The following is a 57,671-nucleotide window of genomic DNA, read 5'->3' as shown; positions in this document are numbered from 1 at the left end:
CTGTCGTCCGTCTTGGTCGGGTCGGCGGGTCAGCATGGCGTAGAGCACGCCAGCCAGTTCGCGTATGGCATGCTCCTCGTCAGCCAATCCCGTCTCGTTCGGGACTGACGGGTGTGCGATCATGGGCGAGATGGGGGCATCGGCCAGGGTGATAGAGGCCGGCGCCAGCCTGATGGTACTGGTTGAGACTGCATAGTCGACCATGCCGGCGGCATGCAGGGTACGCATGGCCTCGGTGACCTCACCCATGATGGTGCCTATGGCCCGGTTGCTCAGCGTCTCGCCGGCGGGCCCGTGCATGTAGTCCCTCAGGGACATGCCGGCATCGGGAGCGGTGACGATCAGGGAGACCCCATCCCTGGTGTGCAGCTGGTAGACCGGAGTGAATCGGTGGTCCTTGCTCAGCGCCAGGCCGGAGGCGTTGACGTTGATCAGATCCGTGCAGGTCGAATCGCCGGCGATAAAGAGCTGGCAGTCCCTGTCCAGCACCTTGTCCTTGGCCCGCCAGACGCTCAAGCCGTTGGCACGGCGGAGCAGGGTGACCAAGGTGTATCTGCCGAGGATGGTGTCTCCGATATGCGCGTTCATGCTTGCCGAGCTCTCATCAGAAGTGGGGCGTCGCCTGTGGTTGGCGACGCCGTGGTGGACCGTGCTGTTCCTAGGCACAATTCTAACGGGTTGCGGGGCCGGAGGGGCTGGAGGGGGCCCGGCTGTCGCGGATTCTCCATCAGTGCCGGGCTCGCGGGTCTCTTCGAAGTTCTCCAGAGCCGTGTCCATGCCAGGCTGGGTGGAATCAGGAGAGGAGGAGTGCACCACCCTGACCGAGCGGTCGGCCAGCCGGGAGGGCCGTCCGTCCAAGGCGTCCAGGCTGCGGACCGGGTGTCGGGCCGTCCTGCCCAGACGGCGGGCCAGGTCGATCATGAGCTGGGTGAATTCCTCGGTGCGTAGCGCAACCAGGGTCACGGCGTAGATGGCCGCTGTCAGCAGGGTGATGACCATGCAGATAAAGAGCGCCTGCACCCAGCTCATGTGGCCCTGCCGGTCCTGGACCCAGGCGCCGACCAGGCGGGTCAGTGGAGTCTTGACCGTCAGGGAGGCCGCCAGTGCCAGACCCGCCGCTAGGAAAGCCTTGGCGTAGGTGCCAAGGATGCGCCGACCATCCAAGTATCCCTGGAAGGGTCTGCGCAGCATGCCCGCCAGCATGGGGAAGCTGAGGATGTTGCTCAAGGACAGGCTGAGTCCCACCAGGGCCGCCCAATAGCGGGGAGGGGCCAGGCGGATGGCTGCCAGGACCAACACCACCTGGATGGTGTTGGAGACGGCCGCGAAGATGAAGGGATGCCTTCCGTCCTCGAAGGCGTAGAAGGTGCGCTGAATGAGCAGGAAGGCACTCATGGGCACCAGCCCCAGGGACAGGCCTATCAGGGGTCCCGAGATCAGGACTGCCTCGTGGACGCCCACGGAGGGCAGCAGGGCACGGGTGATGGGCACAGGAATGGCCAGCATGACCGCAGTGAAAAAGAACATCATCAGCCCGACATTGCGCAGGGCCTGGCTCAGATCCTCGCGGGCATCCCCAATGCGGCCGTCCGAAACCGCCTTGGACAACTTGGGGAAGATGGCCGTGCTGACGGAAACGGCCACCAGGGAGTATGGCAGGATGAAGAGGGTGTAGGCGTTTTGGTAGGAGCCGTTGCCGGCGATGTCCAAGGGGTTGCCCTCCAGAGGGGCGCCATTGTTGATGCGGGCGTTGATTACGTTGGCCAGCTGGTCGATGACCACCACACCCATGCTCCAGGCCGCCACCGAGCCCATGGATCGCAGGCCGATGCCCCGTAGGCCCCAGCGTGGTCGATAGCGGAAGCCGCTCATGATCAGGGGGATGAAGAGGACCAGCGCCTGGAAGGCCACTCCTAGGGTCCAGGCTCCGGCGGTCAGGGCCACCTTGCCGTTGTCCCAGAAACCCACCGGCTGGCTGCGGGCGTTGCCGAACAGGAGGATGAAGACCAGGAAGCCAAGGCAGCTGATCAGATTGGCGCCCACCGAGCTCCAGGCGTATGCGGTGAAACGGCCCTTGGCGGCCAGGATCTGACCCAGTACCGTGTAGAGCCCGTAGAAGAAGACCTGGGGCATGCACCAGAGGGTGAAGGAGTTGGCCAGAGCGCGCTGTGCGGGGTTCCATTTGGAGTTCAGATAGATGGTGGTCAGCACCGGGGTGCCCAGCATCAGCAGCAGGGTCAGCAGGGCCAGGAGAACCATGGCGACGGTGATCAGCTTGTTCAGCCGGTCAGCCGCGTCCCTCTCCTTGAGGGTGCGTACGATCTGCGGGACCAGGACGGCGTTGAAGATGCCGCCCGAGATCAGGGTGAACATGACCTGGGGGATCATGGCGCCGGTCTGGTAGGCGTCGGCTGCGATCCCGGTGGTGCCTATGGCGGCTGCCAGCAGGATGGTGCGGATCTGCCCGGTCACCCGGGAGGCCGCGGTGCCCGTGGCCATGATGGCGGAGTTGCGCCCTACGGAGCTCATTCGTCCGGGTCCTTCGTGCGGTGGAACTGCCGCCAGAGCCCCAGGAGCCCAAGGAGCACGGCAAAGACAATGATGAGCAGGCCGCTCATGTCGCTCAGACGCAGATTGCTGGTGATCTGAGCCCGGCGCATCTGGCCGAAGGGACGGCCCTGGCTGTCCAGCAGGCCGATGTCCACGTTGGCCCTGCCGGCAGTCGCCACTCTGACCTTAAAGGTCACTTGGGCCTCGGATCGGGCGGGAATGACCACATCCGCCAGGCGCGAGGTAACGATCTCCATGGAATCGGTGCGAGCGCTGATGCGGGCGTGGACCGGGTAGGGATGGCTGTTGCTGACGGTGACGGGCATGGAGGCCGTCTCGCTGACCACGTTCAGGGACTCGCTGGGCGTGATGCTGATGCCGTCCAGGAGCCGGTGGGATATGGCGCCGGCCTGATCGGCTAGGCCGGCGGCGGCTGTGGTTCCGCCCAGGGACTTCAGGGCTAGATCGTCGTGGGCGGCGGTCAGCCGGTTCAGCCACTGGTGTGGATCCTTGGGCTGGCGGGCCGTGGTGTCAGCATCTTGTCGGGCCAAGGCCTGGCTGTCGGCCTTGCCGGCCGTGGCGCTGGCAGAGGGCTGGGCGGTCTGCTGATCATCGGCCAGAATGGAGGAAGCGAACCGGTCGATGTCCGCCCTGCTGGCGATCAGGGAGTCCAAGGTGGCTGCCGAGCTGTCGCCATGCTTGGCGCCGCCCTGACCGTCATCGGCTTCGAGGGCCTTGAGCAGGCCGGATGAGCCGCCGGTGAAGTCGGGTGCTCGCATCAGATTGTCCATGGGTTCCAGATGGATCCAGGGAGCGTGCTCCAACTCGGTCATGATCCTGTCCGCATGCTGAGTGTCCTGATCGGCATCAAAGCAGACCATAAGGGAGCGCTCGGCGTAGGGCTGTTCCATCTGATAGAAGGCGCTCTGGGCCATGAAGCGTGCCGTCTGCCCCGCCTGGGTCTGCTCCCCGGTGGCCCGCGTGGAGCTGGGGTTGCCCCTTGCCAGGTTGCTGAGTTCGCGCTGGGCCGACAGGACGGTCACCCGTCCGGCCTGGGTGTCGATGGTGTACTTGCCGGTGTGGGCGGATGTGCCGGCTCCTACCTCGAAGCCCTGCGGGGCAATGACCGTCTGGTAGCCGGCGCGACGGGCTGCAGCGATGGATTCCATGGTCCACTCCTGCATGCCCTGCCAGGCGTATGTGCCGGAAGCGGCATCAGGATAGAGCTTGGCTGCGGTCTGGGCGTTCCAGGACTCGGGGGTGACCCCGGCCTTGGCGTAGCGATCCTGGTTCTGGGAGGCGTATCCGGTGATGTCGAAGTCGGCTGGCTGGATCAGCCCCTGGATCTTGGGACGGTTGGCGAAGGCGGACAGGTAGATCGGATCGCCCAAGGCCTGCAGGGACCCGTGCTTAGCCAGCAGCTGGCTCTGATCTTCCTGGCGACGGTCCCCTTGACGGGTCAGTGTCACGCTCTGGTCTTTATTCTTGCCCGGGCCTGACTCGGATTCGGTACCGGGCTGGGTCATCAGCGCTGTCATGGCCTTGTCGTCAATGTTCCAGTCCGAGGAGATCAGCGGCATGACCATGGTCAGAGACAGTGCAGGGGTGCCAGCAGTGGGCAGTCCATCCCATGTCCGGGTTAGAAAGGTGAACACGTCGCCCAGAACCCGATTCTGACCGTCGCTTAGGGAAAGTCGGATGGGTTTGGGCCCCCAGCTGGTCATCTTCTTGATCGCGCCTTGGTCAGCCGGCACATTGACTGAAACCTCAGCGCTCTGCCCGGCCGGGATTGTCGGTACGGTCTGTGTACCCAGCACGTCCGGGGTGGGGATGCGGGCGTGGCCTTCGGACCAGGCCTGCATGTCGGCCCGGGAGCTGAAGGAGTACAGAGCGCTGGTGGACACGCTCAGATGGGTATTTTCCATAGGCTGGTTCGCGGTGTTGGTCACCGTAGCGCGCAGGGCATAACCGGATTTGTCAGTCACCACAGGCGTCGACCAGCGCAGAGCCACCTCGGCCGAGTTCTGATGATTGGGGGCAGCCAGTGCCGGTGTTGGTAGCCAGGGAGTCACCACCAGGGCTAGCAGGAGGACGATCGCCGGTAGGATTCGAGCCCACCCGGCCCATCGATTGAAGGCATGGGTGCGCTGGCTGGTGCGCCCGCTCGGGCGCAGGGGGGTCTGGATCATGGCTGTTTTTTATACTTCCTCGCGTAGAGCCAGGCTATTTTACGCTCATTAGGATAACTGAGCACCGAGGTCAGGTCGGAAAAGTCCACCCAGATGGCATCTTCGGCCTCGTGATCAGGGTCGCCCTCCACGCTCAGGGATCCGCCGATCATCCGCAGGACGAAATGGTGGACCAGCTTGTGGACCCGTTGGTTGGTCCCGGTGAACCAGTAGTCGATGGTGGCGATGGAATCGGTCACCTTACCCAGTATTCCCGTCTCCTCATGGACCTCGCGCACCGCCGTCTGCTCGGGTGTTTCCCCCCTCTCGATATGCCCCTTGGGCAGGCACCATTCCAGGTGGCCCGAGCGGGAGTGCCGGGCGATGATGGCCACTCGGTCATGCCGATCGAAAATCAGCCCACCCGCCGAATATTCGCGCACCACCGGTAGCTCCTGGGCATCCAGGGAGGCAAAAGTGGAAGGACCGGAATCGTGTTTGTGCCGGGGCATGAGGGCAGGCGTGGGAGCGTCATCCTCGACCTGTATGCGCTCGCGGACCTGCGGATCCAGACGTTCGCTTACGGTTTCCACAAGATGGCCCCGACTCTGCTGGCCGCGGGCATGGATGTCCGCAGAGTCGGCGCTATGTGCAAGCATGCGCGCCATGTCCGCGGGCGTAATCATACTCCAACTCTACGTAAGGTAATGTGCAGGTGGGGTAACGGTATGCTAGTAGGCGCATCAACTCCGTAGGAAAGGGTGAGCGTGGATTTCCAAGTCTGGCCGGAGGCCATCGAGCTCGGGCGCCTTTTCGCCGAGCAGGGATTTGAACTGGCGTTGGTAGGGGGCCCTGTACGCGATCTGCTCCTGCGCCGGCCCTCCCACGACCTGGATTTCTGCACTTCGGCCAGGCCCGAGCAGTTCGAGCCCATCCTGCGTCACTGGGGGTCGGGATTCTGGGACATGGGGCGCAAATTCGGCACCTTGGGCGCTCTTCGGCGGCGTTCCGACGGCACCGAGGTCAAGGTGGAGGTGACTACCTACCGGCGAGACACCTATGATCCCAACTCCCGCAAGCCCGAGGTGGACTACGGGGACAGTCTTGAGGGCGACCTTTCCCGGCGTGACTTCACCGTCAACGCCATGGCCCTGCGGGTGCCCGATCTGGTCTTCGTGGACCCCTACCGGGGGGCCAACGACCTGGCTAAGCAGGTGCTGCGGACCCCAGTGGATCCCCGCCAATCCTTCGACGACGACCCCCTGCGGATGATGCGGGCCGTGCGGTTCGTGGCCCAGCTGGAGTTCACCATCGCTCCGGAGACCGCAGAGGCCATCACCCGCATGACCGGCCGAATCAGCATCGTCTCGGCCGAGCGGATTCGCGACGAGCTGACCAAGCTCATGCTGGCCAATCATCCCGTCCAGGGCATCGAGGCTCTGGTGCAGTCCGGCTTGGCCGACATCGTGCTGCCCGAAGTCCCGGCCCTGCAGCTGGAGATAGACGAGCACCACCGGCACAAGGACGTCTTCGAGCACACACTGATGGTGCTGGACCGGGCCATTGCCCTGGAGACCGGACCTGACGGACCTGTGCCTGCCCCGGATCTGACCCTGCGCCTGGCTGCCCTGCTGCACGACATCGGCAAACCCGCTACCAGGCGCTTTGAGCCCGGCGGCAAGGTCAGCTTCCATCACCATGATGCAGTCGGAGCCAGGCTGGCCCGCAAGCGGCTCAAGGCCTTGCGCTTCGACCACCACCTGATTGCTGACGTCTGCGACCTGATCTTCATGCACCTGCGTTTCCACGGCTATGTGGACGAGCGGTGGACCGATGCGGCCGTACGCCGCTATGCCCGGGAGACCGGGCCCCTTTACGAGCGGCTCAACCGTCTGACCCGGGCCGATGCGACCACCCGCAACAAGCGCAAGGCCCAGGTCTTCTCCTCCGCCATGGACGAACTGGAGGACAGGGTGGCTCAGCTGCGTCGGCAGGAAGACCTGGATGCCATCCGGCCCGACTTGGATGGACGACAGATCATGCAGATCCTGGGCCTGAAGCCCGGCCCCCAGGTGGGACGCGCCTACCGGCACATGCTGGACTACCGCCTGGATCAGGGCCCGGTCGACCGGGGGACGGCTGAACGGGAACTGCGGCAATGGTGGCAGAGTCAGGGCCAGGCCTGATTTGGCCTAGCTCTGACTGAGTATCCCTGGTCTGCATTCTGCGGGTTCGGATGCCGCCGTCTTATATGTGGAAGATGCTTGCATGGTCATCAGGTGCCAGGGTGGCATTGGCTGTGATTATTGTGTGGTTGTTTGCTGGCGGTGTGTGGTTGGTCCGGCTGGTGTCTGGTTGTGGTTTGTAGGGTTGATGGGTGTGGTGGCGGTCCCGTCGTGTTGGGGGTGGCGGGGCCGCCTGTCGGCCTGGGCCTTCTTGGGGGGGTGTGGCCCAGGTTGTTGCTTACTCGTGTGAGGTGTTCATGCGGCTGTGCGCGCCTGCTGTCTCTGGCTTTTGGCTGCTGTGGCGGCTCCTGCGGCGAGCAGTCCTGTGGCGAGCAGGATGAGCATGCCGTTTCCTCCGGTCAGGGGCAGGCTGGCGATGGACAGGTACCGGTAGGTGTTGCTTGTGTCGGTTTCTTGCGGCATGCCGTCCTGGGTCCAGTCGATGGCCACAGGGACGGGGCCTGGCGTGTAGGCGGGCGTGGTGGCGTTCCAGGTGCCGTCGGGGTTGGGCGTCAGGTTTTTGCCGGCGGCGGAGCAGACGCCTTGCTGCCGGGTTTGGTCGAAGCAGATGCTGGTGGCTTGCGGTTTTCCGGGGAAGCCGACCGGGCCGGGCCGGCTGGCCGGCCAGGCTTCAGCGGGCTCGCGTCCCAGCTGGCCGTTGCCGTTGCTCCCCCAGGAATACAGGTTGCCGTCCGAGCCGATGGCCGCGGAATGTCCATCGCTGGAACTGTAGCCTAGGCTGGCTTTTTGCCAGGTGAATCCGTCTGGCGCGCCTTGGGGCTTCTGGACCGGGGTCGGCGTGTGCTTGTCGACCTTGGTGCCGTCGCCCAGCTGGCCGTAAGCATTGTCTCCCCAAGTGTAGAGGCTGCCGTCGGAGCCTAATGCTGCGGAATACCACCTGCCTAAGCTGACTTGTTTCCAAGTGAATCCGTTGGGGGCGCCTTGGGGCTTGCCGATCTTGACTGGCCTGGCCTGGTCGGTGGTGGTGCCGTCGCCCAGCTGGCCATAAGCGTTGTATCCCCAGGTGTAGAGGTTGCCGTTGGAGCCTATCGCTGCTGAGTGGCCGCCCATGCTGATCTGTTTCCAAGCAAACGCGTCAGTAGCCCCTGTGGGTTTGTCGACCAGGCCTGGTCGGTCATATGGCGTGATGCTTGTGCTCCTGCCCAGTCGGCCGGCATCCTCCCATCCCCAGGTGTAGAGGTTGTCGTCGGAGCCGATGGCCGCGCTGTGGTCGCTGCCCATGCTGATCTGTTTCCAGGTGAATCCGTCTGGCGCGCCTTGGGGCTTGCCGATCTTGACTGGCCTTGTCCGGTTGGTGGTGGTGCCGTCGCCCAGCTGGCCGTAGTAGTTCCTTCCCCAGGCGTACAGCTGGCCGTCGGAGCCGATGGCCGCGGAATGCCGGAAGCTTGAGCTGACCTGTTTCCAAATGAAGCCGTCTGGCGCGTCTCCGGGCTTGCCGACCATGACCGGCGTGCTGCGGTTGGTGTTGGTGCCGTCGCCCAGCTGGCCGTACTGGTTGTCGCCCCAGGCGTACAGCTGGCCGTCGGAGCCGATGGCCACGGAATGGTATTCGCCTGAGCTGGTCTGGCTGAATCTGATGCCTCGCTGTGCGGGCGGGGTCAGGGTTAATCTGGTGCCGCCGGTCTCGGGTCCTTGGGTGGGGCTGATGGTCCAGTGCTGTGTGTCCGTCCTGGTCCACCGGGCGGTCAGGGTGACTTTCCCGGTGACGGGCTGGGTGAAGTCGTAGGCCACATTGTCCTGGAACCAGCCGTCGAACAGGCAGCCGTCGGCCTTCGGGTCCGGCTGGGGGCGTTCCGCCTGCCCGTCCTGGGTGACGGCCTGGCTGGGGGGCATGCCCGTGGGGGCGGGGCAGGAGCTGTCCTTGGAGGTGAAGCCGACCTGGTATTTGGGGGCGATATATATGTATTGCAGGTGCGCGTCCGGTTGGGGCCCGTTCCTGTTCCAGACGATGGTCACGTCCACGGTTCCCGGGGCATGCGCGGGCGTGGACACCTGCCAGGTGCCGTCAGGGTTTGGCGTGATCCCCATGGTCTTGGCCTGGCCGAACAGGACACTGGTGACCGTCGGCGCTACGGGGAAGACGAGTGCGACCGGCGTGTTCCGGTTGGTGGTGGTGCCGTCGCCCAGCTGGCCAGTGTTGTTGCGCCCCCAGGCATATAAGTTGCCGTCCGATCCCAAAGCTGCGGAATGAGTCTCGCCTAGGCTGATGTGTTTCCAGGTGAATCCGTCGGGTGCGTCTGTGGGCTTCCGGATCAGGGTTGGCCTGCTCCGGTTGGTGGTGGTGTCGTCGCCCAGCTGGCCGCTGCTGTTGCCTCCCCACGCGTACAGGTTGCCGTCGGAGCCAATCCCTGCGGAAAAATTGTTGTTTAGGCTGATTTGTTTCCAAGTGATCCCGTTGAGTTTGGCTGGCTTGTTTCGGTCGGTGGTGGTGCCGTCGCCCAGCTGCCCGGAGTCGTTTCTTCCCCAGGTGTAGAGGTTGCCGTCGGAGCCGATCGCTGCGGAATGAAACCAGCCGAGGCTGGCTTGTTTCCAGGTGAATCCATCGGGCGCGCCTTGGGGCTTGCCGACCAGGCCTGGCCGGTTGGCGGGCGTGATGTTCGTGTCCCTGCCCAGCTGGCCGTTGCTATTTCTTCCCCAGGTGTAGAGGTTGCCGTCCGAGCCGATGGCTGCGGAATGCCAAGCGCCTAAGCTGACTTGTTTCCAGGTGAATCCGTCGGGCGCGCCTGCGGGTTTGCCGACCAGGACTGGCCTGCTCCGGTCGGTGGTGGTGCCATCTCCAAGCGTGCCGTTGCTGTTGTCTCCCCAGGTGTAGAGGTTGCCGTCCGAGCCGAACGCCGCGGAATAATAGCTGCCTAGGATGGTTTGTTTCCAGGTGAATCCGTTCGGCGCTCCTGCGGGCTTGTCGACCAGGATTGGCCTTTTCTGGTTGCTGGTGGTGCCGTCGCCCAGCTGGCCGCTGCTGTTGTTTCCCCAAGTATAGAGGTTGCCGTCGGATCTGATGGCAGCGGAGTGAAAGCCGTTCAGACTGATTTGGCTGAAGCGGATGCCTCTTGGCTTGGGTGGGGTGAGGGTGACCTTGGTGCCTCCGGCTGCGGGTCCTTGGGTGGGGCTGATGGTCCAGTGCTGTGTGTCCGTTCTGGTCCACCGGGCGGTCAGGGTGACTTTCCCGGTGACGGGCTGGCTGAAGTCGTATGCGACATCGTCTTGGAACCAGCCGTCGAACAGGTACCCGTCCCTGGACGGGTCGGGGCTGGGCCGGCTGGCCTGCCCCCCGTCGGGGATGGTCTGCCCGCCGATGCTGCTGCCGCCGGCCGGGTCGAAGCTGACCGTCCAGGTTTGGGAGGATTGGGCCTGCGGCCGGCTGCCTGTGGTGTCGGTCAGGCCGGTCCTGGCGGGCGCGGCGGCTGGGCTTGGGGTCGTGTGGCTCAGGGGTGAGGACGTGGCCAGAGGCGAGGATGACGATGCAGCCTGCGGGCTATCATCCCTGTAAGGGTTCTCCCCCTGCTGTTTGTCCAGGGTAGCGGGCACGGCGGTGCCGTCTGGGCTGCTGGTGCCCCCAGCCAAAGCGGGTGTACAGGACAAGGCGAGAAGAAAGGCCAAGGCGGCTACCATGCCCAAACGCTGACGCATGATGAGCTGACTCCTTCCTTCGCAGAGCCTGCTACAGCATTCCCCCGGACATCGCACTCAAAACTGTAACAAGCGCGCGAACACCCACAACCCAAAGGCGTTGCACCGACTACCATATCACGCGCGCAAACATCCCTCCCTGCCGCCGGGTGTCACCACGCCTGGTGTTGTGCCTGTCGTTGTACTACAAGCGCAAACGCCTCCGGTTTATGGTTCCGCAACAGCCGGGTCCGTGCTCCTGGGCGGTATGCCAGGCCAGCAACATTGCTGCGGCGTCAGGCCTTGGGAGCCTTGGGCAGGTTTTTCAGGGAGGAGGGGTCGGCCAGGCAGCCTTTGACGGCTTGGATCCTGCGGCCAACGCCCGAGGTGCTGTCCTCGTCGTTCAGATCGGTGAAGGTGGCCCCGATGACCACGTCGATCAGATCGTCGCCGCGGTCGTCCATGACCAGAACGGCATCGTTGAATTGGGACCCCACCGTGTAGCCGCGATCAATGGCCGAGGCGCCAAAGCGTATCTGGGTGCGCGCTGTCTCGGTCTTGCCCGGATAGTCTGCCACATCCTGCATGTTGAATCCCCGATTGCGCAGGGCCGACGCCAGGGCAGTGGCCAGACCGGACTTGTTGGTTCCGTTGAGCACCCGCACACGGATGTCGGGGTGGTTGACCAGCTTGGACTTGTCGGGCGGACAGGGCACGGCGACCCCATAGTTGGGTTTGGCGATGGTGGCGTGTTTGGCGGTATGCCCGATGGATCCGAAGATGATCAGACCACAGATGACCAGGATGACCACTAGGGCGCTGACGGCTATAGTGAAGACCATCTTCTGCCGCCGTCGTACGAACTGCCTGCGGGCCTCGCGTTCGTCGAGTGGTTCGGGATTCGTCATGTTGCCTACTCTACTGTCCATGGGTGACTCGCAGGGGAACCATCCTGGGCAGGACTGGCGAGTCAGCCTCAATGATTCTGTCCACGGCATTCTGCTCCCGCCAGAGTCTTATCAGTGTTGCCGCCTGGTCCAAGTGAGGAACCATAGCCACCACCGATGGGCCAGATCCCGAGACGAAAGCTGGCCCTGCCCCTGCCCGCCGGGCCAGATCCAGAGCCAGGAGCGAGCGTGGGTGAAGAGCGCAGGCGGTTTTTTGCAGGTCGTTCAGGTCGCCGGGGCTGGGGCCGATCGCGTCGAAGGCCTTGTATACCTGGGCCGTGCTCAGCTGATCTTCATAGGCGCCGATCAGCAGGCGACCGGTCAGTCCGGCATTGCGCAAGCTTCGAGCCTCTGCGCCAGCCGGATCCAAAGGCTCCAGAACCTGGCCGAAACCCGAGCCGTGGCTGAGACCACCATGCAGGCAGAAGGGCAGGTCTGCGCCCAGCCCGGCGGCGATCTCATCCAGTTCAGCTGCGCTCAGCCCGAGCTCCCAGAGCCGGTTCAGGCCCAGCATGGTTCCGGCCGCATCCGTGGAGCCCCCGGCCAGACCGGCACCCACCGGTATTCGCTTAATGATGCGGATGTCCGCATCCGGCTGATGCCCGGTGGCCTGGGTCATGGCTAGGAGGGCCTTGACGGCCAGGTTTGCATGGGGATCGGCGTCATTGTCAGCCAGATCACCCAGATGCTCGCCTTCCATGTGCAGCCTGAAACCGCTGCCAGGCTCTCTTGGACGCAGCTCCACTCTGTCAAGGATGCTTACGGCGCTGTAGATGGTGTCCAAGCGGTGACGGCCACCCCAGTCCGCTCGGGCGGGTCCTACCCGAAGTAGCAGGTTGATCTTTGCCGGGCAGTCCAGGGCGATCCCCTCCCTGCCGACGGCCGGGCTCACGCGGCCACCTCGCGGTCGGCCCGCTCCAGGGCGGCGAATTCCGCAATGGTCATGGTCTCTCCACGTCGGCTCGGATCGATACCTGCCGCTTTGAAGGCCTCGGGAGACACCAGGCCCTTCAGGGCAGCATGCAGGGTCTTGCGGCGCTGGCCGAAGGCAGCGTCGATCAGAGCGAAAACCCGAATCCGCGTTCGCTCGTCCTCGCCGATGTGTCCTTCCTCGTTACGGACAAAGCAGACCAGTGCCGAGTCGACATTGGGAGCGGGCCAGAAGACGTGACGTCCGATCCTTCCCGCTTGGGTGGCACGGCCGTACCAGGCCAGTTTCAGGCTGGGGGTGCCGTAGACCTTGGAACCCGGGCCAGCCGTCAGACGATCCGCTACCTCCTTCTGGACCATGACCAGGAACCGGTTCAGATTGGCGAACCGGGCCAGAAGGGTCAGGATGATGGGAGTGGCCACGTTGTAGGGCAGGTTGGCTACCAGGGTCAGGTCGGCGGTTCTGCCCGCGTCGCCTGCCAGCTGAGGGGTCAGGGTCAGGGCATCCCGGTTGATCACGGTCAGCCGGTCCAGGGCTTCCGGCATGCGTTGGCTGACGGTCTGAGGCAGGCGCCGGGCCAGCCCGGAGTCGATCTCGTCGGCGGTCACCAGACAGCCTGCCTCCAGTAGCCCCAGGGTCAGGGATCCCAGACCTGGACCCACCTCCAAGACGGACTGACCGGGCTTCACCTCTGCCAGGCGGACGATCCTGCGGACAGTGCCTGGATCGATGACGAAGTTCTGGCCCAGGCGCTTGGTGGGATGGATGCCGGCCTGGTCGGCAATGCGTCGGATATCGGCGGCGCCCAGAAGGCGGTCGTTCTCGGTTCTCGTGTTCATGTCGGTTCGCTGCTCGTGAATGTAGTAGGGAGTCAGTACCAGTTGTACTGTTCCGAGTGACGCCAGGCCGTGCTGGGATTCCCGTATTGTTGGGCGATATACCAGAGGCCCCAATCGATTTGGATGGCAGCATCGTCATGCCAGTTGGCACCGAACTTACTCATTTTAGAGCCCGGCAGGCTTTGGGGGATGCCGTAGGCACCGGAGAGGTTTTCGGCATCCCATTGCCATCCTGATTCTTTGTTCCAGAGTTTCACCAGGTCTGCGAACTGCGAACCTGTCCACCCGCGCTGAGCAGCTGCGCCCGAGGCATAGGTCTGGGCAAGCTCTGCGCTGGCATGCCAGAGGCCGCTTGGAGATGGACTTGGTGCTGGCGACGGGGCTGGTGTGTTTTCGTTCTGGCTCGGGGGGTCTGGTTTGGGCGTTGTATTCGAGCCTGATGGTTGTGATGTCTGCGAGGGCGTGGTAGTTGTCTTTCCCGACTGCGCATCCTTGCTTGGCGAGGAGCTTGGAGAGGAGGTGTCCTTGGCGTGATCGGACCCCTTGTCCTTGGACTGCTGCCCGCTGCTCTGCCCCTCCTTTGGCTTGTCGGGGCCGACGGCCACCACCTGATCCACTGGCATGGCCACGGTCTCCTCCTTGACGACCTGCTCCGATTCTGCCTGTCCGTCCACATAGGTGACCTGGATGGTCTGCAGACGCTGGCCGGCTACGCCCTCCTGTCGGATATGGGTCTGGCCTGGCGCCAGGTTCGGGTCGACCACGGTACGTGTGGCAAAGGCCAAGGGGATGGTCTTCTGGGTGTTCCCGTGGGTGACCCGTCGGACACGCAGAACGGTGGCGCCCTGGTCGTGCTCCACGCTGACGCGGTCCTCCTTGCCCAGCACGATGCCCTTGGAGTCCAGGATGGAGGCAGCCGGAAGCTTGCCGTCAGGGGCCACCGAGGTCTTCCCGTCGGCCACGACCGTGACCGGCCCCGCCTGGTTGATGACCAGACCGCCAGTCAGCTGGTTGTAGACGTTGCCTATATCCACGGTGACCTTCATGGCCTGCTTGCGGTTCTCCTCGAAGAATCCCAGCAACTGGTCCATGCTGGTGGCTGTGGTCCAGAAAGGCACTCGCTGGCCCTGGATGACGATGGTGGTCTGATAGGCGGAACGCACAGTGACTGCCGCATGGTTGTTCAGCTGGCCTCCGGAGGTGGAATCGACCAGGTCGTGGGTCTTGACCTTGATTCCCTGCTGGCGCAGCAGGCCGTCCACGCTGTAGGCGTAGGTGGTCACCGTTTTGGTCTGCCCGTTGACGCTTAAAGCCACGCTCTTGCGTGCAGTGATGCCGAAGGCCAAGGCCATGGCCAGAACGACCAGGATCGCGCAGGAGGCCACGCGGATCCTTCTGAGCATGACAAAACGCCGCGGCGTCCAGCGTCTGGCCATGTGCTCGCCTCCCCGTTCCTGCCTTGTCTGTACCTGGTAATTCTAGCGGCGCGGGCATGGAGCTAAGCCAGACAATCCGCAAGGTCGGGCAAACATCCACATTTGTTACAGATGGGTGGCAACAAAAAAGCCGACCTGGCCGTCATCGGTCAGTCGGCTTCTCAAGACCCGGGCCTTGGGCCGGCGGATCAACGTCAAGAGGACGGGAATGAAGGGGAATGATCCCGTCCTCGAATACGAACGGAGATGGTTGGGGAAAAAGCTCCGTTCGTACTTCGGAGAACGAGCCTCCGAAATGACTTACTCGAGGGAAGTATTTGTAATTATCCAGGTAATGTCCATTATTATAGCCTGTCCCGAGACGAAGCTGAATATGTGGAATAGGGGGTTCATTCCTGGCGTAGAGCCTCCTGTCAGAGTCGAACTGACGACCTGCCGCTTACAAGGCGGCTGCTCTGGCCAACTGAGCTAAGGAGGCGGTCCCGGTGGTCCATGACAGCATTCCAGGCCGCGGTACGGAATGATATCCTACCATCACCGTGTCCCCAAGGGGACGCTGGGCGCGAAATTCTTCTCGACCTGTCCGGTTCAGTTCAGCGAGCGCGGTTGGCCGGAGGCGCCGATGGCCGGCATGGCACCCTTGACGCCCACCTTGGACTGGTCCAGGCCCAGAGTCTTGAGCAGGCCCGAACGATAGTCCAAGCCCGCCTGGGACAGGTTGCCCAGTTCCCAGTAATTGCCGTTGATGCGAACCGTAGGCGTGGTCATCTGCCCCTTGTTGGATCCGGAGGGATTCCAGAGCTCCTTGCGCAGGGGCGTATAGGCATCCATGGCCTTGATCCAAGCCCGGTAGTGACCCTTGACCGCCTGATCGGCAACCTTGGGATCAACCCCGGCCTTGATGGCCTGTTGGCGGATCTTGTCGTTGCTGATGGGGTGATAGTCGGACTCATCCGGTTGGAAGTCCTTGGCGTAGAGATTGGCGATGAAAGGCAGCAGGTGGTCGGGGTCGTGCTGGGCCACGTAGATGGTGGCCGTGCCCGTTCTGCTCGAGTAGTTGTCGGTGGAGAGCCGGTCCATGAAACTCATGGGGTAGATGACCAGGTTGATCTGCCCGGCGTCCACAAGACTGGTCAGGGTGGAGTCCAGCCCGCGATGCAGGGCGCCGCAGCCTGGGCACATGAAGTCCATGTAGATCTCCACGGTCGGAGCCTTGGCCACCGGCTTGCCCAGCCCCTTGGAACTGATCAGGAAGCCGCCTTGGTCATTGGCGGCCGAGGGCTTTTCCTTGACTCGTGCGACGGCCTGACGGGCCTGCTCCAGGTCCTGGGTCTTGACCGGGCGATGGCTGCGCCAGTATAGGAATCCGCCCAGAGCGATCAGTGCGATGAGCACCACGGTGACGATGACGCCGATCATGGTCTGCTGGCGGCGCTCCTTGGCCTCCTGGAGCCGCCGGGCCTCTTCCTGGGCCTTGAGCGCGGCCTTGCGGTTCTGCTTGCCCTTGGACATGACCTGGATCCTTTCCTTGGCATACTGAGCATAGTGTAGCCGCCAGGGGTGGAGGTCGGTCTTAGGCGCGCAGGAGGTGGATGGGGGCCCAGTCCATGGAGGGCTGGGCAATCAGCCCGGCCAGGAGGACGGCAGTAATCAGCAGCCAGATCAGGAGCAGAATCCACCTGCGGCAGGGGCTGCTCGGCGCCTCGGGATCCTGACGACCAAGGGGAATACGGCCCGCTGCCAGACGTAGGACCATGTTGCCGCTGTTCGCTTTGGGGGTTGAACGGTCCTGTGTGGGCAGGGTCGCCAACAGCCATCCGGCCAGCGTTGCCAGGGCCATGGCCAGTCCGCCGACAGACAGGGGCCTGGCCGCTGGCAGGGGGAAGGTCAGCAGATGCTCGCCTAGGGTCAGGCCTGCGCGAACGGTTGTGAGGGCGCCCGCCCAGGTCAGCGGCAGGGCGACTAGGACTTGGACAAGGATCATGCCCGGCAGGCGGAGCAGGGCGGCTGCCAGGCCCTTGAGCAGGTGCCAGGGAAGGGCGGCTGCGCTTAGCAGACGATCGGTGCCCCGCCGAGGTCCGTTACGGCGCAGCTCGCGTTCGATCTGGGCTTTTATGCTCCATCCGGTAGTGCTCAGGGCCCAGAGGAGGATTCCGGCGGTCGCCAGAGCCGAGACCGGGGCCAGTGCTGTCAGCAGGGCGGGAAGGATTCCCAGCAAGACCAGGCAGGGAGTTCCCGCTTTCAGGTAGCGCAGACGTCGCATCTGGGCGGGAGGCTGGTCTCCCAGCCAGTGGGCGTTCGCCTCGTTGCGGTATCCGCTGGGCAGGGGCTGTGCCGGCGGTAGCGAATCCTGAGCGGCGGTGGCTTGAAGATCTTGGCGATCGGCTAAGGGTTGCCGATCCTGCCAGGTCTGTGTCTGCTCTTGCTGCTCCTCGGCTGCAGGAAGGGGATCCAAGAGGCTGATGGGCTGCTCCGAGTCGGGCAGGAGGGTCGTCTGTTCATCTGCTTCGCTGTCTGCGGGGGGTTGTGACCAGGCCGTCCGCGGACTGTCTGGATCGGCCCGCGCGATCGGCGGCATGGGCATGGTGGCCGGCTCAACGACCATGGTGGGGGAGTCGGCCTGCCCCTCAGCTTCCGAAGAGCCGCCGCCAAAAGGGCGCATCGTCTCCTGGCTGCCCTTGCCGGTCTGCTGCCCTCCCGCATCATGGTCGTCTTGCTCACCCTGCCAGGCCTGCGGATCCATGGCATCCCGACCGATGGCCTCCAGGAGCTCCTGAGGTGTGCAACGCGCGCCTCGATCGGGGGAGAGGGCCGAGCGCAGGGCTCTCATGGTGCCCATGGGTAGCCCGGACAGGTCAGCATTGCCTGAGGCCTCCCGCTCCAGGACCGCCATCATGGGTTTGTCGCCGAAGACCGCCCGTCCGGTGGCTGCATAGGCCAGAACGGCTGCCGTGCTCCACCAGTCGGTTTCCTGGTCGGCCTCGGCTCCATCGATGATCTCCGGGGCGATGAAGCCAGGGGTCCCCATGACCAGCCCGGTCCGGGTCACGTGGCTCTGCCCCTGGCCCATGGCGATGCCGAAGTCCACCAGCACCGGCCCCGAGACCGAGATCATGACATTGGTGGGTTTGATGTCCCGGTGGACGATGCCCGCCCGGTGGACGGCTGCGACGGCATCGGTCAGCTTGTGTGCCAGCCGCTCCAGGTCGTCGCCCCGATAGGGACCGTTGACAGCCACGTCGTCGTGCAGGTTGCGCCCCTCGATCAGCTCGGTCACGATGAAAGCCAGAGCATCATCAAGTTCCATATCCACGATTCGGCAGACGCCTGGATGACGGATCCGTTGCAGGGCCAGGGCCTCGCGTCGCAGGCGCTCGCGTGCCGAGGCGCGGTCACGTTCGTCGAGGCTGTCTGACGAGATCTGGTCCTCCTCCAGGGATTCCCGTAGGATCTTCATGGCGTAGTCCTGGCCACCGCCATCCCGGGCGCGCCAGACGGACCCCATGGCGCCGCCGCCCAGGGGCTCAATCAGGGTGTAGCCCCCGACCAGCCGTCCCGGCCCCAGATCCAGTCCCTCAAGATCACTCATGCTTCCCATTGTGCTCCGACTCGTTGAAAAGGGCCTGATTGCGGCCTCTGCCGTTTCCTCGCGTCCGTGATCGTCGCAGATGGCTCGACTGCCGGCGGCATAATGCGTAAACAGGCGTTGATACAATATTCTCGGCTGGGAAATATGCAAAGCAACAGAAAGAAGGGGCTTCATGGAAGCTTCGCGCTTTGAAAAAGGATCTAAAGCTTTGGCTGCCATTGACGGCAAGGGAGGCCAGGCTGTCATCGACTCTCTTCAGGATATAGCGCCGGACCTGGGTCGCTGGATTGTTGAGTTCGCCTTTGGCGACATATACACCAGGAAAGGGCTCGATCTTCAGCAACGTGAGCTGGTCACGATAGGCAGTCTGGTTACGCAGGGTGACACGGCTCCGCAGCTGGCTGTTCACATACGGGGAGCTCTGAATGTCGGGCTGAGCAAGGAGGCTGTGGTCGAAGCCATACTCCAATGCGCTCCCTACGTGGGATTCCCGCGTGTCATCAACGCGATCAACGTGGCCAGGACGGTCTTCGAGCCCAGCTCCGAAGTTTCCGACAAGACCAAGGATTGAGCCGGCAAGGGTTCGCACGCCGAATTCAGTCTTTGGTGTATAGTGGGCACTGGCTCAAGGGAGAGTTTCTCTTAACCAAAAATAGAAAACCGTCGTATGGTCATGCCGATGTCGGTGTTGGCCCCGGGACGGAAACCACAGTGAAAATCAACCCTTCACTACGGATCGTTCGGCACGTACCTGCCGATGAAAGGATGAACAATGGCAGAAGTGGTATTCGACCACGTCACTCGTATCTACCCGGGCAACGATGAGCCCTCGGTCAGTGACCTCAGTCTGGACATCAAAGACGGTGAATTCCTTGTTCTGGTAGGGCCTTCCGGCTGCGGAAAGTCCACTACCCTGCGCATGCTGGCCGGCCTGGAGGAGGTCAACAAGGGCCGCATCATGATTGGCGACAAGGACGTGACGACCATGCAGCCCAAGGACCGCGACATCGCCATGGTCTTCCAGAATTACGCCCTTTACCCCCATATGACCGTTGCCGACAACATGGGCTTCGCCCTGAAGATCGCCGGCACCCCCAAGGATGAGATTCGCCAGCGGGTGGAGAAGGCCGCCGAGGTGCTTGATCTGACCGAGTACCTGGACCGCAAGCCCAAGGCTCTGTCCGGTGGTCAGCGTCAGCGTGTGGCCATGGGCCGCGCTATTGTGCGTCAGCCCAAGGTCTTCCTGATGGATGAGCCTCTGTCCAACTTGGACGCCAAGCTGCGTGTCCAGACCCGTACTCAGATTGCTGCTCTGCAGCGTCAGCTCAATGTCACCACCCTGTACGTGACCCACGATCAGACCGAGGCTCTGACCATGGGCGACAGGATTGCCGTCATCAAGCTGGGCGTCCTGCAGCAGGTGGGCGCGCCTACCGAGCTCTACGATCGGCCCGAGAACGTCTTCGTGGCTGGCTTCATCGGCTCGCCCTCCATGAACATCAACATCCACCCAGTGGCCAATGGGCAGGCCAAAATCGGCGAGGACACCATCAGCCTGCCCCGCGAGGCTGTGGACAAGCTGACCCCCGAGGACCAAGGCAGGATCGTCGTCGGCTTCCGTCCCGAGGATGCCTCCCTGGCTGGTGCAGACGAGCCTGAAGCGTTCTCTCTGAAGGTTGCCAATGTGGAGGATCTGGGCTCCGACGGCTACATCTACGGCAACATCCTGACCGACAACAGCGTGGCTGAGCAGGCCATCGTCATGTCCGACCAGAACAAGCTGACCACCATCCGCGTCAACCCGCGCGACCTGCCCAGGGTGGGCGACGTGGTCAAGATCCACATCGACCCCGCCAAGATGCATCTGTTCTCCCCGGCCAGCGAGCTCCGGCTGAACTGAGCGTCCCTGCGACCCTGTGGCTCGGCCATGGTTTCCCGCCGATCCACAGGGCCCGTATCGATTGTTGATATCATTTTCCTTCCTCTCCTTGTTGACCGGGTGACCAGGAGCCCCGCGCGGCGGATCCGTGCGGGGCTCTTCCCGTATAGGATGGGCGGCGATGGGATGGATGAAGCATGACTAGCGTGAACATCAACCGGGCGACGGCCTCCTCTCTGGACCCTCGCGCCATGAAAGCCACCTCGATAAAGACCACGGCCGATCCCTCCTCCGAGCAGGAGCCGGCCGCCCTGCACATCACGGCCACCAGCTCCAACCCCAGGATGTTTACCCTGCCCTGGGAGCGGCCGCTGGCCACCTGGCCCCGGGATCTGCTGGCGAACCTGCCCAGAGGTATCTCCCGGCACGTGGTGCGCTTCGTCCACGTGGGCGATGATGTCTACGCCATGAAGGAAATCACCCAGCGGGTGGCTGAGCGTGAGTATGAGCTCCTGCGCAAGCTGCAAAAACTGGAGCTGCCCACGGTCAATCCCATCGCCGTGGTCACCGGTCGCCACACTCGTGAGGGCGAGCCTCTTGAGGCCATGCTGGTCACTCAGCATCTGAAGTTCTCGCTGCCTTATCGCGCCCTCTTCGCCCGCAATCTGCGTCCGGATACGGCAGAGCGTTTGATCGATGCCCTTGCAGTCCTCCTGGTGAGGCTCCATCTGGCAGGGTTCTACTGGGGCGATGTCTCCCTGTCCAATGTGCTCTTCCTGCGTGATGCCGATGCCTTCTCGGCTTTCCTGGTCGATGCCGAGACTGGTGATCTGCACCCCAGCCTGACTGACGGTCAGCGCGAGTATGACATCGACCTGGCCAGGACCAACATCATCGGCGAGCTCATGGATTTGGATTCGGGCAACCTGCTTGCTGGCGAGGTGGACGAGGTCGACGTGGGCAACCGGTTGGTGGACCGCTATCACTCCCTCTGGAGCGCCCTGACGGACGTGGACAGCTTCGACCCGGATGAGATGTGGAAGATCGAGCGCCGCGTCAACCGGCTCAACGATCTGGGCTTTGACGTGGACGAGCTGGAGATGAAGACCGAGGAGAACGGCAACCGGGTGCTGGTGCGTCCAAGGGTGGTTGATGCCGGCTACGCCTCCCGCAAGCTGCTGAGGCTGACCGGTCTGGATGTGCAGGAGAATCAAGCCCGGCGGTTGCTCAACGATCTGGATGCCTACCGGGCATCCACCTGGCGGCAAGGCGAGGACCTGGAGATTGTGGCTACCGACTGGATGCGTGAGGTCTTCGAGCCAACCGTGCGTATGATCCCGCCGGAATACCGCTCTCAGATAGAGCCGGCCCAGTTCTTCCACGAGGTGCTGACCCACCGCTGGCTGATGGCCGAGAAGGCGGGCCACGACGTGCCCATGGCCGAGGCCGTGCAGAGCTACATTAGCGACTCACTGCCCGAGTACCGGCTGGACTCCGAGGATATGAAGACCATCAACGAAGAGGCGGATGCCGGGGTGGTCGATGACGAGATGAACTGGCAGGGCGCCCATGCCCAGGCTGGCCAGGGTAAGCAAGCCACCCGTGATCAGAGCGACAAGGATGCAAATGGCCATGAAGTGAAAGGCCACGACGCAGCTAACAGTGGGGTGACTGAACAAACCAATGTTGGAGGGCAGACCAGAGCGGGCACTCAGGAGGACCGCGATCGGGCAGGCGAGGAGGTGCCGTCGCAACCAGTCTTTGAAGACACGAATGGCGGTCGAAGCTCGCTGAGATCGGTCTACGCCCCCGGCAGCCTGGATGCGGCTGCCGACCAGGATGACCAGGATGACGCGGTCTGGGCCTCCAGCTGACTCTTGAGTTTGTGCGGCAAGGGTCCGCTGCATGCTGGCCGCTGCACGCAGACTGTTGCCGCTTGGGACTGTTCGTCTTCAGATTGCCGGTGCCTACCTAGGGCTATTTGGCTTGGTGTGCGGACCGTCGGCGTGCCATGGCTACGGCGTAAAGGCTGATGCCAGCTGCAACCGAGGCGTTCAGGGATTCCACCGAGCTGGAGATGGGGATGGAGGCCAAGGCATCACAGTTCTCCCGGACCAGGCGGCTCAGCCCCTTGCCCTCGGATCCTAGGACCACCACAAGAGGATCAGTCTCGAAGCCAGTCTCGCCTACTATGGCGCTGCCTGCGCCGTCCAGGCCAACCGCATAGTAGCCGCGTTCCTTGAGCCCTTGAATGGCCTTGGTCAGATTGACCACACGGGCCACGGGCAGGTGGGCGGCGGCTCCGGCAGACACCTTCCAGGCCGCAGCTGTGACCGAGGCGCTGCGGCGCTCGGGCAGAACCACTCCCGAGGCTCCGAAGGCTGCGGCTGAACGGATCACGGCCCCCAGATTCTGCGGATCGGTTACTCCATCCAGGGCGATGAACAGCGGGCGGGCGGCAACCTTGGTCTCCTGGTCGGCCCCGTCTAGGGCGGCTGCGTGCTTTTCGGCCCTGTCGACCAGGCTCTGCAGGGAGGCGTACTGGTAAGGCTGCACCTTGAGGACCACACCTTGGTGGTTGCTGGACCGGGCGATGCGGTTCATCTCCAGGCGGTCGGCTTCCAGCAGGTTGAGTCCCTCCTGCCCGGCCAGCCGCACGATCTCTCTGGTCCTGTCGTCATGGTCCATCCGGGCGGCCAGATAGAGCTGGCTGGCCGGGACGCCTACACGCAGGGCTTCCAGGACTGCGTTGCGGCCGATGACCAGATCGTCGGAATCAGAGGTGAATCGGTCGGCCCGGCGGCGGGCAGCCAGACGTGGATCGGCCGCTTGTCTGCGCTGAGCCGCCTGCCGGGCCTTGTAGGCCTTGTGGTAGACGCGATCCTCAGCCTTGGGGGTAGGCCCTCGGCCGCGCAGTTTGTTGCGGTGCTTGCCGCCCGAACCCTTGGTCGGGCCTTTCTTGTTAGCCATGCTCTCCATACTAGGGGCAGGCGGAAACCGGCCGGTCTGCCAACCAACCTCGCATTCCTGCATCCACGCGCCGAAAGGCTGGGTGGAGCGTCTGCCGTCGCCACGTGCCCGTCGGTACCGGCTTAGTCAACGGCGGCCATCAGCTGCAGTATGGCCTGGTCGTGCAGTAAGGGTGAGACAGCAATGATTCGGTTGGAATTATCGTCCTTCCCGCTGGAGATATTTTCCGTCTAGGCATATAAGGCGGTTCAACCCAGGGCGGCCACCTGTTCGAAATCGGGGAAGTCCAGCCACTCGACCGGTGACTGGCCTTCCCGGGCTGGGGTGACGGCGACGTGGGTCATGGATGAGTTCCTCGATGCCCCGTGCCAGTGTCTGACGCCTGCGGGGCAGAAGACCACATCGCCTGGCTTGAGCTGCCGAGGCTTCCGGCCCTCTTCCTGCTCCCAGCCCAAACCGGCCGTAACCAGGAGGAGCTGGCCATGTGGGTGGGTGTGCCAGCGGTTGAAGCAGCCGGGGGCGAAGGTGACGTTGCCTGCTGAGCATTCCACATCTGGTTCGGTCAGGTGGTACAGCCAGGCATGACCGGTGAAGTTGGGGCCATCGGCAGGGTCCCCCAGGGGGTAGGGGCCGGAGTCGGGCAGGGCGTCCGCCTGGTTCCTGGCCTCTGATCGGCCTGCGTCCGCCGCTGTTTCCTCATCGCCGAAGATCTCCTTGGCCAGGTTGAAGGCGCTCCAGGCCTTGGGCCAGCCGGCGTAGAAGGCCAGCTGGGTGATCAGTTCCACCATCTCGGATTTGGTGACCCCATTGCGCTTGGCCAGATTCATGTGGCTCTGCAGCTGGGGGAAGAGGCCCATGGCCATCAGCCCGGCGCAGGTGATCATGCTCCGGTCGTGGGCCGAGAGTTCCTCCTCGCGGGACCAAACCTGGCCGAAAAGCACATCGTCATTGAAATGGGCGAAAAGGGGTGCGAAGTTGCCGAGCTGATCGTGCCCGGCCGTCTGCTTGATTGTCATGATGGTTCTCCTTCTTTCATGTCCGCCGTCGTTTTGGCATATCGGCGATATCCGGGTCTTTGGGTTGCTGCAGGTCAGAGCACCTGGATGTTTGGAACGCCGTCAGCCCACCCAGACCGGCCTGTCGCCATCGGTGCCTGGTCGGGATATCCCCAGGCTGGCGCGGCTGTGTTCGGCAGGGCCGGCCAGGATCTTTTCAATCAGGTCCGCTATGGAATTCCGGGATACGGTCGTCCCCCTGTACGGCTGACCCTTCTCGGTCAGTTCGTAGTCCCTGTCGGGCTGGTCATCCATATAGGCGGCTCGGATGATTGTGTAGTCCAGGTCGGAATCCTCGATGATCCGTGCCGCCCGGCGGGTGTCCTCCATGACCTCATGACCGCAGGACTCCTCGACCCACCGGCCGAATTCGCCCGGCACCTCATGGTAGAGCCCGAGTCCGGTAATCCAGATCAGGCGCTTGACCCCTGCCTGGTCCATGGCCCGGACCGTCTTCTCGGCCATGGGTTCGAATCGGCCACCCAGGTCGGCGAGGACCATGGTCTGGCCCTGCATCGCTTGGAGAAGACGGGGGTAGTTGTTCACGTCCCCTTCGGTGATGGTCTCCCTGGATGGGTCGAGGACGGGAAGTCGGTCGGCGCTGCGCAGGTACTCGGTCAGGCGGGTGTCGTCCTCGCCGGCCAGCAGATCCTTCCGGACCAGGCGGGCTATACGACCGTTGGCGCCCAGTATCAGCAGATTGGTCATGGTGCCTCCCGATGGCGTGTTCTTGAACTCCATCTATACGCCTTGAAGTGGGCTTGAAGTCAAGAGGCCTGCGCAGGTGAAGGATTCGTCTCAAAGCGAGAGTCGGAACTGGAGCTTATGCGGGCGTCTGTGTAATATCTGATACCAACTTGGTAGATATCCACGCAGCGTTTCGGGTTTGGCCCCTTCCGACTTCGTTCGACAGGCCCCCGAAGCGTTGACTACTCCGTGGCATGAGCAGGAGAGTGGTATGGTCAACCAGCGGTTCCAAGCAGACACAACCTCTCGTAACAGGCGGAACTCCGTCCGGACAGGGGCATCCCTTCCCTGATGGGGCCGCCTCGGTGGCCCCGGCCGGCCAGGCGGCGACCGCCCGGTCGGGGAATTCCGATGCCCGACTGGATGATCCATCGGTGCTTGAGGCGGATCAGGTCTGCAAAGCCCTGAATGTCGATCCGGCCCACGGGCTGGATGAGGACGAGGCCGCCCGGCGGCTGGGGAGGTTCGGCCCCAACGAGCTGGCCGGCGCCCCTCCGGTGCCAGCCTGGCGCAAGTTCCTCCAGCAGTTCAAGGACCCCCTGGTCTACCTCCTCCTGGCCGCCACGGCCATATCCCTGGTGGCCTGGGTGGTGGAGCGGTCCCACCCCTCGGCCGGTGGGGGTGAACCCCTCCCCTTCGATGCCATCGTGATTGTGGCCATCCTGCTTCTCAACGCATGTCTGGGTTATGCCCAGGAGGCCAAGGCCGAACGTGCCGTGGACGCCCTGGCCAGCATGACGGCCCCCCACGCCTCCGTCCTGCGTGGGGGGCAGGTGGTCAGTCTGGAAACCAGCCGGATCGTTCCGGGTGATGTGGTCATTCTGGCCGAGGGCGACACGGTCAGTGCGGATGGCCGCCTCCTGACCGCGGCCGGCCTACGCGTGGCCGAGGCCTCCCTGACCGGCGAATCCCTGCCCGTAAACAAGCGACCGGCCAGGCTGAGCGGGACCACCGCCCTGGGTGACCGGACCAACATGGCCTTCAACGGCACCGCAGTGACCCAGGGCACGGGCCGGATGGTCGTGACCTCCACCGGCATGGGCACCCAGGTGGGCCGCATCGCCAGTATGCTGGCCAACACCGAGGAGGAACCCACCCCCCTCCAGAAGGAGATGGCCCGGGTTTCCAAGATCCTGGGCCTGGCTGTCTGTGTCATCGCCGTCCTGGTCCTGGCCGTCCTGGCCGTCATGGAAGGCTTCCATACCATCCAGGACCTGATCGACTCCCTCCTCATGGCGGTCTCCCTGGCCGTGGCGGCCGTCCCCGAGGGGCTCACCGCCATCCTGACCGTGGTCCTGGCCCTGGGTGTGCAGCGCATGGCCAAGCACCATGCCATCGTCAAGAAGCTCAGCTCGGTGGAGACCCTGGGGTCGGCCTCGGTCATCTGCTCCGACAAGACCGGCACCCTGACCCGTAACGAGATGACCGTGGAGCGGGTCGTGGTTCCCTCCGGGCAGGTCAGCCTCACTGGCACCGGGTACAATCCTGAAGGGTCGATGACCCGGGTGGCCTCGCAGGGGCCGTCGGCCGATACGGATGTGGACCCCTCCCTGGTCGACGAGGTCATGCAGACCCTGATGGTCGGGTCCGTCGCCAACGATGGAGGTCTGCGCCAGGAGGCTGGTGACTGGTCCGGGGCCAACCACGGCTCGGGCTCAGGTCCCGGATCCGGCTCGGACTCAGGTTACGATTCCGGCTCGGGTTCCAGCTTGGGCTCGGCTGCTGCCGACACCCGGGCGAACGGGTACGACCGTCTGGCCGAGATCCCCTTCACCTCGGAGCGCAAGCTCATGTCGGTCCTGGCCCTGCCCAGGCAGGGGACCGGCGACTCCCCCCATGCACAGGGTGCCCGGCTCTTCTGCAAGGGTGCCCCCGACGTTCTGCTCGGGCGTTGTGACCGGATACTCCAGAAGGGCCGAGTGCGCCCTCTGACCGACGGGGATCGGGAGGGAATACTGGCCCAGGTCAGCCACCTTTCCGGTGATGCCTACCGTACCCTCGGGCAGGCTTACCGTCCCCTGTTCATCCGAGAGCTGGCCGACCTGGCTGACCCGGATACGGGCCGGTCGGTGGCCGGAGTCCGTACCGAGGCCCAGGGCCAGCCGACAGACGCACTCGCCCTATCGGCAGATGCGGTGGTGGAAAGGGGCGAGTCCCTGGAATCAGGTCTGATCTGGACGGGCATGGTCGGCATCATCGACCCGCCCCGTACCGAGGTTCGCCAAGCCGTGGCACAGGCCCACAAGGCAGGCATCAGGACCGTCATGATTACCGGTGACCACCCTCTGACCGCGGCCAGGATCGCCGGTGACCTGGGTATCATCGAACCCGGTCAGCCCGCCTGCACCGGCGACCAGCTGGATGCCATGGACCAAGACCAGCTGAGGGAGACCACCTCCAAGGTATCGGTCTATGCGCGTGTGGCCCCAGAGCACAAACTCAAGATCGTAGACTCCCTTCAGTCCCAGGGCCGGGTCGTGGCCATGACCGGCGACGGCGTCAACGATGCCCCGGCCGTCAGGCCGCCGACATAGGCGTGGCCATGGGGATCACCGGAACCGAGGTGACCAAGGAATCGGCCAAGATGATTCTGGCGGATGACAACTTCGCCACCATCGTCGAGGCCGTGCGCGAGGGCCGCGGCATCTTCGACAACATCCGCAAGTTCCTGCGCTACCTGCTCAGCTCCAACATGGGTGAGGTCTTCACGGTCTTCGGAGGCGTGGTCTTCGCCGGACTTCTGGGCATCTCCCAGCCCGGCAGCCTGGGCGTCACCGTCCCCCTCCTGGCCACCCAGCTCCTCTGGATCAACCTCCTGACCGATGCGGCCCCGGCCCTGGCCATGGGCGTGGACCCCCAGACCGACGACCTGATGGACCGCCCGCCCCGCAGGGTGAGCGATCGGGTGATCGATCGGGACATGTGGATCGACATCATCTACATCGGCCTGGTCATGGCCCTGGTCACCCTGATCGGCATGGACATGCACCTGAGCGGGGGGCTCTTCACCGACCGTTCCCTCCAGGCCATCGGCCATGAGGCCCAGATGCGGGAGGCCCGGACCATGGGCTTCACCATCCTGGTCTTCGCCCAGCTTTTCAACGCCTTGGCTTCGCGCTCGTCCCGGAAGTCCGCCTTCGTCGGCCTCTTCAGCAATGCCTGGCTGTGGGGTGCCATCGGCGTCTCCATCCTCCTGCAGATGGCAGTGATCTACCTGCCCTTCCTGGGCGAGGCCTTCGGTACCGTGCCCCTTCAGCCCCAGGCCTGGCTGGAGTGCATCGGCCTGGCAGCCTTGGTCCTGGTCGCCTCGGAGCTGCGCAAGCTGGTCATGTGGGGTGTTCGCAGGTTGCAACACGTCAGGTGAGGAGTTTGCACAGGCTTTAGCGGTTTCCAATGTTGCGTCCGAGGCGAAGAAAGTCCCCCATAGCCAGCAGGCCTATTTTCACAATGCTCTTGATATTGATGGAGTTATTGCCACCTTGTCGGGGATTGAAGGTGATACCGATAAAGCGAACCCGCTCATGGAAGAAGGCAAAATAGTTAGTTAGCATGACAGTGGGAAGATTATAATGGGTTGGTAATTATCCGATGTACTTCTCTGACAGGGACCCTTTCATAAAGCGGAACGGCACGTAGGAATCAGGTATTCTTACCCCCGAAAATTACCTAGAGAATGAACCGAAGAGTATTCTCGACGACCTTGCGCATGCTCCATCTTTGCGCTGCGACCGGTTGCCGATAACCGCATCATAGTGGGTTCGCTGTTGCCAGAAACTTTCAAATTCCAGTGGATTGGTCTGTCCATCGGAATCGGTCTGGGAAATCTAATCAATGTGTTTGCTGATTGCATATGGGTATCCATAAAGAACGGTATCCCTGCATCCGCCGTTACTTTCGTCAGGGCCACCAGCAAGGGTAGCGAAGAGTTGCGGTTCTTGATTATGAAGGGCGTCGTCGTAACTTCCATCGTCGATTATCACTAATCGGAATTTGCCATCAGCATTGTGTTTCTCCGCAATCGGATACCAATTATCAATGATCTTGTTGATGTTTGGCCAATTCGTTATAAACCGGGGTAATAATAAAGAGGTCATTCACCGAGTTCTCTTTCTTCCCTCAAGGATATTAGATTAGAAGAGGCATGCGAACCAGGAAGGTTGTCCTCGATGGTCAGATGCTCTCTAATAAAGAAGTGCTCCAATTTATCTGACTTCATGAGTCATGCCATCACATACTAGCCCTTTCCGCCTGTTCCCCGAGTGCAGCATTATCTAGCCTAAATACGATTGGATCTCTTAGTATGAGCCCCGGTGCTTGAGGACGGCCACGAAGGTCTTGGCTAATATGGCCAAGTCTCCGGTAATGCTCCAGTGCTGGATATATGAGATATCAAGTTGCTCGGCCTCTTCTCTCGACAGGTCCGAGCGGCCCGAAATTTGCCAGGGTCCGGTGATACCTGGCTTGACCAGCAGCCTGGTTGAATAGAGCGTGCCGTAAGTAGCTACTTCGTAGTCCCTCTGCGGTCGTGGTCCTACCAAAGACATGTCACCTTTCAGCACATTGAAGAACTGAGGGAATTCATCAATGGAATATTTGCGGATGAATTTCCCGACTTTCGTTACACGAGGATCCTCCTTGACCTTAAAGAGAGCATCCAGGCTTTGGCCCTCCGCTTGTGCTACTTGCGAATCCAGCTGGTCGGCATTCAGACACATGGAACGAAGTTTGTAACAATCGAATGGCACTCCATTCAGACCGATACGTTTCTGTTTGTAAAATACAGGACCGTGGTCCTCGTGTTTGATTGCCAATGCCGCCGGGAAAATGATAAAGGGAGCCGAGACTATCAAAGCCAATGAGGAGCCGACAATATCCATTGCCCGCTTGACGAAACGCGTAGAGTTCGAATATTGCGGTAAGCTGGCCACCAAAATAGGCTGTATGCCGGAGTAGTCCAAATCTATGCGTTGAGCGCCAATGTCTGCCACGGAAATAGAGAGGGCAAATTCTATTCCAAGGGATTCCACGGCAAGGGGGAGGGCATGCATAATCTTGTTGTCACGAGTGATGACATCGGCAACGATAACAATCTGAGCTCCCAACAGCTTAACTGAGCGCGGGAAGTGCGAATTAAAGGCAATTACTTTTGGTCCGGTGGTTTCGCTGTCTTGTCTCTCTTCCGAGAGGTATGGCACGGCTATGACATCACCATCATCGGATTGGGGATCAAGAGCTACCGGGCAAATAGCAATGGGTTTGTAACCATTGGCATGGGACGAATCCAAGGTGGACAGCATTTCGTCAATGCTGGCAGGCGAACCGACGATAACTGCGTTGTACTGGCATCGCCCATGCAGACGGCACCTGTGTAGCACACGCCTTAGTAGCCACCGCGTCACGACATCGAGTGCACAAGCCAGCATGGGTACAGCGATGACAAGAATCCGAGGGAACTGCAAATTGAGCATATACACGGCACAACTGGTAAAAATGACTGTCAGTATGCCGGCATTGAATATCTTGCTGTACAGACCGTAGCCCTCGGACATGACATGCCTGTGGTAGGTTCCGCAAACCAGGAGACAAGTGATCCACGTTACGCACTGTAGGATAGTGAATTGCCATATAGGAATTCTATTTTCTAGAGATATCAACGATGATGGTTTAATTGTGGAGCAGACTCCAAGGGAGAATAGCATGTTGATGATATCGACGAGAATCAGTGTTGCCACATAAAGGGGTCGCCACAGGGGCGTAAGTGATAGTTGATTGATTTGCGGATGAGCTTGGCCCGTGGTGTCAAAAGGAGAGTTGATGAAGAGCAACCGAGTAGTACTTGCTGGCTTAGAAGTAAAAGAAGGTTCCGTCGAGTCGGCTGATGAAGTTCGTCGCGCGGAGAAATCTCCGTGATCTTGGTGACTTTTCCTATCCATCCCTAGTCTGTTCTCCCTTTGAACCAGCTTTGTTTGGGGTTCACCACCTGACTGCCGTTTTGATTATGCGACAAACATGTTCCGAAAGCCAAAATAAATTTATCATATGGTGTCTGACCCCTCAAAATTATGTACCAGTTAACCGTGTTAATGAGATTGGTGAGTAAGTAAACAATCCGGTCACGCCACAGGAATCTTAGCCCAGGTGTATTTTTCGTATTGTTGTAGTACTACAGGGAACCGAACAGATTGAGACTGGTGTTATGGCGGTAAAATCCATAAAAGTCAACGCTATTCTCAATGGTTTCCGAAACCTGTTGAATGTTGTTTTCCCCCTCATCACTTTTCCGTATGTCTCCCGGGTTCTGTCGATTGATGGTCTTGGACGTTACAGTTTCTCGTACACTTTCGTCAATTACTTTGTGCTCATAGCCTCTATGGGCATTAATAACTATGCGATTCGTGAGGGTAGCCGCAAGCGGAACGACAAGGAACAGATCAGCAAGTTCTGTAGTCAGATTTTTTCATTGAACATGTTGGCCACAGTTGTGGCCTACGTTTTGCTTTTTGCTTGCCTTTGTCTGTTTCCTGCATTGAATAAATACGAAGTTTGCATTCTCATCTTTAGTATTTCCATGTTCTTCACGACGCTCGGGACCGACTGGCTTTATACGATTTACGAGGATTTTGCTTTTGTTACCGCTAGGACTGTAATTTTCAAGCTAGTGTCCCTTGTTCTTCTGGTCCTGTTCGTACGACACGAGAATCAGTATCTGGTGTATGCCGGCATTACGGTGTTTTCCAGTGTTGGGGCTAGTCTGCTTAATTTCATTTACGCCCGTCGACTATGCAGAATTCGGTTCACCATTCATATCGACATCAGGAAGCACTTCAGACCGGTCATAATTCTATTCGCTTACAGCATCGCTGTGGCGCTATTCGGTAATATCGGAATGACTATGCTGGGCTTCCTCCAGGGGACCTATACGGTGGGCATCTTTTCTGTTTCGGTAAAAATCTATGAGGCTGTAAAGACCGTATTGTCGGCTGTGTTAATGGTTTCGGTTCCCCGTCTTTCCATGTACTTAGGGAACAAGCTATTCACTGAATATCGTGAGTTGCTGTCTAAGGTATTCAAAATGCTGATCCTGTTCACCACCCCGACAATGATAGGTCTTCTGTCCATTTCGACGGATGTAGCCGTTCTCCTTTCGGGGCAACGATATGCCAGAGCAGGGCAATCACTGGCCATACTGAGCGTCGCCCTTCTGTTTTCTGTGTTCGGCTGGTTTTATAATGAATGTATGCTGATTCCGGCCCGCAAGGAGCTTATCGTGTTGTGCTCGACCTTCCTGGGCGCCGTAGCGAGTATGTGTCTCAACTATCTGCTTATTCCTGTATGGAATGAAAATGCCGCCGCCTTTGCCACTGTTGTGGCTGAATTCATACAGATGATTATCGGTGTTCTGATTGGCAGGTCAATAGCACGGTTGCAGGATGTGCGAGGGCATCTGATACAAGTGCTGGTGGCCTGTGTGCCGATTATCCCGCTTGCACTGATCATTCATCAGTTCGTTGGTTCGCTCTTCCTGAGAATCGTGCTAACGGTGGTTTCTTCCGTTTTTGCATACTTGGGAATACTGCTCGCTTTGCGTAATGATATGGTTCTTGCAGAGTTGGCTTCCGTGAGAGCAAGATTGCACATCCGATGAACAAGGGACAGGAAGAGTGAACCCCAAGATATCTGTAATTGTTCCGGTCTATAACGTTGAATCCTTTATAGCCGAGTGTCTGGAAGGTTTGGTAAACCAGACGCTGCACGATATTGAGATCATACTGGTGGATGATGGTTCGACCGATTCATCTGGATCCCTCTGTGAAAACCTGGCACTTGGGGATGAGCGCATTCGTCCCTTCCATACTCCCAACAGGGGTCTTGGGGCAGCGCGGAATTTCGGCGTAACGAAGGCACGGGCGGAATTCGTCATGTTTGTCGACTCTGACGATATCGTCACCAAGAACTTCTGTGCTGGTCCATACCAGTTGTTGACTAGGCTGGATGCGGATATCTGTTTTTTCAAGCTTGCCGGATTCGACGGAGACTCATCGGTAATAGGTGAAGCAAACAATACGTCACCGACTATTCCGACCGGTGAACTGAACCGTGAGGAGGCTATGAATCTGCTGTTTGTGGAGGGAGTTCGAGACTATGCAGTGACCAAGCTGGTCAGGAAAACGCTTTTTGACTCCATCCACTTCCCTTCGGTTGTGGGTTGCGAGGATATGGCTACCTCTTACCGGTTGGTTGAGGCAGCGTCACGAATCGTTTCGCTTGATGAGACTCTATACTATTACCGCCGGAGGGAGGGGAGCTTATCGCTGCCGGTCTCATGGCAATCCAAGCGGTCCAACACAGTTGACGGCCTTTCAGAGAGATTGATACGCCATCGTTGGTTTGCCCATCATCACCCGGAGGTCCTCGAAAAGGACTACCAAACGCTGTATACAACGGCGATTTCGTACTGTGCCTGTCACGGTGACTGTACAGATGGGCCGCTCTTTAAAGAAGCTCTTGATTTGCTGTCTTCGAATAGTCGGCCAGATGGATTGAACCGGAAACAAAACCTGGTGGCTTCGGTTGCGCGCAGCAATCGAAAAGCCTTTGTTGGGTTATGCAAAATCCTCTATCTGTTAAGGCGGTCATAGGTTTTCCGTTGGTCGAATGCCGGGCTCGGCAATGATAGACTGTATACCGCTTGGAGGACGCAGGTTCGCCCATGCCGGCGGAAGAACCTTGGCAGGAGGATAGTGGTATTGCACGCAGCACTGATGAATGGCGCGGAAACCAAGTTGGTGTCCGTTTTGATACCTGCCTATAATGTACAGAATGATATTGCCGATTGTTTGGCCAGTGTGCTTCGTCAGACTTATCGAAAGTTGGAGATAATAATTGTTGACGATGGATCTACAGATGATACCTTGTCGGTCTGCCGGCATATCGCAGATCAAGATCCACGTGTAACCGTATACGCACAGACAAATAGAGGGCTCGCTGAGACCAGGAATGTTCTCCTTTCCCATGCCCACGGCGGGTATGTCACCTTTATAGATTCAGATGATTTTGTTGATGATTCATATGTTGAAACACTACTTGAATGGCTGGTTGTCAATAAGACCGATATAGCCATATGCGGTCGTTGCGAGGTTTACGGTTCTCGCACAATCCTTCGGCCCAAACCGACCTATTCCAATCGGCGGCTTTCCGCTTTCATGGCCATTCGTGCCCTGAACTGCTTCAACTCTTTTGATGTCAGTTCGTGTGGCAGAATCTATAAGCGAAAGATATTCGCAGATATAAGATACCCATCGGGGAAGACATCAGAAGATGCCTACGTGACCTATCGTTTGATTGATAAAGCTCAGTCTGTATATTACAGGGATATTCCTCTGTATTGTTACCGGCAACGCGAAGGTAGCATTTCCAGAAACACTGTTGTGCATATGGATTACGCCATGGCGGCGGACCAACAGGCTGATTACTTCCGGGATAGGGATCCTCGGCTGTTCCGTGTCTGCCGTGGCTCCACAGCCATCGCACGGATGGCTATATTCAACCTGGTTGTATTGAGGCGAATCACCATTTCCCTGGAGCAGAGAGGGTTCCTCCTCAAAGGTAATATCCGCCGCTTTCCGTATGTCCTTTCCAATCGAGACATCAGCGCTTGGAAAAAGATACAAGTGGCGATTTTTGCCTTTTGCCCGCCTCTGTATGCGTTTCTCATTCGGGAGTTGAAGGGTCGAAGGACTGAATAAGGGACTCACACAGTTGCTCTTATGACAAGCGGCATGGAGATGCGTACTCAGCTGGGTTTGTATACGATCACGACTCCAACCGTGTCGTCCACTTTCTCATACCGGTTCTGCTGAACAAACCTGGAGAGTTTCTTATAATCCGTTGCTCCCTCGGAAAAGGATGATGAGCTTCGGCTTCTCCGCGTCTAGGCCCTTATAGAAATCTCGGGACAAAGTAGGGTCAACCTGTGTGATGGGGTCCTGATAGGAATATATTGACGCTGCAAGTCTGTCACTGAGGAGATACATGTTATTCCAATTACCGCATACCAGGATACGATCGCTCGTTTTGGAATTGTCTTGGATGGTTGCAGCTATTTGCTTATCGATATCGCTTATGTTGTCTTGCCCCCTGTTGATGAACGACGCCTTGGCTGTTGCTAGGCCCGAAAACCATGAAGGTATGACCAGGATGAGAACCAGGTAGGCCGCTACTGCGATTCTTGCCATATCAAGTCGGCTTGCCGAATCCTGAAAAGCCAATACCAGGGGATAGACGATACCAGGAATGAGTACCGTACTATAATAGGCGTATTTTTGACCAAAAACACACACGAAGTAAAGGCATACAATCAGGTAGATGATATAGAGGCAGTCGACGGCTTGCTTCTTTCTGGCTGCTCGGTAAAGCACAATCAAGCTCGACAAGAGCACAAGGACCCGGCTGGAGAAAAAGATAAAAACAGAACTTCGAGCTCGTAATGCTTCCCACTTACTTGTAAATGAGGAGTACCGCATATCGAAGGCAATGTAGTCAGAGAAGAAAGCCTGAAGTGCTCTAACCAACACATGACAGGAAGAAGAACCATCAGGCATCCGAGAAGGAAAAACCAGAACAGGTCAAGAGTTGTCGACCCTGGTGGTCTCTTAGCGATAACACGACAACGCCGATGCACATTACCACCCATATGGCAATCATGTTGATGCGCAACAAAAGGACGGCTCCCATGCTAATTCCGCACAGGACCAATCTGATATTAATGATTTGTTGATTGATGAAATAATCTAAGAAGATATAGATGGCTGGGGCGATAAAGGGCATTGCATATTCTTCAGTAAGATTGCCCTCAAAGAAGACGAAGAAGAGCGAAGAACATAGTACGATGATCAGTATCGATGTCTATGGTTTGCATATGAGCTGTGCGATACGGTACATGATGATGAAAGTAGCGACGATTGTCAGAAACTCAAGCAGCCATACTCCCCACTTGTCCTATAGTACGCCCATATGCGTTGATGATATAGAAGAGTGGACCTTTGTGATCAAAAGTGTCCTGATAAGGATCTGACCAGCAAGAACTGCCTGGCCTATATAACAAAGACGCTGGAGTCCCTGCCCGGAGCTGTTCTTGCCCAGATGTTTATAGGGCATTGGAGCAACAGAGAAATCCCGGAATGATAAGAATGATGTGCATAATAGCGATTTTTATATAGAGGCGAACGACGCTGTCGTTTGTTTCCAAGCTGACGATTCCTCTTCCTGTAATGGGGGATATGGGTTGATGCTCTGCCATTGCGTTTGCTCTTAATAAGTTGGGTGATAGTTACTAATCAGGTGTGGATAATACAGCCGATATGGGCTGATGCCAAACCACTTCTGCGGTACGAAAAGGAACGCGATGAAGAAGAGTACCAGGGCTACTGTGCACAGTACGCGTGTAATTCTGGAGATTCTGGTCTCTCGCGTATACATGATTGCCGCAGGCATGATGATGGTGATGAAAGGTAACCCTTCGTACATAAATCGATAAAAAACATTGACGAAAAGAACGGTCACTCCGACTAGAATGCCTAAACATGAGCCGTACACGGCCATGTTTTTTAGCAGGTAAACCTGGTCACGGGCTATTCGCCCATCTGAATCCTGTGATCGGTGCTGTGCGGTTTGTCCATGACTAAACGCACAGGTGGAAACCCTCCCTGTCAGTCTCTTTTCATAAGTGGAGGTGAAGCGACCGTCTCCGGACAGGAAGTGCACCAGTAGAATGCCGAAGAACGCAACCTGCAAGGGGGGCATTACTCTGCCGGGTTTCAGGAATTCTGCACCGGCAGCTGATGTGACGTATCCGCGGTATTTCGGAATGAGCGAGAATATAACCGGTAATAGGTTTCCTGCTAGAACAATCAAAGCTGCCGATACAGCCAAAATGATTGTGGTTACTTTGACGGATGGCTTGACCTTTGATAAGGCGAAAATGGGAATAGTAATCAGGGCTGTTGTGTGGAAACAGGCAGCTACGAGTACGATACCTACGGCCAGCCATGAATTCCCTGTTTTGTATAGTGCATAGATGGCGAGGAAGATAAACGCTATTGACAGACATTGTCTCATGGCTGTCAAAGACATGAAATATTGCGTGGTGAGGTAGTACACACAATATACCATCGAGGGTCTTTCGCATATCAAGTAAATGACCACGAAGGGTATGAACGTGATAATCAATGAGGAAATGATGATGAGCGCGTGGGCAGGATCCTTGAAGAAAGCACAGATTTGCATAAGAAGCATGAAGCCCGGCTCGAAATTCGAATATATGCCCTTAGCCTTGAATTGTGCATAACCAAGGTTTTTCAAGTCGATAGTAGCGTATACATAGGATGCGGTATCCGTGCCGATACTTGTATCCCTTAGTGCCGCGATGAGCGTTGTGGGTATCACGGCGCATAAGAACTCCAGGGCTTTGCGCTGTCGCTCAGGTATTTTGTAGAAAAAAAGGGAACACGCCAAAAGCCATATGAATAACATATAGTAGATGGCCATAGGTGATAGAACCCTCTTTCCCGATTGACAATGCTTCTTACTTATAAACTCTTTACAACATTTGCAGGTAATACCGTTGCATAAGAGCGGTATTACCTGCAACATCATAACCCGCTTGTAGAATCAATTGGGGAGCCTCAGCCCTATTTGACGAATCACAGAGAGGCATATCCAAAATCAATCTAGCCCAATTTGAGGGGTCTTGGTTGATGGTTGCGAAGTGCGCGTTCGGTGTGAGCTTGACCTCCTGTGTTACGGAGCTGGAAAATATACAGGGAAGTCCATTGCATTGTGCTTCAACACCAGTTAAAGGCAACCCCTCAAATACCGAGGGCAGAAGAAATATGTCAGCGGCACTGTATAGCGGCTCTGGTGAATTTGAAGGGCAAATGAATCTCACCTTTTCCGTCAGCTTCCGTTCGCTGACCTCACTCTGTACTGCTGATTTCGTATCCCCTTCGCCGACCATGATCAAAACGACATCCGGATGGCTTTTCACCAGGGCTTCCAGGATATCTATGAGATACGGTTGATTCTTTTGTTGCGAAAAACGCCCTATATGGCATAGGACCAGAGTATTTTCATCAATGCCAAGTTCATTGCGCATGTCATGGCGCGCGTCGGCATTGAATGTGAATCTCTTTGTATCAATGGCGTTTTTCATTAACCGAAATGGGTGATGTCCATAGTAGTACCGTCCTGCCAATTGTGAGCATGCCAGCAATTCTGTTGCATTGCGCCAGGATTGCTGTATCAGTGCTTTTCTGACATACCCGCGGGCGTTCCTGATATAAGACGATTCGTGCGCATGAATCAGACGATGCGGGATACGGGCTTTTTTGGCCGCTGAAAGGTAGAACAAGGCGGTTGTTCCCATATGACCGTGCACAATCTGATATTCATCATGATTCTTGAAGAAATGGTTCAATGAACGCTGATACTGAGCAATTTGAGTCTTATGCTCCATGAAAGGAATGCGATGTATGGATCCGCCGAGGTCGCGAATTTCCGAATCGAAGGCGCGATCCGTGGAGTAGTGCTCAAGAAAGTCAAATTGGACGACGGAACGGTCAATGTTCCGGTACATGTTCATGATATAGTTTTCCAAGCCTCCCTGTTGCATATTGGGAACAACATGAAGCACTTTTATGGGTCCGTTAGGCATTGTCCTGTCTCTTCCTTAATACATGCGAATATATATATGAGCGTAATGTGTTGGGGATAAGGCAGACTGCTGCATGTGGCAGAGCGGTTAGGCAGAAATCCGCCAAGCTAAAGTACCCTTTCCGCCACTGGTCGTACTTGAAGTGCAACATGTCCCGCATGTACCTTCTACCGCCGCGTCTTGCGTAGAAGTCTTTACTGACACGCATGGCCACCAGGACTTGATTCACATTGGCGGCACGATTCCGATTATCAAGTAGGCGATTGAAAAGTTCCCAATCCTCAAAAAACGGATAATCAGATGAATAGTTGCCAGCGGCCAGGACTGAGGACCTCTTGTATACGATACTGGGGTGTCTGAAAGGGTTCCGCCGGTGTGAGTACTTGCGGATGTCCGAATCTGTCACAGGCAAATCGGTGCGAGCGATGGGTCGGTCAGGTGAAATAACGAATTCCGTGACTTGGGTCCCGACCATATCCAGATCGTTGGCTTCCATAAGAGTCAGTTCGTTTTCCATGCGCGCAGGGTATGAGTAGTCATCAGAATCCATCCGGGCGATGACCTCATTGCGGCACTTGGGCAATCCAGCTGCCAGAGCGGGTCCCAGGCCTTTGTTCTCAGGTAATGCAAGAATCGTATACAAGGCGGGATTCTGTCGTCGTTGATCTTCTATAATCGTCTGCAGGGTTGCCGGGAGTGGTCCATCCTCAACAATGAATATCTCATCCGGAGATACGGTCTGATTGAGGATGCTATTTAGCGCAAGCATCAGATGGTCGGCTTTTTCGGCACAGTAGACGCTCATGAGAACACTGTATGGTTGGTGTGTTTGTGACATGCCTGTCTGTCCTTAAGACGATATGTCCGGTTGGTTTCCGGGGGAAGTGTACGCTTCGCCTCCTTCACCTCTGTGCATTGCAGGATGGCGGTCCGTAGGTAATACCGGTATCCGACCAGCCCATCGGTGTCTGGTCCAATGTGAGGTCGGCTGTTGCCTTATCGGAGGTGTTGACGTCGAACTCATAGACTACCGATTTGCCGGGTGCAACGGATGCGGTGCCCATATAGAGTTTTTTGCCGTTGAGTGTCGTCTGTTGCATGGCTGATGCCCCACCGTCACTTTTGAGATTCGATATGGAACCTCCGGCGGGTGGATAGATGAGCATTTTTTCCAATGATGTCCCCGGCGAATCGAAGGGTTCGTTTCCTCCAAGTATGTACCAATTGCCACTGGCGAGATCGTTCTTTGGTATGTTATTGGTCATACGGAAGCGGACGTGATAGGTCTGTTTGCCACTGGTTGCACAGGAAGTTCTGGTTATTTCGGTTGAACGGTGCAGATACCAGTCTAATTTCGACGGATTGTTCTGATTCAGGTAGATGCCAACTTCAGGATCCTCCTCATTGTTGGGGGCATCCTTTGCCAAGTCTGCCCCCTGGAAGTTGGCGGCTTCTTCCGCGTGGAACGTATAGGCGTACAGATGTCGCTGTTGAGCCAACGGTTTGATGATTTTCGAAAGTGCAATCAGCTTGCGGGTATCCAACTTGGTGAACACGTTATTCATGGCCTGGCGCGCCACGGAGGACAAGACCTCATCCTGCTGTGAAATCGGAAACGATTTATATATGTCGTTGAGGAAAAACTGTGCGGTGTTATCGCCCGTAAGGGTCAGTCCATTCGATAGCTGGATGTCACCGCTGATCTTGATGACCTCCTGAATGAAGACGGGGTCTATCATGAGCACGCCGTCGACCTTGCCCGCATAGGGAGATTGTTGCCAACGTGCGTTAATCGCCTGAGCACTCTGCGAAAAATCAGGATAGGCTGTCAAATCGCGGATATCAAAGCTGAAAGACAGGGGGCTGGAGAAAATCTGTCTCGCATCTTCAGGGCTGCCTGCTCCCAGGGGAATAAACTCTGAATTGGGATGAAAATCATTGACTACAACCTTGCCGTTATCCGCGGTCATTGATCCAAGAGAACCGATTAGTCCGCCACTTGAACGGGTTTCAGAAGGAGTTTGAGCAACTATGATATAGGTACGCGGCCCCTGACTTCCCATGAGTTGCGGAAGAAAGTGGACTGCACTGTTCATGCTGTTGGCCAGATCCGCCATGGAGCTGAAGTGGTCCGAGGCGCTTTTGCTGATTTTGTCCAGTTTTCTGATGCGTGATTTCGGAAGAGTCTTCAGCCTTTCGGCTTGAGCGTTCATGCCATCACTAATTTTAGTAAAACTCTCACCGGCTTGGGTGATGGGTTGAAGATTGAACCGTCCATCAACCTGATTATAGCTGGCGGTCAATAACCGATGTGTTGCATCCGATAAGAGAGGCAGGGACTGGTGCGAGAAATCATCAATCACGTCCACAACTTCCTGGAAGTTGCGGACGTCCTCACCAACCAGGGGTAATTTGCTTGTTGCGTTCCACAAAGTGCCATGAGCGATTTGCCTAGCTGCGGCAGTTTCCTCCTGCATTTTCGGAACATTGCGATTCATGGAATCCGGGTCGTCGAATAGGGTCTGTTCCTTGATGTCCGACACAAATTCCATTGCTTTATTCTCATGTGCTTGAATTTGCATGCCATCTTGGTAGAGCTTGTAACCCAAGCACGCGCAAAGCGCCATAAGAACTAGGAATAACAATATAATCACTACGAGGGTATTACGAAGATGATGGGTCTTTCGGCCTGCTCTCGGATTACGGTATTCTTGTTGCAGATGCGCGGGGGTCTGCCCCGTGGCATTACTGCCATTCGAACCGATGATTCTGGGCATAAAGCAAACTCCCAACCAATGATGGGCTTCAGTAAGTTACTAATTCATCGTAATCCCATGCAGGCTGTTAGCGCTTGACTAGACAAGTATTATCCATATCCCACATATTCATTCCATCGAAGACTGCAGGCCTCAGGTCGGGTTTGAGTTCAGTCCGACACGTTGGCCTTGTAGAAGTTGACGAACGAACGGGAGGGGGTCGGACCGCGCTGCCCTTGATAATGGGATCCGTTGTGCTTGGACCCGTAGGGGTACTCCGCCGGCGAGGAGAGCCTGAAGAAGCACATCTGGCCGATTTTCATGCCGGGCCAGAGCTTGACCGGCAGGTTACTGACGTTGGAGAGTTCCAGAGTGATGTGGCCTTCGAAACCGGGGTCCACGAAACCGGCCGTTGAGTGGGTCAGAATACCCAGTCTGCCCAAGGAGCTCTTTCCTTCCAATCGTGCGGCCAGGGTGGAATCGAGCTTGACGTACTCCCAGGTGGATCCCAGCACGAACTCGCCAGGGTGGAGAATCCAAGGTTCCCCCTTGGCCACCTCGAACTGCTCGGTCAGGGCACCCTGATCCTCGGCCGGGTCGACATAGGTGTACTGGTGGTTGTTGAAGATACGGAAGTACCTGTCCAGTCGCACGTCAATACTGGAAGGCTGAACCATTTCAGTGGTCCAAGGGTCGAGATCTAGGTGTCCGTTTTCGTGGGAATCCAGAATGTCATGGTCGCTGAGCAACATGCCTATTTGATCTCCTTATGGTGATGGGGAGAAGCACCCCAACTACGAGGGCGATTCATCTGTTTTCAGTCTACAACCTGGCATGGCGGGATTCCTTGCCGGGATGCCCCCCCCCCCCCGCGTCTGTTCTCAGCGAATTTTCAGGTAACCCCATCATCCTCTTAAGGTGCACGTTGTTTACTGTGATTGTCGGCAATTGACAAGGTCGACCTGGCGTTGTCAAGACGGCAGTATAACTGATTTCCCTTTCTTCTCTCTCGCCCGGCGGATTCGATTCCGCCGGGTTCTCTTTTATATCAGGATTGCATGGCCCGTCGATTCTGCGACCATGAGATGATTCCTGCCTGCTGTCGGCTTGTGCCTCTGTGCGTACGGCGCCGGACCGGAGTAAGGCACCGGAGCCGGAGATCGGTTCGGCGGGCATAGAGAAAGGCCCCGTCGTTATGGCTTGACGGGGCCTTCCTTACTTCTGGGGAGGGGTGGACGTTGTCTCGTCACATCCGGCGGCTGAGGGAAGAGGGGGATATCACAAGCCGGATGTGAATCGACTTCCACTTCCTCCCCGGTCAGGCGGTCGGATTCCGGTATGATGCGCGGTACCCGGCCAAGTCTTCTATGTTGATTCCCTTGAAGGGGCTCACTGATCCTCCCTGGGGGCCTGCGCCGACATGTTCCCGTGAAAGACCAGGACGATGACCAGGGCAAGGACGGCGGTCAGTCCCATGACCCAGAACATGTTGGACGCCTGGGCGTGGGTACCGGGCTGGACGCCCAGGAACCCGCGGGAACCGAAGCTCTCGTCGGCCATGAGACCGCTGTAGACGGCCATGCCGATCGAGGCCGAGGTGTTCATCATCAGGTCGCCGATGCCGATGCCGCGTCCGTTCTGATCCGTCGGCAGGGTGGCCGAGAAAGAATCGTACAGGGGCGTGTATGACATGGTGATACCTGCGATGAAGACGCATGCCAGGACGGTCAGGGTCCAGAAGCCCGAGGAGATAAAGATGGCCGATCCGAAGCTGCCAGCGATCATCAGGATCGCGGAGAGGACCAACATGGGGAGCCTGCCGATGGTCGAGAGGATTGTTCCGGACAGGCATCCCACCAAGGTGGCCACCAGGTAGACGATGGTCAGGCAGATGGAGACCTGGCTCAGGGAGATCCGGTAGATCTGGTCGCCGATTACGTTGTAGATCGGCACGCAGGCGAAGTTGAAGAAGTAGAAGATGAAGAGGGCCAGAAGAACAGACATGTAGGCCCCGTTGGTCACGAACTTCCTGCTCAGGAAGGGGTTGCTGCCCTTCCAGACGTAGACTGCGAAGACGGCGATCAGTACGGCCAGGACGCCAAGCATCCAGGTGGCGGGGAAGGAGAAGTACACGGCCACGAATCCGGCGATCAGGGCAAAGATGGCGATGCCGAAGGCATCGATCCGTTCGCCCTTGACGCTGGTGTCCGGAGTGTTCTTCAGGACCTGGGGAATCAGCAGGACGGAGATCAGGGGGACCAGGAAGAGGTACTTCCAGTCGATGGAGGTGATCAGTCCGCCGGCGAAGATGCCCACGGCCGAGGAGGCGTAATAGACCGCGTTGAAGACGCCCAGGTAGAAGGCTCGCTCCTTGTCGTTCAGGTACTTCATGGCCATGACCAGGAAGACTGATCCTGCCACCTGGCCGCCCGCGGTCTGGATCATCCTGGCCAGGACCACGGCCCAGAAGTTCGAGGCGCCCAGGAAGCCCAGAAGGCTGCCGATGATCAGGGCGCCCACTCCGAAGAGGGTCATTTTGCGCGGGGAGATGTAGTCGCAGAGCGTCCCGTAGAGCATGCAGACCACACCGAGGACGATGCCGGGCAGGGTACTGATCAGGGAGGCGTTTGCGGACATTCCCAGGGAGTCGCCCACGTTCTGGAAGACCAGGTTGAAGGCCTGGATCATCAGGGTTCCCAGGAGGAAGATGGCCAGGAGGGCAGGCAGGGCGCGTTTGGTCCTTGCCCTGTTGTCATCGGCCTCGGTGGCTGGGATTCCGGTGGTTCCGGTCGTAACGGTTTCGGTCATCGTATGCCCCTCCTATTGTTCGATCCGCTGTGTGGTGACCAGGGTCCTCAGCCTGTCCACGAACTGTTTGGTGAAGCGCTCGGCGTCCACCGAGAGGGCCACCTTGGTGTTCTTGGTCTCGTCCAGGAGCCTCTTGGGGTCTCCGATTGTGCGGCCGCGCTGAGGGCCCTCGGTCTCCACCATCAGGTTGGTGGCGAAGGTGGTGACCAGGGTGGGGTCGATGGCCACGGCGGCGGCCAGGGGGTCGTGCAGGTTGCAGCCGCCCAGGAAGACCCCTTCCTCCTGCTCGCTGATTCGGATGTAGTAATCCGTCATGTCGGCCAGGAACCTGCCTGCCTCTGTGCCGGTGCGGCGCAGGGAGTCGGTGTCCTCCTGGCTCATCAGGACCTGGGTGGTCACGTCCAGGCCGATCATGGTGATGTCCGCCCTGGTGGCGAAGATCTTGTTCGCCGCTTCAGGATCCTGGTTGATGTTGGCCTCGGCAAAGGGGCCCACGTTGCCGGGCTGGGTGAGGCTGCCGCCCATCATGACAATGGTGATCTTGTCGATGATGTCGGGGGCCTGCTCCAGGGCGGCGGCGATGGTGGTCAGGGCGCCCGTGGGTACCACGGCCAGCTCGCCCTTGGGGTAACGGCGGACTGCGTCGATGATGAAGTCCACCGAGCTCTGCTGGCTGGCCTGCCGATCGGTCTGTGCTGGGATTTCAACATTTCCAGTGCCGTTGGCCCCGTGGAAGATCTCGGAGTCCGGCGGAACGCTGAAGGAGTCGGTCGTGCTGGGGTGGTCGATCCCCTTGAAGACGGGGATATCCTCCCTGCCGTACATGGCCAGCAGCCGCAGATCGTTGTCGACGCCTTGGTCGAGCACCACGTTGCCGTAGGTGCCGGTGATCCCGATCAGTTCGGCATCCGGGGAACCCAGGACGTAGGACAAAGCCAGCGTGTCATCGATGCCAGTGTCCAGATCCAGAATGATCTTGCGGACGGTTTCCTTACTTGCTGACACGTTGGTCTCCTTCCCAGAAGGATGGGCAGCACCAACCTTCTGCTTACCTATGTCGTGCCTTCCCTAGGCTGATTCGTTACTGCTGTGAAACAAACAACCTGTTTGATGTAACGTTTCATCAAACTGTACGGAGCTAAACTACCCGCGGCTTGGAGGCTTGTCAAAGTGCGTCGTGGTGTGTTCGCCATCAGGGCAGAGACCTGCGATCTATCGGTGGTGTCTGCGGCAGCGGGTCTTTTGCCGATTTTCCTTGCAGCCGACGATAATGAGGGTATGACTTTAGCGACTCCTGAACGGTATGTGGCGATGCTCGATGCGGCCAGACGGGGGTCCTACGCCTATCCCGCCATCAATGTGACCAGCACGCAGACTCTGAACGCGGCCCTGCAGGGATTGGATAACGCTCAGTCCGACGGGATCATCCAGGTCTCGGTGGGAGGTGCCGCCTACCTCTCCGGACAGCGCCTGGCCGACCGGGTGGTTGGTTCCATCGCCTTTGCCAGATTCGCCCATGAGGTGATCGCCCGCTATCCGAGCATCACCGTGGCCCTGCATACGGACCACTGTGCCCCGAAGTACCTGGACGAATGGGTTCGGCCTCTGCTGGCCTACGAGAAGGACCAGGTGGCCCACGGTCAGGATCCACTCTTCCAGTCGCACATGTGGGACGGTTCCAGCCTGTCTCTGCGGGAGAATTTGGCCACGGCGGCAGAGCTGCTGGAGCAGTCCCGGGCCGCCCACACCATTCTGGAGATCGAGGTAGGCACTGTCGGTGGCGAGGAGGATGGTCATTCGGCCGCTATCGACCAGCGGCTCTATTCCTCGCCCGAGGACGGTCTCAAGGTGGTTGATGCCCTGGGTCTGGGCGAGCGCGGCCACTACATGGTGGCCTTCACCTTCGGTAACGTGCACGGATCCTACAAGCCCGGTGTGGTCAAACTGAGGCCCGACCTGCTGGGGCAGATCCAGGCCAGGACCGCCAGAGCCGTATCCGAGGGAGAGGTTGGCGGCATACCCTCCCCGGGCTCCCCTGCCGATAAGCCCTTCCTCTTGGTCTTCCATGGTGGTTCTGGTTCGCAGCCAGAGGAGATCGCCTCCGCCGTCGCTCATGGCGTGGTCAAGATGAATGTGGATACCGACACCCAGTACGCCTTCACCAGGGCCGCGGCAGGGCACATGTTCGCTAATTACGACAAGGTCCTCAAAGTGGATGGGGAGGTCGGCGACAAGAGCGAGTACGACCCCCGTTCCTGGGGACGCCAGGCCGAGGACGGGATGGCGGCTCGTGTAGTCGAGGCCTGCCAGCAGTTGGGCAGCGCGGGACGTGCCATGAGATGACTGACAACCGGCCGTACCAGGAGGATCTTGCGGGCGTGGAAGCCACGATTGGCTGCTGAGCCCGTTCAGGCCTTATGGCGCCTGGGTCGGTCGGTCTTGCGCTCCATACGTAGGGTTAGGCTCGTCTATGGATGGTCTGCCGTCATTTCCTTGGATGGCGACCAGTGGATAAGGAGCATCGTATGCCTGGAATCGTGATCGTTGGGGCCCAGTGGGGCGACGAGGGCAAGGGCAAGGCAACGGATCTGATCGGCGAGCATATGGACTATGTCGCCAGGTTCAACGGGGGCAACAATGCCGGCCATACCGTGGTCGTGGGCGACCAGGAGTACGCCCTCCACCTCCTGCCCTCGGGGATCATTCACCCGGCCATCACTCCGGTCATCGGCAACGGCGTCGTGGTCGACCCGGCCGCCCTCTTCGAGGAGATCGACGGGCTCCAGTCCCGCGGCGTGGACTGCAGCCGGTTGAGGATCAGCGAGTCTGCGCACGTCATCGCCCCCTACCATCGGACACTGGACAAGGTGACCGAGCGCTTTCTGGGCAAGCATAAGATCGGCACGACAGGCCGTGGGATCGGCCCGGCCTACGCTGACAAGATCAACCGTGTGGGCATTCGCGTGCACGACCTGTTCAATGTCGACCATCTGCGCGACAAGGTGGAGGCCAGCCTTCATCAGAAGAATCAGATGCTGGTTAAACTTTACAACCGCAGGGCCATTGAGGTGGAAGCCACCGTTGAAGAGCTGGCGGGATACGCCGAGCAGCTCAAGCCCTACGTGGCCAATACCTCACTGATGCTCAACCAAGCCCTGGAGCAGGGCAAGAACGTCCTCTTCGAGGGGGGACAGGCCACCATGCTGGACGTGGATCATGGCACCTATCCCTTTGTTACTTCATCCAACTGCACGGCCGGGGGCGCCTGCACCGGTACCGGCGTGGGCCCGACCAAGATTGACCGGGTGGTCGGCGTGGCCAAGGCCTATGTGACCCGCGTGGGCGAAGGGCCCTTCCCTACGGAGCTGGACAACGAGCAGGGCGAATGGCTGCGCCGTCAAGGCCACGAGTACGGGGTGACCACAGGCCGCTCCCGCCGCTGCGGCTGGTTCGATGCGCTGGTCAGCAGGTATGCGGTGCAGATCAATGGCCTGACCGATATCGTGCTGACCAAGCTGGATGTCCTCTCTGGCCTGGAGACCATTCCGGTCTGCGTGGGCTACGACATCACCCGGTCCGACGGCTCCCGGGTCAGGGTGGATCAGATGCCCGTGGACCAAGCCGAGTTCCAATCGGCCCAGCCGGTGTACGAGGAGCTGCCGGGCTGGCGCGAGGACATCTCCGGTGCCAAGGGCTTCGAGGAGTTTCCGACCAAGGCCAAGGACTACATCCACCGCCTGGAAGACCTGTCCGGCTGCCGCATCTCGGCCATCGGCTCGGGCCCGGGCCGCGACCAGATCGTGCAGATCCATCCTCTGATCGACTGAGGAGGTCCCCCATGGCTCTGCCCTGCCTGACCGCTTTTCCCGGGGCGGTGGGCGCGGGAATCATCATCTCTACGGACAGGCCTCTGGGAGCGCGGTTGCACGGTGCCATCGCCGATCTGATCGAGGATTACGAACGTGCCCTGTCACGGTTCAGGTACGATGCCATGCCTGCGCAAATGGCCCAGGCCTCTCATGGGGGCAGGTTCGTCTTCCCTGACTACTGTCAGGGGCTCTTTGACCTATATGACAGGCTGTATTCCGCCACCGACGGGGCCTTGGACCCCATGGTGGGCGAGGATCTGACCCGTCTGGGCTACGGCCGACAGCCCACCTTCCGGCTGCAGGCTGATGCCGCCGGACATTTGGGGCAGGTTCATGGGCGACCGACCTGGGGTGATGACCTCAGGCGCCAGGGTGCTGTTCTTATGACCGCTGGTCCGGTCAGCCTTGATTTCGGGGCAGTCGGCAAGGGCTATCTGGTAGATCTGATTGCCGACCTGCTCGAACCTCGGGTTGATGAGTATGTGATTGATGCCGGTGGCGACATGCGTATGCGGACCTCTCGCCCGGTCTCCATCGCCATGGAGGACCCCGCTGATCTGTCTGCAGGCGTGGGTCGGATCGAGCTGTCCTGCGGCTCCTTGTGTGCCTCGGCACCCAGCCGTCGCCATTGGACCGACCGGTCCGAGGATGCTGCAGCGGCGGGATTGACAGCGCTTCACCATATTGTGGATGCCATCGATGGTCGTCCGGTCGACCGCGTGCTGGCTTCCTGGGTAGTGATCGGCGAAAAGAACAACGAGTATCCCACGGGCCTGGCTGACGGGCTGGCCACCGCCCTCTTCCTGGTGCCGCCGGATGCGTTGGCGGCCCGGTTCCCTTTCTCCTGCGCCCTGATGTATGCCGACCGACGGGCTGTGATCTCCCACGAATTTCCAGGTCGGTTCTTCATGGGCTCCAACATCCATCCGTCCACATAGTGGACCTGTCTCGTTGAGCAAGCCGATGCCAGGCCTATGGTCGGCACCAATGCAGATGTGCAGAGCACACATCCAATTCGTGAATGATGAAGGGAGGTTCGCCGTGATGACCAGCTTGACAGACACCCGCCGATTCGGCACCGTGTCCGCACGAATTATTAGCCCGTCCTCACCGGCGGACTGACTCGACAATCTTCATTGTTCGACCCCGTCGGAAGGCGGGGCTGGACGCATAGGCTTCATCGCATCAGACCCTGCCGACAGCGGGGTTTTTCTATAAGGAGATGAGATGAAGTGACGGCAAACGACGTCAGTGTTGCTTCCCCGACCCCGGCAGCGTCCGCGTCCGGTAGCACCCGTGTGACCCGCAGCTCGGTCCGCACAGTCATCGGGGCCTCCATGGTCGGCACGGCCATCGAGTTCTACGATTTCTACGCTTACGGGACGGCTTCGGCCAACTATTTCCCCAAGCTTTTCTTCCCTAAGACCGATCCGACCGTGGCCCTGCTGGCATCCCTGCTGACCTTCGCCATCGCTTTCATCGCGCGGCCCTTGGGGTCCTTGGTCTTCGGACACTTCGGGGATCGTCAGGGGCGCAAGACCACGTTGGTGGTCTCCCTGCTGACCATGGGCTGCTCCACAGTCCTGATCGGCGTCCTGCCCACCTACGCCACCTGGGGGCTCTGGGCCGTAGTGGTCCTCTGCCTGTGCCGGTTCGTGCAAGGTATAGGCCTGGGCGGCGAGTGGTCCGGTGCAGCCCTGGTGGCCACTGAGAACGCCCCGGAAGGCAAGAGGGCTCTCTACGGCTCCTTCCCTGAGTTGGGCGCTCCCATCGGCTTCTTCCTGGCCAACGGGACCTACTTCCTGCTGGAGATGTTCTGCACCCCCGAGCAGATGCTGAGTTGGGGCTGGCGTGTGCCCTTCCTGCTCTCCGCCATTCTGGTGGTCGTAGGGCTGGCTGTGCGCGTTTCCATGCAGGAGACACCCATTTTCCAGATGGCTGTGGACCAGCAGAAAGTCGTCAAGACTCCTCTGCTGGAGGTCTTCCGCAAGAGCTGGCGCCAGGTGCTCCAGGCCACCTTCCTGGTCGCGGTCACCTACACCCTCTTCTACACCCTGGCCACCTGGTCCCTGGCTTACGGCACCAAGCCCAAGTCCCAGGGCGGCGGCGGACTGGGCTTCACCAACCAGGAGTACCTGCTCATGCTCATGGTTTCCATCCTGGTCTTCGCCCTCTTCATCGTGCTGGCCTGCGTCTATGCGGACCGCATCGGCCGTCGCCGGGTGCTGATCGGCAGCTCCGTCATGCTGGTGGTCTTCAGCCTGGTCTTCCCCTACTTGCTCATGGCCCACCACAACACCTTCCAGGTCATGGTCTTCCTCTGCGTCGGGTTCGCCCTGATGGGCATCGCCTTTGGCCCCATCGGTGCCTTCCTGCCGGAGCTCTTCGACGCCAACGTGCGCTACTCGGGTTCCGGCATCGGCTACAACTTGGCAGCCATCGTGGGCGCGGCCTTCGTGCCTACCATCGCCACCTGGCTCTCCTCCCACTGGGGAGTGCGCTCGGTCGGGTTCTACCTGGCCGTCATGGCGGTCTGCTGCCTGGTGGCAGTGCTGACCTGCCACGAAACCAAGGATGTGGACTTCACCAAGTAAGCCTTGGGATGCATCCCGCTGGCCGGTTCTTTGAATCGCGCCGGTGTCCAAACAACGAATTGCGGACAGTCCATCTGGCCATATCACGAGTATGGTTGGAGGCATACCGTATCCATTGGGTACGGATCGGGGTCAAGGACAAAATCCGTCGCCCCGGTCGAAAGAGCATCGTCCGCCTGGAACAACGACAGGAATTCACAGTATTTTGCGTTCCCCGGCCTGGGAGAGCCGGTCCGGTTGGACCGCACATAAAGGAGTGTAGATAATGGCAGCACAGATCTGGTATGAGAAGGATGGGGACCTTTCGGTTCTGGATGGCAAGAAGGTGGCCATCATCGGCTACGGTTCCCAGGGACATGCTCATGCGCTGAACCTGCGTGATTCCGGTGTGGACGTTGTGGTCGGCCTGCGTGCCAACTCCAAGTCGGTGCCCTTCGCCAAGGAGCAGGGCCTGGAGGTCAAGACCGTGCCCGAGGCCACCAAAGAGGCCGACATCGTCATGATCCTGGCCCCCGACCAGTACCAGCGCAACATCTGGCGGGACGACATCGAGCCCAACATCAAGGAGGGTGCGGCGGTCGGCTTCGCCCACGGGTTCAACATCCATTACGGCTACATCAAGCCCAGCGCCGACCATCCGGTCTTCATGGTGGCCCCCAAGGGTCCGGGCCATATCGTCCGCCGTGAGTATGTCGCTGGTCGTGGCGTGCCGGTGGTCGTGGCCGTGGAACAGGATCCGCGCGGCGACGCCTGGGACATCACCCTGGCCTACGCCAAGGCTCTGGGCGCCCTGCGCGCCGGCGCCATCAAGACCACCTTCAAGGAAGAGACCGAGACCGACCTCTTCGGTGAGCAGGATGTGCTCATGGGTGGTGTCAACCACCTGGTCGAGGCTGGCTTCGAGGTGCTGACCGAGGCTGGCTACCAGCCCGAGATCGCCTACTTCGAGGTCTGCCACGAGCTCAAGATGCTGGTCGACCTGATGAACGAGGGTGGCCTGAACAAGGCCCGCTGGTCCTGCTCCGACACCGCCCAGTACGGCGATTTCACCTCCACCGTGGTGGATGAGTCCACCAAGGACAGGATGCGTCACCAGCTGCAGCGCATTCAGGACGGCTCCTTCGCCAAGGAGTTCATTGACGACCAGGATGCCGGCGCCCCCAAGTTCAAGGAGCTCCAGGAGAAGTTCTCCCACGAGAAGATCGAGGAGGTCGGCCCCAAGCTGCGCGCCATGTTCTCCTGGAACAAGGACGTCAAGGATGCCGATGAGGCCCAGTCCTTCACCGGCAAGATCGCCCGTTCCCAGGTGCAGTGACCTCTAGGTTCTGAGCATCAGCTGCCATTTTCCTGGCATCGCCGCAGACCAGCATTCGATACGAATCTGGTCTGCGGCTTTTTTATTTGAGGCATCGGGGTTCAGTGTCGAGCCCCTGTTGCATGGTTCCTCGATCCATACAGTAGGGGGAATGTCTGCCGTTCGTACTCGCTAATACTGAGAATCTATTGTTATTGAATCGTTATTCTTTTCAGGGACAGTGGCTAATCGCAGATGCCAGAATGGATTTTTGCATAGGTGTTGACGTGATGATCAATTATGAGTCATGACCTATCTATGAATACTTGTCGCGTCGACTAAACGGCAGTCATCGAAGCCAAGCCAGCAGTCGACATGACACTGCAGACGGGATTGCGGTATCCCGATGAGCCAAAGGTGGTGGAGTGCATGAAAAAAATGAAAACATTGGTGTCGGTCATGGTGACCCTGCCGATGTTGCTGTCCTTCGCGGGAGGTACGGCATACGCCCTTGAGCGTCCTGAGGCACAAGGGCAGGAAACCAGATCACTGACCCCGGTTGCCTCCTATGACTTTAGCCAGGGAAACTTATCGGATTCAGTCAATGGCTATGCCATGACCCTTCACGGCGGGGCATCCATTGGGGCCTTCGGAGACCGAAACGGGAACGAGGCCCTGAATCTGCAGAATGGTCAGTCGGATGCTTCAAAAAACGTTCAATATGCTCAGCTGCCTTCGGAGATCTTCGGATCAATAGGCAACGAGGCGACCATCGACTTCGCTGCCAAGTCGAGGCATGCCGACGATGGCAATTACTTCTCGCTGGCTATCGGCAAGGATGCTTCGCATTACCTTTTCTTCTATCTGAGCAAGACCAGCGCCAAATTGGCTGTTGCGGACAATGGCTGGCACAATGAGCCCTCCTTCAAGGAGCAGCTCGACAACAATGACGGAATCTGGCATGACTTCCGAATCATCATCAAGGATGATTCCATGGCCCTGCTCAGGGACAATAAGTTGGTGGGAATCAAGGCCAAGACCGGTATCAAGCTCTCCGATCTGGGGGGCTCCACCACCTACATCGGCAAATCCTTCTATCAGGGCGATGCCTATTGGAATGGCGCTATTGATGACCTGAAGATCTACAAGGGGGCCGATCTGGTCATGCCGACTGGGATAACTGTGACCGGAACCGGCCTGGTGAACGGATCCCTGGCCTTGACGGAGAACGATGAGCGGCAGCTGACCGCAACAATCACGCCTGAGAATGCCATCAGCCAGGAGGTGAGCTGGGCCTCGTCCAATCCCTCTGTAGCCACGGTCGATGCCAAGGGCAAGGTCAAGGCTGTGAAGGCTGGAACCAGCACCATTACCGCCACCAGCCGGGCTGGCAGACTGGTCAGTTCAGTCGACGTAACCGTCAAACCCCTGGATCCGGAAACGGCCGCCCAAGATGATGTGGATGCTCTGCTCGCCGGGATTCCGTCCCAGGCGACAGGGAACCTGCCTTTGCTGGCCAAGGGACCTAGACATGATGTTGACGTCACCTGGGCCTCTTCCGATCCTGGTCGTATCAGTCCGACGGACAGTAATTACCAGGCACCAGCCAATGGTGCAGCTGACCCCTATCGGGGCGCCGGAATCGTCACCCGACCCTCTTATGGGCAGGGCGATTCCAAGAAGGTCAGTCTGACGGCCACCGCCAAGGCGGGCAATGGGCGCACGGTATCGCGCAGCGTTGATGTCGTGGTCAAGGAGAAGCCACGGTCTGCGCCGAATGTCGGGTACGCCGCGGTCACTTTTCTCTCTGACGCGGACAAGACCGGAGGAAAGATCGGCGAGGCTCTGTATGAATCGGCGACCTCCACCGAGCGCAACGACTTCTTCTCCTTCAGCCCCATCAACAATGGTGACCCTGTCATCACTTCCAAGACGGACACCACCGGCCTGCGCGATCCATACGTGCTGCGCTCGCATGATGGCGACGAATACTATATGATCGCCACCGATCTGAAGGTCTCGCGCCAGGGCTGGGGTCAGAACCAGCAATATGGTTCGCTGAAGATCGAAGCCTGGAAATCCAAGGACATGGTCAATTGGACGCGGACCAACGCCGAGGACAGTTCGGATGCAGGCATCGTCGTCAACTCCCCCAACCAGGGGATGACCTGGGCTCCTGAGGCATTCTGGGATGACGCGCTGAACGCCTATGTGGTCTTCTTCTCCTCAAGGGCCTATACCGACGGCTCACGCTCGACGGCCGTCACCGGGAAGAAGGGTTCCCCGTACAATATCGTGCGCTATGCCATCACCAGGGACTTCAAGACCTTCACCCCCGCCAAGGACTGGCAGGACACCGGATACTCGCGCATTGACTCCACGGTTTTCAAAATCGGCAGCTACTACTACCGAATGACCAAAAACGAGGAGAACGGTGCCGCAGGATCCTACGTGGTGGATGGCAAGTCCACCTTCCTGGAACGGTCGAAGTGCCTGACCTGCACCACGTCCAGTTCGGATCCCGATGCTGATGAGACCAGCACCTGGCGGTTGCTCGACCAGCGGCTGCTTCCCTTTGAGGGGCCGGAATCCATAGCTCTGAACAAGGATGACGTCAACCAGAACGAAGCCGGTGACGCCATGGTCATCATGGCTGATTCGGGGGGTTATCAACCCTTCATGACCAGCAAGACGGATCTGAGCAAAACAGACTGGTCCCACAGGCTTTCGCAGACGCCGGGATGGTTTACTCAGAAGAAGCCCGGCAAGGGCGTCACCGGGTATGTCACGGATGGTGGCATGCCCACCCCAAAGAGGCATGGGGCTTTCGTGGCCGTGCCTCGGAATGTTCTGGAAGCCATGCATAGGTACACTACAGTCAATCCCTCACATCTGGAACCGGTCGCCTCTACGATCCAGGCTGATTATGCCCCGGACAGCCGCAAGCTGAGCGTGACCGTCAAGGCCGAAGACCAGGGTGATGTGGCTGGCACCGTGAGCATCACGCAAAGCCCGGCATCAAGGCTGAGTCAGTCCTGGACGGCCGATGTGAAACTGGGGGCCGATGGGAAGGCGGCGCTGACTGTGCCGGATGAGGTTTCCGGAGATATCAGAGTCGATTATCAGGGGTACACCGACAAGCTGGTCAAGCCATCCTCGACCAAGGTGACCGGGCTTGTCGCCAAGGCTGCAGACATTGGCGTGCCTGGCACGTCGGATACCCACCCCTCCCAGACATCTCCCATTGAACAAGTCAAGGCAGGAGGTGCTGGGTCGGTTTCACAGGATCCGGGGCTTTCTCAAACAGGTGCATCCGTTGGCGTCATTGCCTTGGCTGCGCTCGCATGCGCAGTCCTGGCAATCTGCTGGTTGCGATCGGCCGGGTATAGGTCGGCATCCAGGCGATGACTGTTCTGACCGGCTGTTCCTATGGGTTTTCGAGGAATGGCCGGCATTGGCAGTCCAAGACAAAAGGCTCCTGGAATCAGCTGTTCTTGGGAGCATTCAAGAGCCACCGCAATGATGTGATGGCATTACACAGGAAGAGGCCCGTTAATGAACGGACATGGAAAGAGGGCCCTGGGGCTGCTCCTAGGGTGTGTAACACTGGCATCGGGGTTGTTGCTGCCCCTTGTCGCATCGGGTGAGGAGGCAGAGAAACCGCTGATCCATTATTCCTTCGACGTTGCCCCCAGCGGCCGGACCATAGCCAACGAGGGCTCTGACGGTCACAGTGACGCCACTCTGGAAGGCGATGCTTCCGTCAAGGATGGTCGCCTCGTGCTGACCGGCACCCAGGACGTAGTCATTCCCACCGGTGCCTTGAAGGATAAGCAGGACCTTACTGTTTCGATCTGGCTGAAGAATAATTCCGGATCTATGAACACTTCAGCGGCCTACATAGGGAACGCAGATACCACCAAAGGGTATTTCCTGCTCAACTCGTCCAACCCTGCGGGGCGGGTCAAGGCGGTAATGACCACGGCGACCGCCAATCAGCCCAACCAGTCCCCATGGGGCACCGAAGTGGGTCCGGGATCCACCGGGGCTCCCTCATCCGGCTCTAAATCCACTGGTGACATGGCCCTGTACACCACAGTCATCAGCGGCTCCACAGGAACGATGAGCTCCTATCTCAATGGCGCTCCGCTGGGTTCTTCCACCTACTCCATACCTCAAGGCGGTCTCGGCAATTACGGGGATCTGGTCGCCTACCTGGGCAAATACTCCTATCCCGATCCCAAGAGCAAGATCGAGGTCGATGATTACGCCATCTACGATCAGGCCATGGATTCCGCTGCGGTCAAGGGGCTCTATACCAGCCAGGCCTTGGAGAAGATCATGCCGACGGTAGCGGTCCCTGCTCAGGCGAGTGAGAACTTCACCCTTCCCACGGATCTCTCGGGCGTGCATCTGGACTGGGCATCCGATTCACCGGCCCTGGCAGTAGCTGGTGACGGGTCAGTCACCGTGAACAGGCCTGCTTCCGGGCAGCCGGACGCGCAGGTGACTCTGACGGCCACTTTCAGCCTGAACGGGGTCACTCGCACCAAGGCCTATCAGGTTTTAGTTCCCCATCTTCCGAGTGATCAGGAGCAGGCGCAGGCTGATCTGGATGCCGTGGGCATTGAGAATGCCGACGATGTGCGAACCAATGTCTCCATACCTACGCTCGGTGAGCACGGCTCCACCTTCACCTGGTCCGTCAAGGATCCGGGAACGGCCGGCGCGGTCATTGTCGATGGCGTCAACGGCTCTTCCAAGACGGTAAAGGTCAACCGTCCCGCCGCTGGCAAGCCGGCTGCAACCGTGGTCCTGAGCTTGGAGGTCAGGCATGGCGACAGCAGGCTGGTCAAGGAGTTCACCCTTAAGGTGCAGCCCATGCCTGCCGACAACTCCAAGGATCAGGCCTATGTCTGGGCATTCTTCACCGGCGAGGGCGTCGGCGGCGAGAAGATCAGTCTGGCTGCATCCAAGGGCAACAATGCCTTGGACTGGAACACGCTGAACAACGGTTCGCCACTCTTCACCTCAAGCAAGGGCGAGCAGGGACTTCGCGATCCCTTCATCATGAGGTCCAAGGAAGGTGACAAGTTCTACATGCTGGCCACCGATCTGAAGATATCCGGACGTCCCAATGCGCCCGGAAGCCTGAGCGGTTTCATGGGTGCCCAGGCCAACGGATCCAAATACATCGAGATCTGGGAGTCGGATGATCTGACCCACTGGTCCCAGGAGCGGCATGTCAAGGTGAGCACCGACTATGCCGGGAACACCTGGGCGCCTGAGGCCTATTACGATGCCGAGATCGGCAAGTACGTGGTCTATTGGGCCTCCAACCTGTATCCGGGCACCGATCCGGCTGAAAGGACCGCGCTGACCTACAACCGGATGATGTATGTCACCACTGACGATTTCATCAACTTCTCCAAGCCCCAGGTCTGGATCGATGTAGACCGCAGGGGTCAGCCCGGCTCGGGATCCATCGATGCCACCGTGCAGAAGAAGGATGGCACCTACTATCGCGTCTACAAGGACGAGAAGACCATGACCCTGCGTCAGGAGAAGTCCAAGGACCTTCTGGCCAAGGTTGCCGGATCCTATCCGACTGCCGCATCCGGTGATGCCAACGACTGGTCCCTGGTCGGGGAGCGCATCGGCGGCGGGCAGGCC

The 57,671-nt window shown here is 59.2% G+C and carries 35 protein-coding genes, 1 tRNA gene and 2 pseudogenes (2 of these 38 cut by a window edge); 15 read left to right on the top strand and 23 right to left on the bottom strand.

Annotated features, from left to right (window positions below):
* The 3 genes in view from J3T92_RS07795 to J3T92_RS07785 are tightly spaced (each overlapping or abutting the next) and all read right to left on the bottom strand, a layout consistent with a single transcriptional unit that may run on beyond the window.
* Nucleotides 1–2,529 carry the 5' portion of a murein biosynthesis integral membrane protein MurJ gene (locus tag J3T92_RS07795; RefSeq protein WP_267400891.1) on the bottom strand. Its footprint begins 1,689 nt before the window's first position, so the window shows 2,529 of its 4,218 coding nt (coding positions 1–2,529); it begins with the start codon at nucleotides 2,527–2,529; its stop codon lies beyond the left edge, outside the window.
* Nucleotides 2,526–4,739 carry a DUF6049 family protein gene (locus tag J3T92_RS07790; protein WP_267400890.1) on the bottom strand — a complete coding sequence of 738 codons (2,214 nt, stop codon included), beginning with the start codon at nucleotides 4,737–4,739 and terminating at the stop codon, nucleotides 2,526–2,528. The genes J3T92_RS07795 and J3T92_RS07790 overlap by 4 nt, the downstream gene beginning before the upstream one ends.
* Nucleotides 4,736–5,404 (bottom strand): NUDIX hydrolase, encoded by a 669-nt coding sequence (locus J3T92_RS07785; protein ID WP_267400889.1) that lies wholly within the window; start codon nucleotides 5,402–5,404, stop codon nucleotides 4,736–4,738. The genes J3T92_RS07790 and J3T92_RS07785 overlap by 4 nt, the downstream gene beginning before the upstream one ends.
* Nucleotides 5,405–5,485: 81 nt before the next feature.
* Here J3T92_RS07785 and J3T92_RS07780 point away from each other — a divergent pair, with 81 nt between their 5' ends.
* Nucleotides 5,486–6,904, top strand: a complete 1,419-nt coding sequence (locus J3T92_RS07780) for a CCA tRNA nucleotidyltransferase (RefSeq protein ID WP_267400932.1) — start codon at nucleotides 5,486–5,488, stop codon at nucleotides 6,902–6,904.
* A 294-nt stretch (nucleotides 6,905–7,198) separates the two neighbouring features.
* Here J3T92_RS07780 and J3T92_RS07775 read toward each other — a convergent pair whose 3' ends face one another.
* The 8 genes from J3T92_RS07775 to J3T92_RS07740 form a co-directional block, all read right to left on the bottom strand.
* Nucleotides 7,199–10,594 (bottom strand): InlB B-repeat-containing protein, encoded by a 3,396-nt coding sequence (locus J3T92_RS07775; protein WP_267400888.1) that lies wholly within the window; start codon nucleotides 10,592–10,594, stop codon nucleotides 7,199–7,201.
* Between the two features lie 275 nt (nucleotides 10,595–10,869).
* Complete coding sequence (locus J3T92_RS07770; RefSeq protein ID WP_267400887.1) at nucleotides 10,870–11,481, bottom strand: LytR C-terminal domain-containing protein; 612 nt, start codon at nucleotides 11,479–11,481, stop codon at nucleotides 10,870–10,872.
* 10 nt (nucleotides 11,482–11,491) lie between these two features.
* Nucleotides 11,492–12,412, bottom strand: coding sequence for a 4-(cytidine 5'-diphospho)-2-C-methyl-D-erythritol kinase (locus J3T92_RS07765; RefSeq protein ID WP_267400886.1), 921 nt, complete (start codon nucleotides 12,410–12,412; stop codon nucleotides 11,492–11,494).
* On the bottom strand, nucleotides 12,409–13,290 hold the full coding sequence (gene rsmA, locus J3T92_RS07760; RefSeq protein WP_267400885.1) for a 16S rRNA (adenine(1518)-N(6)/adenine(1519)-N(6))-dimethyltransferase RsmA: 882 nt from the start codon (nucleotides 13,288–13,290) through the stop codon (nucleotides 12,409–12,411). The genes J3T92_RS07765 and rsmA overlap by 4 nt, the downstream gene beginning before the upstream one ends.
* 32 nt (nucleotides 13,291–13,322) lie before the next feature.
* Nucleotides 13,323–14,726 (bottom strand): G5 domain-containing protein, encoded by a 1,404-nt coding sequence (locus tag J3T92_RS07755; protein WP_267400884.1) that lies wholly within the window; start codon nucleotides 14,724–14,726, stop codon nucleotides 13,323–13,325.
* Between the two features lie 404 nt (nucleotides 14,727–15,130).
* Nucleotides 15,131–15,204: transfer RNA gene (locus tag J3T92_RS07750), tRNA-Thr, on the bottom strand.
* Between the two features lie 110 nt (nucleotides 15,205–15,314).
* Entirely contained in the window at nucleotides 15,315–16,238 is a 924-nt protein-coding gene (locus J3T92_RS07745; protein WP_267400883.1) for a DsbA family protein, read from the bottom strand.
* 61 nt (nucleotides 16,239–16,299) lie between these two features.
* A complete protein-coding gene (locus tag J3T92_RS07740; RefSeq protein WP_416378873.1) occupies nucleotides 16,300–18,324 on the bottom strand; it encodes a serine/threonine-protein kinase in 2,025 nt (674 codons plus the stop codon).
* Nucleotides 18,325–18,487: 163 nt separating this feature from the next.
* Between J3T92_RS07740 and J3T92_RS07735 the strand changes: the two genes are divergently transcribed.
* The 3 genes and pseudogenes from J3T92_RS07735 to J3T92_RS07725 all read left to right on the top strand — a co-directional run.
* Nucleotides 18,488–18,886 carry a carboxymuconolactone decarboxylase family protein gene (locus tag J3T92_RS07735; protein ID WP_267400881.1) on the top strand — a complete coding sequence of 133 codons (399 nt, stop codon included), beginning with the start codon at nucleotides 18,488–18,490 and terminating at the stop codon, nucleotides 18,884–18,886.
* 201 nt (nucleotides 18,887–19,087) lie between these two features.
* Nucleotides 19,088–20,215, top strand: coding sequence for an ABC transporter ATP-binding protein (locus tag J3T92_RS07730; protein WP_267400880.1), 1,128 nt, complete (start codon nucleotides 19,088–19,090; stop codon nucleotides 20,213–20,215).
* Between the two features lie 176 nt (nucleotides 20,216–20,391).
* Nucleotides 20,392–21,753 (top strand): annotated as a pseudogene (locus J3T92_RS07725) (DUF4032 domain-containing protein); the annotation flags it as partial.
* Between the two features lie 418 nt (nucleotides 21,754–22,171).
* Here the strand turns inward: J3T92_RS07725 and rlmB are convergent.
* From rlmB to J3T92_RS07710, 3 genes are all read right to left on the bottom strand, one after another.
* Nucleotides 22,172–23,164 (bottom strand): 23S rRNA (guanosine(2251)-2'-O)-methyltransferase RlmB, encoded by a 993-nt coding sequence (gene rlmB, locus J3T92_RS07720; RefSeq protein WP_220236540.1) that lies wholly within the window; start codon nucleotides 23,162–23,164, stop codon nucleotides 22,172–22,174.
* 248 nt (nucleotides 23,165–23,412) lie between these two features.
* Nucleotides 23,413–24,180, bottom strand: a complete 768-nt coding sequence (locus J3T92_RS07715) for a carboxymuconolactone decarboxylase family protein (RefSeq protein ID WP_267400878.1) — start codon at nucleotides 24,178–24,180, stop codon at nucleotides 23,413–23,415.
* Nucleotides 24,181–24,282: 102 nt separating this feature from the next.
* The gene (locus J3T92_RS07710; protein WP_267400877.1) at nucleotides 24,283–24,960 is read right to left on the bottom strand and encodes an NAD(P)H-binding protein; all 678 of its coding nucleotides are present in this window, start codon (nucleotides 24,958–24,960) and stop codon (nucleotides 24,283–24,285) included.
* 311 nt (nucleotides 24,961–25,271) lie between these two features.
* Here J3T92_RS07710 and J3T92_RS07705 point away from each other — a divergent pair.
* Nucleotides 25,272–28,330 (top strand): annotated as a pseudogene (locus J3T92_RS07705) (cation-translocating P-type ATPase).
* A 931-nt stretch (nucleotides 28,331–29,261) separates the two neighbouring features.
* On the opposite strand, the gene J3T92_RS07700 reads toward J3T92_RS07705, so the two are convergent.
* Complete coding sequence (locus J3T92_RS07700; protein ID WP_267400876.1) at nucleotides 29,262–30,899, bottom strand: sugar transferase; 1,638 nt, start codon at nucleotides 30,897–30,899, stop codon at nucleotides 29,262–29,264.
* 263 nt (nucleotides 30,900–31,162) lie between these two features.
* Between J3T92_RS07700 and J3T92_RS07695 the strand changes: the two genes are divergently transcribed.
* The 3 genes from J3T92_RS07695 to J3T92_RS07685 all read left to right on the top strand — a co-directional run bounded on the left by J3T92_RS07695 (nucleotide 31,163) and on the right by J3T92_RS07685 (nucleotide 34,712).
* Nucleotides 31,163–32,611, top strand: coding sequence for a flippase (locus J3T92_RS07695; protein WP_267400875.1), 1,449 nt, complete (start codon nucleotides 31,163–31,165; stop codon nucleotides 32,609–32,611).
* 16 nt (nucleotides 32,612–32,627) lie between these two features.
* The gene (locus J3T92_RS07690) at nucleotides 32,628–33,605 is read left to right on the top strand and encodes a glycosyltransferase family 2 protein (protein ID WP_267400874.1); all 978 of its coding nucleotides are present in this window, start codon (nucleotides 32,628–32,630) and stop codon (nucleotides 33,603–33,605) included.
* A 108-nt stretch (nucleotides 33,606–33,713) separates the two neighbouring features.
* Entirely contained in the window at nucleotides 33,714–34,712 is a 999-nt protein-coding gene (locus J3T92_RS07685; protein WP_267400873.1) for a glycosyltransferase family 2 protein, read from the top strand.
* Between the two features lie 132 nt (nucleotides 34,713–34,844).
* On the opposite strand, the gene J3T92_RS07680 is transcribed toward J3T92_RS07685, so the two are convergent.
* The 8 genes from J3T92_RS07680 to J3T92_RS07645 all read right to left on the bottom strand — a co-directional run bounded on the left by J3T92_RS07680 (nucleotide 34,845) and on the right by J3T92_RS07645 (nucleotide 45,246).
* Entirely contained in the window at nucleotides 34,845–35,567 is a 723-nt protein-coding gene (locus J3T92_RS07680) for a hypothetical protein (protein ID WP_267400872.1), read from the bottom strand.
* Between the two features lie 709 nt (nucleotides 35,568–36,276).
* The gene (locus J3T92_RS07675; protein WP_267400871.1) at nucleotides 36,277–37,512 is read right to left on the bottom strand and encodes an EpsG family protein; all 1,236 of its coding nucleotides are present in this window, start codon (nucleotides 37,510–37,512) and stop codon (nucleotides 36,277–36,279) included.
* Between the two features lie 52 nt (nucleotides 37,513–37,564).
* A complete protein-coding gene (locus J3T92_RS07670; protein ID WP_267400870.1) occupies nucleotides 37,565–38,677 on the bottom strand; it encodes a glycosyltransferase family 1 protein in 1,113 nt (370 codons plus the stop codon).
* On the bottom strand, nucleotides 38,670–39,482 hold the full coding sequence (locus J3T92_RS07665) for a glycosyltransferase (RefSeq protein WP_267400869.1): 813 nt from the start codon (nucleotides 39,480–39,482) through the stop codon (nucleotides 38,670–38,672). The genes J3T92_RS07670 and J3T92_RS07665 overlap by 8 nt, the downstream gene beginning before the upstream one ends.
* 97 nt (nucleotides 39,483–39,579) lie before the next feature.
* Nucleotides 39,580–41,454 carry a DUF4012 domain-containing protein gene (locus tag J3T92_RS07660; protein WP_267400868.1) on the bottom strand — a complete coding sequence of 625 codons (1,875 nt, stop codon included), beginning with the start codon at nucleotides 41,452–41,454 and terminating at the stop codon, nucleotides 39,580–39,582.
* Nucleotides 41,455–41,603: 149 nt separating this feature from the next.
* Complete coding sequence (dcd, locus tag J3T92_RS07655; protein ID WP_267400866.1) at nucleotides 41,604–42,185, bottom strand: dCTP deaminase; 582 nt, start codon at nucleotides 42,183–42,185, stop codon at nucleotides 41,604–41,606.
* A gap of 637 nt (nucleotides 42,186–42,822) precedes the next feature.
* On the bottom strand, nucleotides 42,823–44,241 hold the full coding sequence (locus J3T92_RS07650; protein WP_267400865.1) for an MFS transporter: 1,419 nt from the start codon (nucleotides 44,239–44,241) through the stop codon (nucleotides 42,823–42,825).
* A gap of 12 nt (nucleotides 44,242–44,253) precedes the next feature.
* The gene (locus J3T92_RS07645) at nucleotides 44,254–45,246 is read right to left on the bottom strand and encodes a nucleoside hydrolase (protein ID WP_267400864.1); all 993 of its coding nucleotides are present in this window, start codon (nucleotides 45,244–45,246) and stop codon (nucleotides 44,254–44,256) included.
* A gap of 273 nt (nucleotides 45,247–45,519) precedes the next feature.
* Here J3T92_RS07645 and fbaA point away from each other — a divergent pair, with 273 nt between their 5' ends.
* The 7 genes from fbaA to J3T92_RS07610 all read left to right on the top strand — a co-directional run.
* On the top strand, nucleotides 45,520–46,584 hold the full coding sequence (fbaA, locus tag J3T92_RS07640) for a class II fructose-bisphosphate aldolase (RefSeq protein ID WP_267400862.1): 1,065 nt from the start codon (nucleotides 45,520–45,522) through the stop codon (nucleotides 46,582–46,584).
* A gap of 182 nt (nucleotides 46,585–46,766) precedes the next feature.
* Nucleotides 46,767–48,068, top strand: coding sequence for an adenylosuccinate synthase (locus J3T92_RS07635; protein WP_267400861.1), 1,302 nt, complete (start codon nucleotides 46,767–46,769; stop codon nucleotides 48,066–48,068).
* 11 nt (nucleotides 48,069–48,079) lie between these two features.
* Complete coding sequence (locus tag J3T92_RS07630) at nucleotides 48,080–49,048, top strand: FAD:protein FMN transferase (RefSeq protein ID WP_267400860.1); 969 nt, start codon at nucleotides 48,080–48,082, stop codon at nucleotides 49,046–49,048.
* A gap of 399 nt (nucleotides 49,049–49,447) precedes the next feature.
* Nucleotides 49,448–50,704: an MFS transporter gene (locus tag J3T92_RS07625; RefSeq protein WP_267400931.1), complete on the top strand. Its 1,257-nt coding sequence runs from the start codon at nucleotides 49,448–49,450 to the stop codon at nucleotides 50,702–50,704.
* Nucleotides 50,705–50,969: 265 nt separating this feature from the next.
* Nucleotides 50,970–52,019: a ketol-acid reductoisomerase gene (ilvC, locus tag J3T92_RS07620; protein WP_267400859.1), complete on the top strand. Its 1,050-nt coding sequence runs from the start codon at nucleotides 50,970–50,972 to the stop codon at nucleotides 52,017–52,019.
* Between the two features lie 408 nt (nucleotides 52,020–52,427).
* The gene (locus J3T92_RS07615) at nucleotides 52,428–55,406 is read left to right on the top strand and encodes an Ig-like domain-containing protein (protein WP_267400858.1); all 2,979 of its coding nucleotides are present in this window, start codon (nucleotides 52,428–52,430) and stop codon (nucleotides 55,404–55,406) included.
* Nucleotides 55,407–55,553: 147 nt separating this feature from the next.
* Nucleotides 55,554–57,671 carry the 5' portion of an immunoglobulin-like domain-containing protein gene (locus J3T92_RS07610; protein WP_267400857.1) on the top strand. It continues 1,056 nt past the right edge of the window, so the window shows 2,118 of its 3,174 coding nt (coding positions 1–2,118); the start codon lies at nucleotides 55,554–55,556; its stop codon lies beyond the right edge, outside the window.

Origin of the sequence: Bifidobacterium sp. B4081 (genome assembly GCF_026537335.1) — a bacterium.
In the GTDB taxonomy this organism is placed as follows: domain Bacteria; phylum Actinomycetota; class Actinomycetes; order Actinomycetales; family Bifidobacteriaceae; genus Bombiscardovia.
Note: the sequence above shows the minus strand (reverse complement) of the source record. Positions and strands in the feature narration are given on the sequence as shown.

Excerpts from the sequence above, each read along its gene's own strand:
- J3T92_RS07790 (WP_267400890.1), bottom strand. The coding sequence starts at position 4,739 with ATGATCCAGACCCCCCTGCGCCCGAGCGGGCGCACCAGCCAGCGCACC.
- J3T92_RS07785 (WP_267400889.1), bottom strand. The coding sequence starts at position 5,404 with ATGATTACGCCCGCGGACATGGCGCGCATGCTTGCACATAGCGCCGAC.
- J3T92_RS07775 (WP_267400888.1), bottom strand. The coding sequence starts at position 10,594 with ATGCGTCAGCGTTTGGGCATGGTAGCCGCCTTGGCCTTTCTTCTCGCC.
- J3T92_RS07770 (WP_267400887.1), bottom strand. The coding sequence starts at position 11,481 with ATGACGAATCCCGAACCACTCGACGAACGCGAGGCCCGCAGGCAGTTC.
- rsmA (WP_267400885.1), bottom strand. The coding sequence starts at position 13,290 with ATGAACACGAGAACCGAGAACGACCGCCTTCTGGGCGCCGCCGATATC.
- J3T92_RS07755 (WP_267400884.1), bottom strand. The coding sequence starts at position 14,726 with ATGGCCAGACGCTGGACGCCGCGGCGTTTTGTCATGCTCAGAAGGATC.
- J3T92_RS07745 (WP_267400883.1), bottom strand. The coding sequence starts at position 16,238 with ATGTCCAAGGGCAAGCAGAACCGCAAGGCCGCGCTCAAGGCCCAGGAA.
- J3T92_RS07740 (WP_416378873.1), bottom strand. The coding sequence starts at position 18,324 with ATGGGAAGCATGAGTGATCTTGAGGGACTGGATCTGGGGCCGGGACGG.
- J3T92_RS07735 (WP_267400881.1), top strand. The coding sequence starts at position 18,488 with ATGGAAGCTTCGCGCTTTGAAAAAGGATCTAAAGCTTTGGCTGCCATT.
- J3T92_RS07730 (WP_267400880.1), top strand. The coding sequence starts at position 19,088 with ATGGCAGAAGTGGTATTCGACCACGTCACTCGTATCTACCCGGGCAAC.
- rlmB (WP_220236540.1), bottom strand. The coding sequence starts at position 23,164 with ATGGCTAACAAGAAAGGCCCGACCAAGGGTTCGGGCGGCAAGCACCGC.
- J3T92_RS07715 (WP_267400878.1), bottom strand. The coding sequence starts at position 24,180 with ATGACAATCAAGCAGACGGCCGGGCACGATCAGCTCGGCAACTTCGCA.
- J3T92_RS07710 (WP_267400877.1), bottom strand. The coding sequence starts at position 24,960 with ATGGAGTTCAAGAACACGCCATCGGGAGGCACCATGACCAATCTGCTG.
- J3T92_RS07700 (WP_267400876.1), bottom strand. The coding sequence starts at position 30,899 with ATGGATAGGAAAAGTCACCAAGATCACGGAGATTTCTCCGCGCGACGA.
- J3T92_RS07695 (WP_267400875.1), top strand. The coding sequence starts at position 31,163 with ATGGCGGTAAAATCCATAAAAGTCAACGCTATTCTCAATGGTTTCCGA.
- J3T92_RS07680 (WP_267400872.1), bottom strand. The coding sequence starts at position 35,567 with ATGCCTGATGGTTCTTCTTCCTGTCATGTGTTGGTTAGAGCACTTCAG.
- J3T92_RS07675 (WP_267400871.1), bottom strand. The coding sequence starts at position 37,512 with ATGGCCATCTACTATATGTTATTCATATGGCTTTTGGCGTGTTCCCTT.
- J3T92_RS07670 (WP_267400870.1), bottom strand. The coding sequence starts at position 38,677 with ATGCCTAACGGACCCATAAAAGTGCTTCATGTTGTTCCCAATATGCAA.
- J3T92_RS07665 (WP_267400869.1), bottom strand. The coding sequence starts at position 39,482 with ATGAGCGTCTACTGTGCCGAAAAAGCCGACCATCTGATGCTTGCGCTA.
- J3T92_RS07660 (WP_267400868.1), bottom strand. The coding sequence starts at position 41,454 with ATGCCCAGAATCATCGGTTCGAATGGCAGTAATGCCACGGGGCAGACC.
- dcd (WP_267400866.1), bottom strand. The coding sequence starts at position 42,185 with ATGTTGCTCAGCGACCATGACATTCTGGATTCCCACGAAAACGGACAC.
- J3T92_RS07650 (WP_267400865.1), bottom strand. The coding sequence starts at position 44,241 with ATGACCGAAACCGTTACGACCGGAACCACCGGAATCCCAGCCACCGAG.
- fbaA (WP_267400862.1), top strand. The coding sequence starts at position 45,520 with ATGACTTTAGCGACTCCTGAACGGTATGTGGCGATGCTCGATGCGGCC.
- J3T92_RS07635 (WP_267400861.1), top strand. The coding sequence starts at position 46,767 with ATGCCTGGAATCGTGATCGTTGGGGCCCAGTGGGGCGACGAGGGCAAG.
- J3T92_RS07630 (WP_267400860.1), top strand. The coding sequence starts at position 48,080 with ATGGCTCTGCCCTGCCTGACCGCTTTTCCCGGGGCGGTGGGCGCGGGA.
- J3T92_RS07625 (WP_267400931.1), top strand. The coding sequence starts at position 49,448 with ATGGTCGGCACGGCCATCGAGTTCTACGATTTCTACGCTTACGGGACG.
- ilvC (WP_267400859.1), top strand. The coding sequence starts at position 50,970 with ATGGCAGCACAGATCTGGTATGAGAAGGATGGGGACCTTTCGGTTCTG.
- J3T92_RS07615 (WP_267400858.1), top strand. The coding sequence starts at position 52,428 with ATGAAAAAAATGAAAACATTGGTGTCGGTCATGGTGACCCTGCCGATG.